The organism is Clostridium sp. AF37-5, assembly GCF_003477605.1.
Lineage (GTDB): Bacteria > Bacillota > Clostridia > Lachnospirales > Lachnospiraceae > Eubacterium_F.
Window position 1 is genome coordinate 57,672 of the sequence record NZ_QUDR01000003.1, and the last position, 57,671, is coordinate 115,342.

Genomic DNA, 57,671 nt, shown 5'->3' on the forward strand with positions numbered 1-57,671 from the left:
TTCATGCCAAGTTCTTTTGCTTTTTCGTTCATTTTCTTTACAAAATTTGGCTCTGAACCGGCAATTTTTTCTGCCATGGCAACAGCGGCATCATTTGCGCTGGCGATGCTGATGCATTTAATCATGGTGTCTACTGTCTGGGTTTCATTTGGTTCTAAAAATACTTGTGAGCCACCCATGCTGGCAGCATATTCGCTTACACTGACAGAATCGGTGAGTTGAATTTTTCCTTCTTCCAAAGCTTCCATAATCAAGGTCAACGTCATAATCTTTGTGATGCTGGCTGGTACAAGCTCGGTATCCTTATTTTTTTCCAGAATGATTTCTCCGGAATTTCCTTCAATCAAAACAGCCGCTTTGGCAGTAAGATTTACAGCTTGACCACTGGAAGATTCGGCGTTCCCGGCAGGAGCTTTAGACTGGGCATAGGAAAATGGAGCCACAAAAAATAATGATAAAACTGCCAATATAAAAATTCCCAAAAGTTGTTTCATGTTGGTTTTTCATCCTGTCTTCAAAGAATCTGTTACATCCTATGGCGTGGAAGGAAAAAATATGACTATAGTTTGAAACTATATAAAAGCACTAGTTTTCGGTATTATACAAACAAAACATGAGAGGTTATAATGAATTTAAATTCTAGGATTGAAAAAATGATTTGAAGGAGAATATTATGAAAACAGCCGTTATTGGATTCCCAAGGATTGGGGCATTGCGCGAATTAAAATTTTCATCGGAAAAATATTTCCGAAATGAAATAACAGAAGAATTGTTAGAAACAGGGAGAACCTTGCGAAAAACACACTGGAAAATACAAAAAGAGGCAGGAATTGATTTTATTTCCTGCAATGATTTTTCCTATTATGATGGTATCTTGGATGCCGCTGTTATGTGCGGAATTATCCCAAGGCGTTATCAGGAGTTGAATTTGTCAGAGCTTGACACATATTTTGCTATGGCACGTGGCTATCAGGGGGAAGCGGGAGATGTAAAGGCACTGGCAATGAAAAAATGGTTTAATACAAATTACCATTATATTGTTCCGGAGGTTGAGGATGATACGGTTATTTCTTTTTTCGGGATAAAACTTTTGAGTGAGTTTGAGGAAGCAAAAGAACTTGGAATTTCAGTAAAACCGGTTGTGCCGGGAGCATATACGTTATTGAAATTATGTCGTTATACCGGTACAAAAACGGCGGAGGATTTTGTCGATGATGTCATTTTTGCATATAAGGAATTGCTGAAACTTTGCGATAAAAATGAGGTTTCGTGGATTCAGTTCGATGAGCCGTCCTTGGTTTTTGATATGACAGAACAGGATTTAGCACTGTTTCGTAAGATTTATTCTGAAATTCTGCCATCGGCACAGTCCTGTCAGGTATTGGTACAGACCTATTTTGGTGATGTCCGTGATGTATATCAGGATTTGATTCAATTGCCATTTGCAGGAGTTGGTCTGGATTTTGTAGAAGGAAAACAGACGAAAAAATTGATTGAACAGTATGGATTTCCAAAGGATAAAATATTGTTTGCCGGATTGGTTAATGGTAAAAATATTTGGAAAAATCATTATAAAGAAACACTCCAGGCACTGCAAGAGTTGAAGGAAAAAGGGATTGACACGGTGTTGTCGACTTCATGTTCTTTACTTCATGTTCCTTACACAATAGAACAGGAGAAAGAATTGTCCGATGAATATAAAAAGCACTTTGCTTTTGCAAAAGAAAAATTATCGGAACTGCGTGATTTAAAGGTACTTGCAGAGAATGAGAACTTTTTAGATTCCGTTTTGTTAAAGGCAAATGAAAGTCTGTTTTTGGCAGGAAGAGACTGCGTAAAGGAAGAAGTGAAAAATCGCCTAAAACAAGTGAAGGATGAAGATTATGTGAGAACGCCTGCGAGAAAGGAACGTCAGAAGAGACAGAAAGAGGTTCTCGGTCTTCCGATTTTCCCAACGACAACAATTGGTTCTTTCCCGCAGACCAAAGATGTAAAAGCAAACCGTTCGGCTTACCGTAGAGGCGAGAAAACGAAAGAAGAATATGTAGCTTTTAACCGTGAAAAGATTTCAGAATGTATCCGCTGGCAGGAAGAGATTGGATTGGATGTACTTGTCCATGGTGAATATGAAAGAAATGACATGGTGGAATACTTTGGCGAGTCTTTAGGGGGATTTTTGTTCACCAAACTTGGATGGGTGCAGTCATACGGCACACGTTGTGTAAAACCGCCGATTATCTGGGGCGATGTGTACCGTGACAAACCGATAACCGTGGACTGGTCCGTATTTGCACAGTCACAGACCGATAAAATTATGAAAGGAATGTTGACCGGACCGGTTACGATTTTAAATTGGTCCTTCCCTAGAGAAGATATTTCCATCGAAGAATCCATGATGCAGATTGCCTTTGTAATCCGAGATGAAGTGCTTGATTTGGAGAAGAATGGTATTCGTATGATTCAGATTGATGAGGCAGCTCTTCGCGAAAAACTGCCGCTTCGTAAATCGGATTGGTACTCGGAATATCTGGATTTTGCAATCCCTGCTTTTCGTCTCACGCACAGCGGGGTAAAACCGGAAACACAGATTCATACACATATGTGCTATAGTGAGTTTAATGATATTATCAAGGCAATTGACGATATGGATGCGGACGTGATTACATTTGAGGCATCCCGGTCAGACTTGCAGATTTTGGATGCTCTCCGTGACAATCATTTTGAAACAGAGGTTGGACCGGGCGTATACGATATCCATTCGGCACGTGTACCGTCAGTCGAAGAAATTGTGACAGCATTAAAAGGAATGCTTGAAAAGATTGAGCCGGATAAACTCTGGGTAAATCCGGATTGTGGTTTGAAAACCAGAGGTGTCAAAGAAACAGATGCCAGCCTGCGGAACATGGTATCCGCTGCGAAAGAAATCAGGAGATTGGCAAACTAGAATAGTAAGAAAAAAGAAAAAGAAATTCATTCGTATCGAGACGGGATAACGCTTTGCGTTATAGTCTCTCGTGAATTGAATTTCTTTTCCTTTTTTTACTTTCTAAGTGCCAATCACTTCCAGATATGTTATAATATCATTAAAAAAGATGTCGGGGGCAGTTGTATGCTAACAGTTATCATGATTTTTCTAGGTATAGCAGTTCTTTTATTATTCGACGGTGTTTTGGAAAATTATTTTCCGACAACGAAAGAGTATTCGATTCAATCACCAAAAATAAAAGAAGAGAAAAAAGTGGTTTTGCTTACGGATTTACACGCTTGTTGTGTGGGAGGCAAAAAGGATAAATATTTGCAAATGATACAAAAACAGAATCCTGACATTCTCTTGCTCGCGGGAGATATGACGGTGAAAAACGGAAAACGAACAGATTGTGTAATCGAGTTTTTAAAAGGGATTCGTTCGATTGCGCCGGTTTATTATGCGCCCGGTAATCATGAGATTCGCATGCCGGAGTATGAGTCTTTTATCCGGGCGGTTCAAAATTTAGGGATTCATTATCTTTCAAATGCAACAGAAAAAATGGACGAAATGGATATTTATGGGCTGGATTTGCCGGAATATTGGTATCATAAATTTTGGGAGAAGCGGGATTTTTCAAAAGAGGAAGTAGAAAAACTTTTGGGAAGTCCGAAAAAGGATACATTTTCTATTTTGATTGCACACAACCCGGAGTATTTTCCTTATTATGCTGCGTGGGGAGCTGACCTTACGGTAAGCGGACATATCCATGGTGGCATTATGAGGCTGCCGTGGATTGGTGGCGTGATTTCGCCGAGCCTTCGACTTTTTCCAAAGTATGATTCCGGTGAGTTTGAGGAAAACGGGAAAAAGATGATACTCAGCCGGGGGATGGGACTTCACCATATTAAACTTCGTTTTTTTAACCGCCCGGAGATAAGCGTCATAAAAATCACTTGCCAAGATAAGTCTAAATAGGGTATTATAGATAGGTAACGCTAAAAAAAGTGTACATTTGCTAAGGGGGCAAAACAGATGGAACTGCAAGTAAAGTTAGAAGTGTTTGATGGTCCGTTGGACTTACTTCTTCACTTGATTGAAAAGAATAAAGTAGATATTTTCGACATTCCGATTGTTCTTATTACGGAGCAGTATCTTGATTATGTCAGAAAAATGGACACCAAAGATATGGATGTCATGAGCGAGTTCCTTGTGATGGCGGCGACGCTTGTAAAAATCAAATCCAAGATGCTTTTGCCTGCAGAAGAAGAGGAACAGGAAGAGGAAGAAGATCCAAGGCAAGAACTTGTGGAACGGCTCTTAGAATATAAAATGTACAAATATGCATCCTTTGAACTAAAGGACAGACAGGTAGATGCCGGAAAAGTGTTTTTTAAAGAACCTACGATTCCGGACGAGATAAAAAACTATAAAGATGAAGTCGATTATGAGGAATTGCTTTCCGATGTAACGCTTCGCAAACTGCAAAACATTTTTGATTCCGTGATGCAGAAGCAGGTGGACAAAATCGATCCAATCCGAAGTGAGTTTGGCAAGATTGAAAAAGAAGAAATTAACATAGAAGACCACATGATTTTTTTGGAGGAATATGCGATGCTGCATAAAAAGTTCAGCTTTCGCAAAGTGCTGGAAAACGGTTCCGGAAAAAGTTATGTGATTGTCACATTTCTAGGTATATTGGAAATGATGAAAACCGGGAAGTTTACGATTGAACAGGACAAGTTATTTGATGACATTATCATTACATATAATCCCGGCAAGGAGCAGGAGGAAGAACAGTGAATATAAAAAAGTTAGAAGCCGTTGTGGAGGCAATATTATTTTCCATGGGAGAGGCTGTCGAGATTGAACGTCTGGCTGCTGCCGTAGACCATGATGAAGATACCGTGCGCAAAATTATCCGCAGTATGATGACTAGGTATGATGAAGAAGACAGAGGAATTCATCTCATTGAGTTAGATGGTTCTTTCCAGTTGTGTACAAAGCCGGAAATGTATGAGTATCTGATTAAGGTGGCTCATATTCCGAAAAAACATGTTTTGACGGATGTACTTTTGGAAACATTATCCATTGTTGCCTATAAGCAGCCGATTACCCGCTTGGAAATTGAAAAAATCCGCGGGGTATCGTGCAGTCATGCGGTAAATAAATTAGTAGAATATGGCTTGATTGCAGAAGCCGGAAGACTGGATGCCCCGGGAAAGCCGATTTTATTTGGTACGACAGAAGAATTCCTTCGCTACTTCAGCTTGGAATCACTGGATGATCTGCCAATTTTAAATCAGGAAACAATCGAGACCTTTAAGGACGAAGCGGAAAAAGAAGTGATGCAGGAACTGGAAGAAGAACAAGGTGAATAAACGTTTTTTCGGTTATTTACTGCTTATTGAAAAATTTTTCTTGCGTTTTTACTTTTCCTGTTATATAATGTGAAAAGACAAAGGCGTCAAAAGAGTATTGAACTATACTCTTTTGACGCCTTTTGTAGTCAAAAAATATTTTTGACAGACGGGAACACGAGTGACTATTCCATACGTCAAATACAAGGAGGAATTTCGATGAGTGAATATGTAGAAGAATGTAAACGGAAACCGATTGGCTTGTATGACCCTCGGTTTGAACATGATAACTGCGGTATTGGCGCAATTGTCAATATTAAAGGAAAGAAAACGCATAGTACCGTAAAAAATGCGTTAGAGATTGTTGCCAATCTTGAACACCGCGCAGGAAAAGACGGCGAAGGAAAAACAGGAGATGGTGTTGGTATTCTCTTACAGATTTCTCATAAGTTTTTCAGTAAAGTGGCAGAAAAGCTTGGTATTGACATCGGAGGAGAGCGTGAATATGGTGTCGGTATGTTCTTTTTCCCACAGGATGAGTTAAAAAGAAATCAGGCAAAGAAAATGTTTGAAAATATCATTGCCAAAGAGGGAATGGAATTTCTTGCATGGCGTGAAGTACCGATTGCACCGGATATTCTTGGAAAACGTGCCGTGGAATGTATGCCGTATATCATGCAGTGTTTCGTAAAGAAACCAAAGAAAGTCGAAAAGGGACTGGATTTTGACCGTAAATTATACATTGCAAGACGTGTCTTTGAGCAGTCCAATGAAAATACTTATGTAGTTTCACTTTCTTCCCGTACAATTGTATATAAAGGAATGTTTTTGGTTTCGCAGCTTCGCTTATTCTTCGATGATTTGCAGGATGTCGATTATGAATCCGCGATTGCGATTGTACATTCCCGCTTCTCGACAAACACACAGCCGAGCTGGCAGCGTGCTCATCCAAACCGTTTTATCGTACACAACGGTGAGATTAATACCATTCTCGGTAATGCAGATAAGATGCTTGCCCGTGAGGAGACGATGGAATCCGAGCAGTTAAAAGGAGAACTTCACAAAGTACTTCCGGTTATCAATGCCAGCGGTTCAGACTCGGCGATGCTTGATAACACACTGGAATTTCTGGTAATGAGTGGTATGGAACTGCCACTTGCCGTAATGATTACAATTCCGGAGCCTTGGGCAAACAACCGTTATATCAGTGAGAAGAAAAAAGACTTTTATCAATATTATGCAACGATGATGGAGCCATGGGATGGCCCGGCTTCCATTTTGTTCTCAGATGGTGATTTGGTTGGTGCTGTGCTTGATCGAAACGGTCTGCGTCCTTCCCGTTATTATATTACGGATGAGGATGAATTGATTCTTTCTTCCGAGGTCGGTGTTATGCCAATCAGTGAAGAACATGTCATCAAAAAAGACCGCTTAAGACCGGGTAAAATGCTTTTGGTTGATACGGTAAAAGGAGAATTAGTGGATGATGATGTTTTGAAAGAGACATATGCATCCCGCCGTCCTTATGGTGAGTGGTTAGACAGCAACCTGGTAGAATTAAAAGACATTCACATTCCGAACCACCGCGTAGAGCATTACAGCGATGAAGAGCGGAGAAAACTGCAGAAAGCATTCGGTTACACATATGAAGAAGTGAAAAATTCCATTCTTCCAATGGCTCAAAATGGTGGCGAGCCGATTGCAGCCATGGGACATGACACACCGCTTCCGATGCTTAGCAAACAGCCACAGCCGTTGTTTAACTACTTTAGACAGCGTTTCGCACAGGTAACAAACCCACCAATTGATGCGATTCGTGAAGAAGTAGTAACATCAACATCAACTTACATTGGCGAGGATGGAAACCTGTTACATGAGCAGCCGGAAAACTGCCGTGTGCTTCGTATTAAGAATCCGATTTTGACCGATACGGATTTGTTGAAAATTAAAAACATGGATGTGCCGGGATTCAAAGTTGGTGTTATTCCGATTACTTATTATAAAAATACTTCTTTGAAAAAGGCAATTGACCGACTGTTTTTGGAAGCAGACAGAGCTTACAAAGATGGTGTTAATGTGTTGATTCTTTCAGACCGTGGTGTCGATGAAAACCATGTGGCAATTCCTTCTTTGTTGGCGGTGTCCGCAATGCAGCAGCATTTGGTCCGCACAAAGAAAAGAACGAGTGTTGCTATGATTTTAGAGAGTGCAGAGCCAAGAGAAGTTCATCACTTTGCCACCTTATTAGGTTATGGTGCCTGCGCCGTAAACCCATATCTGGCGCTGGATACCATCAAACGCTTGATTGACTGCAACATGCTTGACAAAGATTACTATGCTGCTGTGGATGATTACAATTCAGCCATCCTTCACGGTATCGTAAAAATTGCATCAAAGATGGGTATTTCAACAATTCAGTCTTATCAGGGATCCAAGATTTTTGAGGCGATTGGCATTTCCAAGGAAGTGACAGATGTGTACTTCACCGACACGGTATCCAGAATCGGTGGTATTTCGCTTCAGGATATTGAGACACAAGTAGAAAACCTTCATACGCGTGCTTTTGACCCATTGGATCTTGGTAACGATACAACACTTGACAGTCTGGGTATGCACAAGTCGCGCAGTGGAAAAGAAGATCATCTTTATAATCCAAAGACGATTCATCTTTTACAGCAGGCAACCTGGCAGAAAGACTATAAATTATTTAAAGAATATTCAAGAGAAATCGATAATGAAGACCGCTTCATGAATTTGAGAAGTTTGTTAGACTTCAAATTCCCGAAAAAGGGAATTCCGCTTTCGCAGGTTGAGCCGGTTGAAAGCATTGTCAAACGATTCAAAACCGGTGCGATGTCTTATGGTTCTATTTCACAGGAAGCACATGAGACATTAGCGATTGCGATGAACCGCTTACACGGTAAATCCAACAGTGGTGAGGGCGGTGAGAGTTTAGAGCGTCTATCCATTGGAAAAGACGGTTTGAACCGCTGCTCCGCAATTAAACAGGTGGCAAGCGGACGATTTGGTGTCACCTCTCATTATTTAGTAAGTGCAAAAGAAATTCAGATTAAGATGGCACAGGGAGCAAAACCGGGTGAAGGCGGACATCTGCCGGGTGGAAAAGTTTATCCTTGGATTGCAAAAACCAGACTTTCAACACCGGGTGTATCCCTTATTTCCCCGCCGCCTCATCATGATATTTACTCGATTGAGGATTTGGCACAGTTGATTTACGACTTGAAATGTGCAAATACCAATGCCAGAATTTCCGTAAAACTGGTATCGGAAGCAGGTGTTGGTACAGTCGCTGCCGGCGTAGCAAAAGCCGGTGCAGGCGTCATCCTGATTTCCGGTTACGATGGTGGTACCGGTGCAGCTCCGGCAAGTTCGATTCACAATGCCGGACTTCCTTGGGAGCTTGGTCTTGCCGAGACACACCAGACACTGATGATGAACGGACTCCGCTCAAAAGTTGTGATTGAGACAGATGGTAAACTGATGACCGGCCGTGATGTTATGGTAGCAGCATTGCTTGGTGCTGAAGAGTATGGTTTTGCAACCGCACCGCTTGTTACGATGGGATGCGTGATGATGCGTGTATGTAATCTGGATACCTGCCCGGTTGGTGTGGCAACCCAGAATCCGGAACTGAGAAAACGATTCAAAGGAAAACCGGAATACGTTGAAAACTTCATGTGTTTTATCGCAGAAGAAGTTCGTGAACTGATGGCAAAACTTGGAGTAAGACAGCTTGATGAGTTGATTGGACGTACGGATTTATTGAAAGTGCGTGATGACATTCAGGATGATGAGAGAACGAAGAAACTGGATTTGTCCGCAATTATTGATAATCCATTTGCAAAAGATAAAAAACATTTATATAATCCGAAAGATGCGTATGATTTTAAATTGTCAAAGACAATGGATGAGAAAGTATTCTTAAAGAAATTTAAGCATGCGCTGGAAACCGGAGAAAAGGCAAAAATTAGTGCAAGAATCAGCAATGTGGATCGTGCACTTGGCACAATTCTTGGTTCTGAAATCACAAAGAACTTAGGAGACGATGTACCGGCCGATACCTTTACGGTAGAATGTATCGGAAGCGGCGGACAAAGTTTTGGTGCCTTTATTCCAAAAGGACTTACGCTTACGTTGGAAGGTGACAGCAATGATTACTTCGGAAAAGGACTTTCCGGTGGTAAACTGGTTGTCTTTCCACCGGAAAATGTACAGTACAAAGCAGAAGATAACATTATCATCGGTAATGTTGCTTTGTATGGTGCGACAAGCGGTGAGGCTTATATCAACGGTATGGCAGGCGAGCGTTTCTGTGTCAGAAACTCCGGTGCACACGCTGTTGTAGAAGGTGTTGGCGACCACGGCTGTGAATATATGACAGGTGGCTGTGTCGTTGTCTTAGGTCCGACCGGAAAGAACTTTGCAGCCGGTATGAGCGGTGGTATCGCTTATGTACTGGATGAAAATAGTGACTTGTATCTCAAACTGAATAAAGAGCTGGTATCATCCAATGCAGTAACGGATAAATACGACGTTATGCAGTTGAAAGATATGATTCGTGAGCATGTAGAAGCAACCGATTCGGAACGTGGTAAAGAAATTTTAGCAAACTTTAGTGAGTACCTGCCAAAATTCAAGAAAATCATTCCTCATGATTATCAGGCAATGTTACAGGCAATTGCCCAGATGGAAGAAAAGGGACTGAGCAATGAGCAGGCACAGATTGAAGCATTTTACCAGTTGAAAAAAGCACGCTAAGATTTTTTGAAAACGAAGAAAGAAAGGATGATTACAATGGGTAAACCAACCGGATTTATGGAATATAAACGAGAGAATAACCTTGAGATAAAGCCACTTGAACGCATTAAAAACTTCAATGAATTTCATGTGCCGATGAGCGAAGAGGAACGCAGTGTGCAGGCGTCTAGATGTATGGACTGCGGTGTTCCGTTTTGTCAGTCTGGCATGATGATTGGCGGTATGGCAAGCGGCTGTCCGTTAAACAACTTAATTCCTGAGTGGAATGATATGGTTTATCGTAACGGATACGAACAGGCACTTGGCAGACTGCTTAAGACAAATAATTTTCCGGAATTTACTTCCCGTGTCTGTCCATCTCCTTGTGAGGCTGCATGTACCTGTGGATTGAATGATTCACCGGTAACGATTAAGGAAAATGAAAATGCCATTATCGAATATGGTTATGAACACGGATTGATGGGACCAAAACCTCCAAAAGTCCGTACAGGCAAAAAAGTAGCGATTGTAGGTTCCGGTCCATCCGGACTTGCGGCTGCTGACCAGTTGAATAAACGTGGACACAGCGTGACCGTATTTGAACGCGAGGATTATCCGGGCGGACTTTTGATGTATGGAATCCCGAATATGAAACTTGACAAATCGGTAATAGAACGTAAAATAGAAGTAATGAAAGCAGAAGGGGTTGTTTTCCGTACCGGTGTGAATGTCGGTGTGGATGTAAAAGCCGATGAGTTGAAAAAAGAATTTGACCGCGTCATTTTGACTTGTGGCGCTTCAAACCCTCGTAACATCAATGCTCCCGGCAGAGATGCCAAAGGTATTTATTTTGCCGTTGATTATTTGAAACGAGTAACCAAGCATTTACGCAATCCGCAGTATACGGATTATATCAATGCCAAAGATAAAAATGTACTCGTTATCGGAGGCGGTGATACCGGAAATGACTGTGTTGGTTCCTCGATTCGTCAGGGGGCTAAAAGTGTCGTTCAGCTGGAAATGATGCCGAAACCACCGGTTTGCCGTTTGGCAAGCAATCCTTGGCCGGAGTGGCCGAAAATTCTTAAGACCGATTACGGCCAGCAGGAAGCAATCGCTGTCTTTGGCAGTGACCCGCGAATCTATGAGACCACGGTAAAAGAATTTATAAAGGATAACAAAGGCGATTTAAAACAGGTTAAAATCGTGAAGCTTAACTGGCAGAAGGATGAAAAGACCGGACGCATGCAGATGAGCGAAATTCCGGGAAGTGAACAGATTTTAGATGTTGACCTCGTCTTTATTGCGGCAGGATTTTTGGGCTCTGAGGAGTATGTTACAAAAGAATTTGCCGTAAAATGTACGGACCGTACAAATGTGCAGACGAAGCAGGGCGAATACAGCACCAGTCAGAAAGGAATCTTTACAGCGGGTGATATGCACCGAGGACAGTCCTTGGTTGTCTGGGCAATCCGCGAGGGAAGAGAGGCAGCCCGTGAAGTTGATAAAGATTTGATGGGTTATACAAACCTCAATTAAAGGGGACAATTATCCGGTGGCAGAGGACTGCTGCCGGATTTCATATGGAAAGGAGAATAAACTATGTCGCATTACACAAAGGAAGATATCATTCGTATTGTAGAAGAGGAGGATGTAGAATTTATCCGTCTGCAATTTGTGGATATTTTTGGAATTTTGAAAAACATGGCAGTAACAGCCAAACAGTTAGACTCTATTTTGAATAACCGATGCACGTTTGATGCCGCTGCGATTAATGGGTTTGATACGATGCATGTGGATGAACTTGTTTTAGTTCCGGATTTGGATACATTTACAATTTTCCCTTGGAGACCGCAGAGAGGTCGTGTGGCACGTTTTATTTGTGATGTGCGTCATACGGATGGAACTCCTTTCATGGGAGATTCCCGTTATATTTTAAAACAAGTAATTGAAGAAGCGGCAAAAGACGGCTATACGTTAAATGTCGGACCAGAATCAGAATTTTTCCTCTTTGATATGTCGGAAGATGGACAGCCAACGACAAACACCAGTGAAAAAGGAGGATTTTTTGACATCGGACCGGTTGATGCCGGAGAAAATGCAAGACGTGATATCGTGCTTTCTTTGTCTGAGATGGGATTTGAGATGGAATCTTCATATCACTCCAATGAAGTGTGCCAGCATCATATCGATTTCAAATTTGATGATGGAATTCAGACAGCCGATAATATTATGACGTTTAAACTTACTGTTCGTACCGTAGCAAAGAGACATGGACTTCATGCTACGTTTATGCCAAAGCCAAATTATGGGAAAAAAGGTTCTGCGATGTTCTTTAACATGTTCTTGAGCAAAGATGGTGAGAACATTTTCAGTGACCCGGATGAAGAGTATGGTCTGAGCAAAACAGCATACTATTTCATGGGTGGAATTATGCGCCATATTAAAGGGCTTACTTTAATTAACAATCCGATTATCAATTCTTATAAACGTTTGGTGCCGGGATACAATGCACCGGTTAATATTACATGGTCACGTAAAAACCGTACTCCGCTTATGCGTATGACAAGTACCGGTGAGATGGGACCGCGTGTAGCACTGAGAAGTCCGGATGGATCCTGTAATCCATATTTGGTTTTAGCAGGATGTTTAGCTGCCGGATTAGACGGCATCCGCAATAAAATTGAGCCACCAACCTGTATTGATGATTTAGAGGGGGCACAGGAATTTGACATTCTGCCAAGAACTTTGATTGAGTCGGTACAGGCATTTGAAAAAGACGAATTTTTCCATCAAGTATATGGAGAAGAGTTGTCACGCATAATCATCCAAAAGAAAAAACAGGAATGGGATGAATTTTGCGAACAGGTAACCGCATGGGAAGTTGAGAAGTATCTGGACCGAATTTAGTCCGGATACCGCTTGTTTTGATACTTTTCTACGGGGAGGTGTGAACGATTCTGCGCATTATAGTAGCGTTTCCTAAGCTGGATGATGCGAAAAAAATAAAAAATGTTTTGAATCGGAGCGGATATGATGATATACTAGCATTTAATAGTGCATCGCAAGTGATTGCAGCCGCCAATGAATGTGACGGCGGTATTGTGTTGTGCGGATATCGTTTGACTGACATGCATTACAGTGAATTGTATGGCTATCTGCCGCGGGAATTTCAGATGCTTTTAGTAGCATCGCCTGCCAAATTGCAGGAATGCTCAATTGGCAGTATTATGTGCTTGTCTATGCCGATTCATTCGCATGAATTAGTAAGTACCATTGAAACAATGGCAATGGAACTTTACGCAGCGGAGAAAAGAAAGAGAAGATACCAGCCAAGGAAACGATCCGAAAAAGAACAAAAATCAATTGATGATGCCAAGGCTCTTCTGATGGAGCGAAACCATTTATCCGAAGAAGAAGCCCATAAATATATCCAGAAACTTAGTATGGACAGCGGAAACAATCTTGTGGAAACTGCGGAGATGATTCTGGCATTCGATTAAAGGAGGATAACATGAACGCATATCTGATACTGGAAGACGGAACTGTGTTTACCGGAAAAAGCATAGGCAGTAAAAAAGAAGTCATTAGCGAAATTGTTTTTAATACGTCAATGACAGGATATCTTGAAGTGCTCACGGACCCAAGTTATGCCGGACAGGCAGTAGTAATGACCTATCCGTTAATTGGTAATTATGGTATTTGTAATCAAGATAAAGAGGCGAAAAAGTCAAATACCGATGCTTTTATTGTAAGAGAACTGGCAAGACTTGGAAGCAACTTCAGAAAAGAAGAAAGTATTCAGCAGTTTCTTGTAGAGCAGGATATTCCGGGAATTGAAGGAATTGATACAAGAGCCCTCACCAAACGACTTAGAGAAAAAGGAACAATGAATGGCATGATTACCACAGAAAAACCTGAGGATTTATCTGCCGTTCTTGAAAAAATTAAAAAATATTCCGTTCGCGGTGTAGTTGACAAAGTAACTACAAAGGAAATTGTTTCCTATAAACCGGGCGATTTAGATACCGATAGCAACATTTCTATTACAAAGAAGGTTGCTATTCTTGACGTTGGAACGAAATTTAATATAGCAAGATGTTTGTTAAAACGTGGCTGTGAAGTGACAATTTATCCGGCAAGAACGAAAGCCGAAACGATTCTTGCTTCTCATCCGGACGGCATTATGCTGACGAATGGACCGGGGGATCCGAAAGAATGCACAGAAGTCATTGAAGAGTTGAAAAAACTGTATGCATCGGATATTCCGATTTTTGCAATTTGCTTAGGTCATCAGTTAATGGCACTTGCCTGCGGTTGTGATACAGAGAAAATGAAGTATGGTCACCGCGGAGCAAATCATCCGGTGAAAGACTTAAAAACCGGACGCGTATACATTTCTTCCCAGAACCATGGCTACATGGTAAAAGAATCTTCAGTGCCAAAAGAAATTGCCGAGGTTGCCTTTGTAAATGTCAACGATGGCACAGTCGAGGGACTTCGTTATTTACAGAAAAATATTTTCACGGTTCAGTTTCATCCGGAAGCTTGTGCCGGACCAAAGGATTCGGAAGTTTTGTTTGATGAATTTATCAAGATGATGGAAGAGTAAGGAGGATACATACAATGCCAAAAATGGATGAAATCAAAAAAGTTTTAGTAATCGGTTCAGGCCCAATCGTTATTGGACAGGCTGCCGAATTTGATTATGCCGGTACGCAGGCTTGTCGTTCTCTGAAAGAAGAAGGAATGGAAGTAGTGCTTATTAATTCCAATCCTGCTACCATTATGACCGATAAAGATATTGCTGACCGTGTTTACATTGAGCCACTGACCGTTGAAGTGGTTCAGAAACTGATTCGCAAAGAAAGACCGGACAGCGTGCTCCCAACACTGGGTGGACAGGCTGCGTTAAATATTGCGATGGAATTAGAGGAATCCGGCTTTTTAAAGCAGGAAAATGTTCGCCTGATTGGTACGACTGCACAGACGATTAAGCGTGCAGAAGACCGTTTGGAATTTAAAGAGACGATGGAAAAAATCCACGAGCCGATTGCTGCAAGTATTGTCGTGGAACATGTGGATGATGCGATTGCGTTTGCCAATGAAATCGGTTATCCGGTTGTTATCCGCCCGGCATATACCCTTGGCGGAAGCGGCGGCGGTATCGCACATAACGAAGAAGAACTGCACGATATCTGCTCCAATGGTCTTCGTCTGAGCCGTGTCGGACAGTGTTTGATTGAGCGCTGCATCGCCGGATGGAAAGAGATTGAGTATGAGGTAATGCGTGATGCGGTAGGAAACTGTATTACGGTTTGTAACATGGAAAATATTGACCCGGTTGGTGTGCATACCGGTGACAGTATTGTAGTAGCACCGTCTCAGACATTAGGTGACAAAGAGTATCAGATGCTTCGTACTTCAGCATTAAATATTATTACAGAACTTGGTATTACCGGTGGATGTAATGTGCAGTTTGCACTTCATCCGGACAGTTTTGAATACTGTGTTATCGAGGTAAACCCTCGTGTCAGCCGTTCTTCCGCACTTGCTTCTAAGGCGACCGGATATCCGATTGCAAAAGTAGCAGCAAAGATTGCATTAGGATATACACTGGATGAAATTCCAAATGCCATTACGAAGAAAACCTTTGCAAGTTTTGAGCCGGCACTGGATTACTGTGTTGTAAAAATTCCGAGACTGCCATTTGATAAATTTATCAAGGCAAAACGTACTTTGACGACACAGATGAAAGCAACCGGAGAGGTTATGAGTATCTGTGATAACTTTGAAGGTGCGTTGATGAAAGCACTCCGTTCACTGGAGCAGCACATTGACAGTCTGGATATCGGGCGTTACAGTGACCGCTCCAAAGAAGAACTGCTAGAGCGTATCCACATTGTTGATGACCGCCGTATCTTTATTATTGCCGAGCTGATTCGCAAGGGTGCTACCTATGAAGAAATTCATGACATTACAAAAATCGATTTGTGGTTCATTGATAAAATTGCCCATCTGGTAGAGATGGAACAGACTTTGAAAAACGAAACATTGACACCGGAAATTTTGGCAGAAGCAAAACGAATGGAATTCCCGGATACTGTTATTGCTAACTATACCGGCATGACAGAGCGTGAGATTCACGATATGCGCCATGAAAATGGAATCGTTGCTTCGTTTAAGATGGTTGATACCTGTGCGGCTGAGTTTGAGGCAAGTACGCCATATTATTACAGCGTGTTTGGCAGCGAAACGGAAGTTTCAAAAGATAAGGACAGAAAACGAATCATGGTTCTTGGTTCCGGTCCAATCCGAATCGGTCAGGGTATCGAGTTTGACTTCTGTTCGGTTCACAGTGTGTGGTCACTGGCACAGAGCGGTTATGAGACAATTATTGTAAACAACAATCCGGAGACGGTAAGTACGGACTTTGATGTGGCAGATAAATTGTACTTTGAGCCATTGACACCGGAAGATGTAGAAAATATCGTGGATATTGAGAAACCGGATGGTGCGGTTGTCCAGTTTGGTGGACAGACAGCAATCAAACTGACAGAAGCACTTCTCAAAATGGGAGTTCCGATTTTGGGAACAAGTGCAGAGAATGTAGATGCGGCCGAAGACCGTGAGCTGTTTGATGAAATCTTAGAGCAGTGTAAGATTCCGAGACCGGCAGGAAAAACCGTATTTACAACAGAAGAGGCATTAGCGGCAGCAAATGAACTTGGGTATCCGGTTCTTGTCCGTCCATCTTATGTACTTGGTGGACAGGGCATGCAGATTGCGATTAATGATGATGATATTCGTGAATTTATGTCAATTATCAACCGCCATGTGCAGGAACATCCAATTCTTGTTGATAAGTACCTCATGGGTAAAGAGGTTGAGGTTGATGCGGTGTGTGATGGCGAGAACATTTTGATTCCCGGTATTATGGAACACGTAGAGCGTGCCGGTATTCATTCCGGTGACAGTATCTCGGTTTATCCTGCCATGAGCATTAAACCTGAAGTTCAGGAAGTTTTAGTCGATTATACGGCAAAACTTGCAAAATCCCTTCATGTAATCGGCTTGATTAACATTCAGTTTATTGTTTATAACGATGAAGTTTATGTGATTGAAGTAAACCCTCGTTCGTCAAGAACGGTACCATATATCAGCAAAGTAACCGGAATTCCGATTGTAAAACTGGCTTCCCGCGTAATCCTTGGTGAAAAAATCACGGATATGGGTTATACACCGGGACTTGCGAAAAAATCGGATTACATCGCAATTAAGATGCCGGTATTCTCCTTTGAGAAACTGCGCGGTGCAGAAATCAGCTTAGGACCTGAGATGAAGTCAACCGGTGAGTGCTTAGGTATCGCAAAAACATTTAATGAGGCACTTCACAAAGCCTTTATGGGAGCCGGAATCAATCTTCCGAAATACAAGAAGATGATTCTTACGGTAAATGATAACTCGAAAGACGAAGCAATTTCCGTTGCCAGACGTTTCCAGGCACTTGGCTATGAAATCTATGCGACACGAGGAACAGCTAAGTTTTTAGGCGAGAATGGCGTTTCGGTTATCGGTGTCAACAAGATTGAGCAGGAATCCCCGACACTGATGGATTTGCTGCTTGGTCATGAGATTGATTTGGTAATTGATATTCCAAAACAGGGTGAACATTCCCACGATGGTTTCCTCATCCGCCGTACTTCTATTGAGACCGGTGTTACCTGTCTGACTTCTTTAGATACGGCAAATGCACTTTTGACTGCGTTAGAGGATTCTGAGAAAAATGAATTGACATTAGTAGATATTGCTACGATTGACACGAAATAAAGGTTTACAACGAACTTAAATTGTGTTATGATAGCAAATAGCCATTGCTCAGATTGCGGAAACTCCGACCGGATCTTAGTAAATGGTGATAAGAAAATATTTAGGAGGTATGTCACAATGATGACTACAGAAAAGAAAAAAGAAATTATTGCAGCTTATGGAAGAACACCGGATGATACAGGTTCACCGGAAGTTCAGGTAGCGCTTCTTACTGAGCGTATCAACACTTTGACAGAGCACTTGAAAGAGAATAAGAAAGATCATCATTCTCGTCGTGGTATGTACAAAATGATTGGTAAGAGAAGAGGCCTTTTGGATTATCTGAAGAAGACAGATTTGGAAGGTTATCGTGCGCTGATTGAAAAACTTGGTTTGCGTAAATAATTTGTATGAGTTGAGTGCTTTCGTCAAATGGATACTGTTTGATTGAAGGCACTCTTTCTATGAAAAAAATTTTTCTTAAAAAGGTGAGGAAATGAAACGAAATCGCAGTCAGGCTATGGTTTGCCGGGATGGCAAATTACTGCTTGTAGAACACAGAATGAAAGGAAGAGATTTCTTTAATCTGCCGGGCGGCGGAATTGAGGAAAATGAGACACCGGAAGAAGCAGCTTTGCGTGAGTTAAACGAAGAAGCAGGCGTGAGTGGAAAAATTGTGCGTCCGCTTGCCATTGAATATAAACCGGATTTGGAAAGTCGGATTTTTACATTTTTGGTAGAAATTCGGGATGATGCGGTTCCACACAAGGGAATTGACCCGGAATTATCGGAGTCGGAACAAACGATTGTCGGTGTGACATGGCGTACATTAGAAGAGATTGCGGAGCGTGACCGTGCGTACTTATTTGGAGCCGGTCTGATGCGTGTGCCGGAGTTTCACGACGAGGTTTTAAAGTGGCCCGATGACGCTATCAGTTATCCGGAATAAGGAAAGTTGCTTTTTTTGCAAAGATTGTGTATAATAAATTTTGTATGTAAATTGAGATGACACCGAGACTTCTGAAAAGCTCATTGATACAGTGGGTTTTTCAGTGGTTTCGGCATCTCGAAATAAAAATAAAGGAGAAAAAGTATGTACAAGACATTTTCAATGGAGCTTGCAGGACGTACTTTGTCAGTTGACATTGGACGTGTAGCTGCTCAGGCAAATGGCGCTGCATTTATGCGCTATGGTGATACAGTTGTCCTTTCTACGGCAACAGCATCCGAGAAACCAAGAGAGGGAATTGATTTCTTCCCATTAAGCGTAGAATATCATGAAAAGATGTATTCCATCGGAAAAATTCCGGGAGGATTTACAAGACGTGAAGGTAAACCAAGCGATAACTCAATTTTGACTTGTCGTGTAATTGACCGCCCGATGCGTCCATTGTTCCCAAAAGATTATCGAAATGATGTAACACTGGAAAACTTAGTTATGGATGTTGACCAGGATTGTGCACCGGAGCTTGTTGCTATGCTTGGTTCTGCACTGGCTACCAGTATTTCGGATATTCCGTTTGATGGTCCGACTGCAGCAACACAGGTTGGTTTGGTTGACGGTGAACTTGTTTACAATCCGACAAGCGCACAGCGTGAGGTTTCTGATTTAGCACTTACCGTTGCTTCTACAAGAGATAAAGTTATCATGATTGAAGCCGGTGCAAACGAAGTTGATGAAGCTACGATGATTCAGGCAATTTATGGTGCCCATGAGTTGAATGGACAGATTATCGAGTTCTTTGACAAGATTGTTGCTGAGTGTGGTAAAGAGAAACACGAGTATGAGCATTTCGATATTCCGGAAGATATGTGGAATGACATGGTTAATTTCATTACACCGGAAGCTATGGAAGAAGCTGTATTTACTGATGTAAAACAGGTTCGTGAAGAAAATATCCGCGGTATTAAAGACCGTTTGGAAGAGCGTTATGCAGAGGAGCATGAGGACTGGATTTCCTTTATTGATGAGGCTGTTTATAAATTCCAGAAAGTTACAGTCCGCAAGATGATTCTGAAAGACCACAAACGTCCGGATGGCCGTGAGGTAAAACAGATTCGTCCACTTCATGCTGAAGTTGATGTACTTCCTACAGTACATGGCTCCGGTTTGTTCTCCCGTGGACAGACACAGGTGCTGAATGTTACAACATTGGCTCCCCTTTCAGAGAAACAGAAATTAGATGGTTTGGATATTACAAAAACATCCAAGAGATATATGCATCACTACAACTTCCCATCATGGTCCGTTGGTGAGACAAGACCATCCAGAGGACCGGGACGTCGTGAAATCGGACATGGTGCTTTGGCAGAGCGTGCTTTGGTTCCTGTTCTTCCTAGCGAAGAAGAGTTCCCATACGCAATCCGTACCGTATCCGAAATTTTGGAATCCAATGGTTCTACATCTCAGGGTAGTATTTGTGCATCTACCTTATCATTGATGGCTGCCGGTGTTCCGATTAAAGCACCAGTTGCTGGTATTTCCGTTGGTTTGGTAACCGGTGATACCGATGATGATTACTTGATTTTGACAGATATTCAGGGGCTTGAAGATTTCTTCGGCGATATGGACTTTAAAGTTGCCGGTACGAAAAAAGGTATTACTGCCATCCAGATGGATATTAAGATTCATGGTTTGACAAGAGAAATCGTGGAGCAGGCTATTGCAAGAACAAGAGAAGCCCGCCTTTACATCTTAGATGAGGTTATGGCAAAAGCAATTGCAGAGCCTAGAAAAGAAGTAAATGCTTACGCTCCAAAGATTAAACAGATTATGATTGACCCGGCTAAGATTGGTGAAGTTGTTGGTCAGAGAGGTAAGACAATCAACGCATTGATTGAGCGTACCGGTGTTAAAATCGATATTACGGATGATGGTGCTGTTTCGGTTTGCGGAACAGACAAAGAGGCAATGGACGAAGCACTTCGCCTCATTGAGATTATTGTAACGGATTTTGAAAAGGGCCAGATCCTTGAGGGAACCGTTGTCAGCATTAAAGATTTTGGTGCTTTCATCGAGTTTGCGCCTGGCAAAGAGGGAATGGTTCACATTTCAAATATTGCAAATCGCCGCATCAATCATGTAGAGGACGAGCTTACACTTGGTGATAAAGTGAAAGTAATCTGCCTTGGCAAAGATAAAATGGGACGTATCAGCTTTAGTATTAAGGATGTTCCGGAAGAATAAGATAAGAAATATTATGTATTGTAAGCTGCAAGCTGGTGAAAGCCGGCTTGTGGCTTTTTTTGAACCAATTTAAAAGGAGCCGGATTTCTCCGACTCCTTTAAGTATGTGTCCGCAAACACATACCCCAATTACTATCTATAATATACTATAAATAATAAAATATGCAAGAGGGTTAAATGTAATTTTTTAGGTGTGCTGCTTTTGGATAGAAGATGAGGTTTGCGTTGCTTTTAAAAAAAATACAAAGCAAAATGGACAGGATTATGATATAATCATTAAGTACAATTTTTGTTTTATTATTATTGAGTTAGAGGAGAATATATTAAGATGAGGAGTCGAAAGAAAAGGATAGCAGTTTTTCTTGTGGTTGCATTGTTTATTGGTATTGCGTGCCCATATAATCAAAGAGAAATAAAAGAGATGAAAGCAGTTGAAAATAATGTTTCTTATAAAGATGGAGATGAAATACAGCCGCTTTCTGTTGATTTGTCTGGGCAAAAAACGGTGGTGACGGGAGGTGACATAGTAATTGAAATGTCAGAGGAGATGCTTAATAGAGAAACGGCAAAATATTATTCTTCCGTTGAGTTTACCTATCAATTAAAGTTAAAAGATGAGCAATCAAGAGTTACGGAAAACGTGAGTGAAGAAGAATGGTATTATGATTACATTAGTTGTAGCATTGGATATCGAGAGACCTATCAGGAGACTACAGATTTTATGGCTGATAACGCTTCAAAAAACAAGCGTAAACAGCGTGTATCATTAGGTGAAATGAATTGTGTTAAGTGGGGGAAATATTTAAATGGTGAATTAAATCCATATAAATTTTATTTCCATATTTCGATTGCGAACTATTATCATAGTTCTAGGAATGCAAATTACTACTGGCCACGTGAAGTTGAAGAATTAGAAATAACATCTATAATGTTTATTCCTTATGAGAATGTACATTATGGTGAATCAACGCCATCGCCAATTCCGTCGACCACTCCCGTAAAAACCATGCCTACGCCATATCCGACAAGTTCGTCGGGTATTGATAAGTCTTATAAGACGGGGGCAGTAAGAAATTATCAAGTGGATTTATTACGTTATCAAACAAGCTTTCATAAAAATTGGATTTATTTTGATTTAAAGGACGAATTAAATGAGAATTGGTATCGGGTGGAAAATTATAAGGAAGTAAAAATTCGATACCGGATTCAATATAAAGATAAGGAAGAAAATTCTTGGGGAAATAACATAATGGATTCGATTAAATTTGTTATACAAACCAATTTAGAAGAACTAGATGGATATTCAGATGCAGTAATTAACTATAAAGGTGTAGAAGCAAATAAGCCATTGTATCAATATAGACCATGTGAGAAAAAAGAATTGGAAGCTGTCATGCCGCTTTCTTTTACATATACAACAGGGTGGGGGCAGGAAATCGAACATGCGATTCCAATTGTGGGAATTACGATACAACCATTAACGACGTGGCCAGAAGATTTAGATTCTCTTACGGTTACCGGAATTGAATTTGTGGCAAAAGAGGGAGCGATTTATCCAAGTGCTCCTCCAACACCAAGTATGACACCTACTGCAGCTACATCAACAAAAACTCCGCAAACAAGGAGTACAAATGCACCATCAATCCCGCAAAAAGTAACAAATCTTAAGCTAAAAGCGGGAAAGAAAAAGCAGATTAAGATTTCTTGGAACAACCAAAAGCAGGCAGATGGTTATGAGGTTTACCGTTCAACGAAAAAGAACAAGGGCTACCAAAAGATAGCAGAAGGTTTCAAGAATAACTGCAGTTTTACAGATTCAAAAGTAAAGTATGCCAAAAATTATTATTATAAAGTGCGTGCTTATTACTTAAACGGGAAGGATTATCAGTATGGTGTTTTTTCGGATGTAAAGAAACTGATGTTGAGACGAAAAGCACCGGAATTCAATCTAAAAAGGAAAGTAACAACGGATGGAATCCATTATATAAGTATTCGGTTAAAAACATGTTCTGACCCATATTTGCAAATGTGGGTTCGGTTTGGAAAAAAGAAATACAAGAAAATTCCTTTATCCAAACACAAGATTAAGAAGAATACTGTATTAAACTTTAAGTACACACCTGGAAAGGGAAAGATAAGCTTTCGGATTCGAAGCTACCGGGTGCAAAACAAAAAAAGAGTGTACAGTAAGAGTAAAACAAAAAGGATTTAGTAAACCATGGGATACGAATTAACAAAAGGAACAAAACTAAATAATCGTTATGTGATTGAGTGTACACTTGGCAGTGGTGGCTTTGGAACAACCTACAAGGCAATGGACACTTTAATTGATGTTCCGGTGGCGATTAAAGAGTATGAAAACAGCAGTGAAAAAGACCGGAAAGTAGCACAGCGTGAAGTGAAGATGGCTGCTCGTTTTTATGCACTGGATGGAATTGCCTCTGCCCGTGACTTTTTTGTTGTTGATTCGATTTCATATATTGTAATGGAATATGTTGAGGGCGAGAGCCTGAAAAAACATGTTAGAAATTATGGGACGATGAAGGGAGAAGATGTTCTTACAAAATTAAAACCTGTGATAGAGTCTCTCTGCGTGATACATAAAGAAGGAATTATTCACCGTGATATTAGCCCGGATAATTTAATGGTGACAAAAGGTGGAAGTATTCAGCTTATTGATTTTGGTGAGGCAAGAAATTTTGAAGAACAGAGAAACAAGGAATTAACGCTTGTTTACAAGCGTGGCTATGCACCAATTGAGCAGTGCAGGCAGCGAGGAAAACAAGGAGCGTTTACCGATGTTTATTCGCTGTGTGCGACCATATATTTTGCGATTACCGGAATTGACCCGGATGATTCGGTTGAACGAATGATTGCGGACCATATGAAGCCACTGCATGAATTTTATGGTACAGGCTTGAGTGAGCATGAAATTCACGTGATTGAGCGAGGACTTTCCGTTGATGCGAAAGACCGGTTCCAAACAATGGATGAATTGTTTGAAATGCTGTATGAGAAAAAAGAGTTATCAGAATTTTCAGGTAAAGCAAATGCTGATAAAGGAAATACAACATATCATCCTTTTAATACGGCTCATATTATGCGTGAAATCGATGATTTTTATGATAAGAAGAAAGGACGCAAAAAAGGAAGAACTGCTTCCAAAATATTTATAGCAGGTTTGATTGCGGTTCTGCTTGTGGTCGTTATTTCTGTCTTTCAAAACAAATCGGAAATAAACAAAAGACCGGTGGTGGCTGCCCCTCAAACAACAATGCCGGCGACAAGTGTACCAACGCCAACAGTAACACCATTTACTGTTACAATTGAAAATTATGTCGGGTTAGAAAAAAAGGCGGCAGTAGAAAATCTGAAGAAATTAAAAGACGAAGGTTTGACCGTGCGTTTCCAAACAAAATACAGCAAAAAGGCGAAAGGTACGGTGATTGAACAGAATATTCCGGCAGGGGAAACGTATTCCGATGTATCGAAAAAAACGCTGCGGCTTACAATTAGCAAAGGAAAGAAAAAAATTGTTGCTACGCCGAAACCGACAGCTACGCCGAAACCGGTGCCAAAGAAATCAAAAGTTAAATTTAATGGTGACTTAGATTCACTGTCATAACAGGAGAACATAATGGAAGAGGAAGAAAAGAGACGTATTTTTCATGAAATGATGCAAAAGTGTTTTATGAAATGCGACCGTTTCATGATTGAAAAATGGAAAACAACTGAAAAACCACTCAGTCAAGTAATTGAGGATGAGGTTAGGCAAAATGCTTATTATAACTTTTATGATAAAGTGTCAAAGGCAAAAATCGCCTCACGTCCAACCATTCAAAAATGGTTTGGTATTCATGGACAGTCGATGCCAAAAAGAGAACAGATTATTCATCTGGCATTTGTCTGTCAGTTTTCAGTGGATGAAACAAGAGAATATTTTATGTATGCTATTTCTGAACACGATTTTCAGGTGAATGATTATCACGAGATGATTGCTTTGTACGGTTTGGAAAATCATATGACTTATGAGCAGTATAAGGAGATGGTTGCTTATTTTGAACAATACAGCGATTGGAATGTGCCTGTTCGGCAGACGGCACACACGGACGAGATTTTAAGGCGTTATGAGCCGGTAAAAAATCTTGACACAAAAGAATTTCTTGTGTGGATGCGAAAAAACGAAGCATTATTTAAAGGCTACAGCATGACAACCTATCAAAATTATATGGCATTGTTAGAGAAAGCACTGGCTTTTTTCAGAAAAGATATCAAACAATGTTTGTTTACTGCCTTAGAAGATGTCGGATTTTTTTCTTGGCTGAAAAACAATGACATTAAGAAAGAAGACTACGGAAAAGAAATACGGCGTTTTATAAAGAATCAGACCCGGTTGGTAAAAAGCCCGTTATCCAAAGAAAAAGTGAAAGAAATACAATTTTTGACGAAGATGGCATATAGTCCGCTTCGCCGTGTCTCGGATTTGATTGTAGAAATTTATGATGGTATTCATTTTCCACATACACGGTTTGGAGATATGAAGCGGAATTTGCTGCAAAAAGAAATTGGTGCAGTGGATGCGAAATATATTTCTGATATTAGTTCGATTGCTAAGCAAAAAGAAAAGGAAATGCGGCTTTTGCAGGCGTATACCAAGTGTCGAACCGGTAAGACGGATGGCGAAACAAAATTACAGGAATTGGAGAAAGAAATTCGTAAACAGCGTCAGCGCACGCATAACATACGTCGTGCAGATTTGCTTGTCCTGATTCATTATGTGGTTTTGAAACAGTCAGGAGAGGAGTCGCCGGAAGTCGTGAAAAAGGAATTTGTAGCGATGGCAGACAGCATACTGAATTTATGCGGTATGCGTCCGATGGATGATAAATACCCATTAGATTATTTACTGCTACAGTGCTTTGGAAGTGTTGATGTGTATACGTTGACGGATGTTTTGGAATAGATGTGAGATAGGAAAGACGGCGGTGAGCCGTCTTTTTTGTGTGCAAAAAAAAGAAAGGGGAATGGACAAGTGGGTGGTATGATAGGAGTAAGTTTTGAAGAAGGGAAGGTGTTATTTATGAAAATCTGTGTCCATTGTGGAAATGCAATGAATGACGAGGCAAAATTCTGTGTAAATTGTGGAACCCAGGCAAATGGATATAGCAATTACACGTATCAATCGCAGCAAAATCGCAATTTTTTTGATAATCGCCAAATGCTTAGGCAAAATATTGGAACAAGAGAAATGGTTAGTGGAATTATTTGGATTTGCGTTGGTGGAATACAAACATTAATATCTATTTTTGCATTTTGGTATTTGATATTTGTTGGTATTTGGAATATAGTATTTGGAATTAAGCGAGTAAATAAAAAAGAAAAACTGTTATATATGTCAATTGATGAGATTTATAATGACTATTCGAGTCGTTTATCATCTATTATTGTTTTCCTGGTGTTAAATGTACTTTTTGGTGGAATCATAGGTATTGCAGGAGCAATTTACGATTTGGTTGTTAGAAATTATGTGATACAAAACATTCAACAGCAAAAGACATATATAGGTAATGGAATGCCGTCAAACAACCAAGTTTCATATCAGCCAATGAATCAAAGTCATGAATATATAAATAAACATCTGGATGAAACAAACAATACATTTATTGCACAAGAAGAAAAAAATCCAGACAATATAGATAAAAAAACTACCGATGCGATTCAACCGTTACTAACACGTGCAAATATGTTCTTGGAAGATGCTAATTGGGAGAAAGTAGAACAATATACGGAAAGAATTTTGGATTCTTATCCTGAATGTGCGGAAGCATATTTGCTTAAATTGATGGCTCAATTACGTGCGCAAAATATATATGACCTGATTAAACGCGATAATGGTTTTGAAAATAATATAAATTTTCAAAGATTTTTACAATATGCAGATGAAACAAATGCAGAACAGGTAAAACTTTTAAAGTATGAGCCTATTTACATAAGAGCTGTAGAACTTTTAAAATATGCGAAAGGAGAAGGAGCCTGTAATGAAGCAAAGAAAATGTTTCGAACGATTCCTGAGTATAAGGATGCAAATGAGCAAATAAAGGAATGTGAAATAAAAAAGGAAAAGCTAAAAGAAGAAAAGTACTATGACTTAGTAAAAAAATTTAATGGGGCACGTACAAGTGATGACTACATAAATATTCTATTTAAATTTTATGAATTACAAGATTATAAAGAGACTTCTGATTATATTTCGGAATGCGAAAAGAATATTGCTTATATTAATGCAATCAATGAAATAAGATATAGCAGTAATGTTGTAGCTCTTGAAAAGACAAAAAAATTATTTTTGGGATTTGCCGGTTTTAAGGAATCCAACAAGTATATTGAAAAAATTGATGAAAAAATTTTAATGTTGAAAAAACGTAATAAAAGAATAAAAACGATAATTATTATTGCACTTATTGCTGTGTTTGTACTGATTGCAGTTAAATTAACAAGTTCATTTTTGTATTATCGTTCAGATGATTATAAACTGCTAAAAGCAAAAGAGTTTATGGCGAATGAACAGTATTCACAAGCAATGGAGTACTTGAATGATATGGAAGATAAAAAAGTGGCAAATCAACAAATCAAAAAAATACAATGCAAGGAGGCCAAAAGTTATTTTGAAAAAGAGGAATATGATAAAGCAATTGCGATTTATCACAAATGGGGAGAAAAAGAAGAAGAGAGAAAGGTGATACAACAAAAGGCGTTAATGTTATTATATGAAAATAAGTTTACGGAAGCAATAAAACTCTATGAGCAGATAAAGGATGAGGATAACCTTATTTTGGCGTATGATAGACTGGCTAGATATTATCGTGATTCTGGTGAATATGACAAGGCAATAGAAATTTATAATAAAATTGATTCTGAAGAGGGAAAAGAATCAGTATATGAGTTTCAGGCATATAATTTGATTGACCAAAAGCGATATGATGAAGTTGAAAAATTGTATAAGTACATTAAAAATGAAAATGTTATAAAGGATATACAAGAAGAAGTGAGTAGACAAAAAACTGAAAACTGAGGAGGATTTTTATGATATGTAAATATTGCGGAACACTTGTTTCCGACGAAATGAAATTTTGTACGAACTGTGGTAAAAAAATGGAAAGAAAAACAAGCTATTGTACTAATTGCGGGAATATAATTAATTTTAATTCAAAATTTTGCAATATATGCGGAGCACCAACTATTATAGCGGAAAAGATGAAAAAAATACGAGTAAGTAAGGTGTATTCGTTAATTATGTTAGCAATTACGGCACTTGTTGTAGCTTTTGTGCCCTCAGTTACCTTAAGTGGAAGTGATATAGCAGACAACATATTTTACAGTAACGCAAATCAGGTTAGAGTAGCAGTTGATCATGGCGCAGTGGGAATTATGTCTAAATGGCCTAATTTTCATTCAGCAAAAGCTATTCTATTGCCTTTATTATTAGTTAGCCTCAGTATTCTTGTAATATCGGCAGGGTTGCATTTTATTAATAGGTGGTGGCCGGCGATGATTCCGGTAGTGGTATTTGCAGGCATTGTTATATTTAGTGATTTTTTGCTTTATAATTCATTGCGTGACCAGTGCAAACATTTTGGATTCGGATTCTTATTACATATTATATGTATTGTTTTACTGGCAGGCTCCTTTTCATTAAACCGTTACCGGACAAAAATGCGGCAAGATGCAGTTTCTAAAGGAATGCGATATAAAATGCAAAAACCTGAGATAATTGCAATTATTGGTGTGGCGTGTTTTGTTGCTGTTGCAACTGTGTTTTCTATTGTTAAATATACGCATAAGTACACGGAATATTTTCTAGAAACTCCACAAGCATTTTATACAGACCGGATGGAAGCTGTAAAACAAAGTGCTAAAGAAGTTATACAATTGAAAATACCAAGCGAAGATGATATTTCTGAATACCGGGTGATGGATTACGAAGGTGATGGGAATGGAAGGTATGTAGTGCTTATGGGTAAAGATGGATATAGCGAATATTATTATGCGGTGTGTATCACGGCAGTAGATATATATACTGGTTATTATCACTACAGCGATAATGTGAGTAGTGGTTATAATCCTGATTACGTTATGGATGAAGCAAAATCAAAAGATTGGGGGGGAGAAAATTATGATGCAGTGGATTATGAGCAAGAGTTAAAAAAGGGGGACAGGGTACCATATAGTTGGAGTTCTAATTATGTTGGATAAAATATAGGAAAGAAAGGAAAAGTATAGTGATAAATTAACACTATATCGGAGAAAAATATGAGAAGAAAAACAATAGCTATTTTATTATGTTTTGCGGTGATAGCCGGATTGATTCCTAACAAGGAAGTGATGAATGTAACGGCTAAAGAAAAAAAGGTGTATTCTAAATCGGTAGTGAAGGCGAATAATTATTCGGATTACGAGGAAATTAAAACGCCGGAAGATATGGACAAATTAAATTATGTAGTAGATGGAAAATATTGCTTGTCTGCAGATATTGATATGTCCGAATATGAGGGGACCTATAAGCCGGCGGAAGGTTTTCGTGGTGTGCTGGATGGAAGGGGACATACAATTAAGAATTTACATTCGGTAGTGTTTGACAGTATCGTTGGTTCTGCTACCGTGAGAGATTTGAAAATAAAAAATTCAAATATAGGAAGTGATGATTATGGTAAAGGGTTCCTGATTAATACAATTGATTTTGCGTATGATGGTCTTAAAGGAAAAATATTAATAGAAAATGTTGACGTAGAAGGGAAAGCAGATGTATCAAAATATCAGAAAGGAGAAAGTGGTTCATTTGCCGGAATATGTTCTTATGTAAATATTCATAAGGAAACGCAGAGTGTAAAAATAAATAATTGCAGCGTCAATATTAAGATGTCAACAGATACAGGTAATTATGCAATTTATTATGGAGGAATTATAGGCGGAACAACACGTAATTCAAAATCAACATTAGAAATCAGTAATTGTGTTTCGCTAGGCTCGATAAAAAGTTCTGATACAGACAGTATGGTGGGTGGAATTGCAGGAGAAGCTGACTATGTTAATACTACCAATTGCTATGCTGATATGGAATTAGAAGGTAACTATGTCGGTGGCCTCGTTGGATATGCAGAAAATGTAATGATTGAAAATTGTATGTCCCAAAGTTATGTAAATGGTTCTTGTGTTGGAGGTTTGGTTGGATGCGGAGATGAAGTAAGTCAGCAGTATATTATATCAAGCGTTTCATTAGAAGAAAAAATTAGGGGTACACAATTTGCTGGAACAGTAATTGGAAAGTCGTATGCAATGATAACTATAAAAAATGTATTTACATACTCAAAATTATATGACGAATTAAATCGAACTTATCTAACAGATAAACAGGGAACTGCGCTGAATTCAATGCAGCTAACCGAGCAAAGTGCATTTCCGGGACTAGACTTTACAGATACATTTGCATGCGTTCCCGGTGTCAATGGCGGAAAGATTTTGCTAAAGAAATTAGGTAAATATTTTGTGACCGATAGTCCAACAATTGAAGTTAAGAATGTAAACGAAAATGAAAAAAGAATTATTATGCATAGTGATGCTCCAAGTGCGAAAATTTATTATTCAAATATGGATGATGAAGTCACGACAAGTTCAACTTTGTATACAACGCCATTTTCAATTTATGGAACTACTTATTTCAAATTAATTGCTGTTGCCGATGGTTACGGGGCAAGTGCACCAACAGAAATGACAGTAAAGTTTCAGGTTTCAAAACCTACGGTAAGTATTGAACAGGGAAATTATAAACAAGCACTATCAATTCAGTTGTCTTGCGGTACAAAAGGGGCAGTAATTTATTATACAACGGATGGAAGTTCTCCTACTACCGGCTCAAAGAAATATACGGGGACGCCAATAGTGTTCGATAGTAATGGTACTTATACAATTAATGCTATTGCAGTAAAAAGCGGCTGGATAAGTAGTGAAGAATTAGTTAAGACTTATAATATTAATTTGTCAGAAGTATCAAGGCCGACAAATACTCCCGTGCCTACTGCTCAACCGGATATGAGGAATACGGTAAAAACGCCGACAGCCAATATGAACAGCGGAACTTATCATGGAGCTGTTGTTGTAAATTTAAATTGTGATACAAGTGGTGCAACAATTTATTACACAACTGATGGCTCTATGCCAACCATTTATTCTAATGAATATTTGGGACTTCCTATTTTGTTTAATCAGAACGGCAAATTTACTTTAAGGGCAATTGCTGTAAAAAATGGCATGAAAAATAGTGCGGAATTGGCAGTAGTGTATAATATTGAGGATTTAAACGCAGGCAATTCTTCAGGGGATGCTGCGGATAATGAATGGTCTTGGGATGATGATAGTGATGCTGCGGATAAGCAAACAAATAACAAATCATCCGCGAAGGCCGTCAAGGTAAAAAAGCCAGGCAAAGTTCACAGTGTCAAAGTGAAAAAGAAAAATGCAAAGAAAGTGACTACGAAATCACGATACACTTTGTCTTGGAAAAAGGTGAAAGGCGCAACTGGTTATGAGGTCCAGCTATATAATTATTCTGCATATCGAAGAACATGTACAATAAAGAAAAAAACGATTAAAACCAAAAAGAGTTCTTTGAAAAACAGAAAATTATATTGGTATATTGTTTTGTCAAGGGCACCTGAATTTGCATTAACCGGAAAAGTACGCGTCCGAGCGTACAAGAAACAAAAAGGTAAAACTGTTTATGGAAAATATTCGGGCTGGAAATCTATAGCAACAAAAAAACAAATCAAAGAGTTTATGAAATATAATTAATGTAGATTAAGTTTATACAGAAAGGATGACATTTATGAAAATGACAGCAGAAGAATGCAGAAATAAATTAAATGAGTTTAACTTCTCATGTGGCTATAGAAAATATGATGAGAATGTATATTATCATATCTGTAGTATCCTAAATGAAAAGGGGAAAGTATGTTGTGGAAAATTAGATTTGGAAGATAAATCGAGCAAACATATTATCACTCAAACCTATCTTGAAAATTTAAGTGTGTTAGAGAATACTCCTTTTACATATGGAATTATTTCTAATGGTAATCATGGTTTGGATTTATTAGATATTTATAATGAGAATCACAGAGATGATATGATAGACTACGGGCCTTTTGATGAGGATAAAAGGGTTTTGCTTGTATTTGATTCGCCAAGTAATAAATTAGAGGACTGTTTTGGCTATGATGTTCTTAATCAAAACATTGAAGAACTACTTAAGCATAATGAACCAGTAGGGGAGTATCTCTGTACTCATTTGTGGCGTTCCCTTGATTTACAGGATGATTGTAAAAATGTAGAACGCTTGACAGGACAAAAAGATTATGGACAGATGATTGTATCTTTTATGAACAAGCATCAATTAAAAAATGTGTACACGACAAATTTGTTCCGATATGAGATTACATCAGCAAATGAAGAAAAGTATGTACCATTTGCAGAATTAAATCGGAGTGGCTGCAAGAATGTAGTAGACGATGTATATAAGAAAATATTCTTGGAGGAAATTGCGTTATTTCAGCCACATACAATTGTAGCAGTTGGAACAGAAGTTTATAATTTTTTGAATAACAAAGAAAATTGGAATTTACTGTTAGAAAGATATACAGATAAAGCGGATGAACCGAAATTAACCTGGGTATATCATCCGGCAGGACGTGTTTCAAAAGAAAAGAAAGCTGCTCGTTTTGATGAAATTGTAAAAGATATTTAAAGATATTTAATATTAGCCCCCCTTTGCCCCTTCCCCAAACCTATGTTATACTTGGGGAAGAAGACAAAGGGGGCTTTTTATGTCTAAAAAAATTGCGCTTACAAACATGGACATTGTCTGGGAAGATAAAGAAGCAAATAAGTTTCAGTGTGAGGAAATGATACAGGAGGCGGCGGATGAACACGCTGACATCATTTTGTTTCCGGAGATGACATTGACCGGATTTTCTCTCCGAGTTAAAGAGATGGCAGACTATCATGAGGAGACAATTGCATATTTTTCGGCTCTTTCTGCAAAATATTCTATAATGATTGGCTTTGGTTACATTACCATGCCGGATGAGTTTGGGCGAAATCATTTTTGTTTTGTTGATGAAAATGGAAGTGTGCTTGCTGACTATGAGAAAATCCATCCATTTACGCATGGTTGTGAGACAAAGGCGTATCGAGGGGGCAGTGAAATCTGTCATATTTCCGTGGATGAAATGCACCTTGGTATGGCAGTCTGCTACGATTTGCGTTTTCCTGAAATGTTTCAGCAGATGCCGCTTGATACAAATGTTATCTTTTTGATTGCAAACTGGCCGGAGAGCCGCATTAAGCAGTGGTATTCGCTGCTTACGGCGAGAGCGATTGAAATGTCCTCGTATGTGGTAGGCGTAAATCGAACTGGCGAGGGAGATGGAATCCAATATACAAAAAGTTCAGCTGCCTATGCACCGGATGGAAGCATGATTTCGCCGGACTCTAAAAAATGGAATGACTATGTAACTCTTGATTTTTCAGAAGAGGTATTTCAAAAAACGATTTTTTCAAGAAGTGACAGACGACCGGAAATTTATCAGGGATAAAATTTTATGATTTAGGAAATACTGTTTCGTATCAAATGGAAGTCAAAAATGACAGGAAAGATGAGGGCGAAACAGATGGAACAGGATGCAGTAAAAGAATATGGCATGGTAATGAATGAAGGAATCTTGACGTTATCTATTATTGGGGAGATTGAGGGACATGACTGCTTATCACAAAATGCCAAAACAACCAAATATGAGCATATTTTGCCGATTTTAGCAAGGGCAGAGCAGGACGAAAATGTAAAGGGAATTTTATTTCTTATGAATACCGTCGGTGGTGATGTTTCATGCGGACTTGCATTGGCGGAAATGGTTCACTCCTTAAGTATGCCGACAGTTTCCTTGGTCATTGGGGACAGTCATTCGATTGCTGTTCCACTTACCGTGGCGGCAGACTATTCTTTTATTGTTCCATCGGCGACTATGATTATTCACCCGGTACGAATGAGTGGTATGGTACTGGGAACACCACAGACATATCGTCAGTTTCAACAGATTCAGGATAGAATTATTTGTTTCGTGGCAGAGCATAGCCGCATTTCCAAAGAAAATTTAGAAAAGTTAATGATGAATACGAGTATGCTGTCCAAAGATTTAGGAACCGTTTTGGTTGGAGAGGATGCGGTGATGGCCGGACTTGTTAATGAGGTTGGAGGAATTGATAAGGCTTATCAGAAACTGAGAGGGTTGATGAATAAATAAACATCTGTTCGATAAAACACTTGCGGGAAAAAGCGATTCAGTGTATAATATAATTTCAGTACGCTGCGAATCAATTGGCAGATATCGTACATGTTAGTTGTGTCTGGGGAGGATTTTATGGCTACAAAGAAAACAACAAAAAATACGAAGAAGCGTGGACGTCCGGCATCGAAATCAAATACGAAACGGACGGCTTCTTCGAGAAAGAATACATCGAAAAAGACAAAGCAGGCAAGCCCATTGGCAAGAGAGATTGTGTTTCTTGCTCTTTTTGTGTTTGCCATTTTGTCACTGCTTAGTTTGTTCCAAATGTGCGGCGTGTTTGGCAAAGGGTTAAGTGCCTTGCTGTTTGGACTGCTGGGAGCACTGGCGTATGTTTTCCCGGTTTATCTGGTTGTGACTGCAGGTTTGTATCTGGCAAATGCGAAGAATCAAAGACTGCGTCACAAGGTCTGGTATAGTGCCGGCATTTACTGGAGTGTGTGCGGATTATTTCAGTGGGTGGTAAATGACCCTGTGCAGAATGTATGGGAAGTCTATACTGTTTGTGCTGAAAATCACGGTGGTGGTGGTTTCTTCGGTGGAATTTTATCTTTTGAACTGGCACGTGTGCTCGGAAGAGCAGGTTCTTTTATTGTGATACTGGCGCTGTTTTTATTGTTCTTTATGCTGTTAAGCAAGAAACTCATTTTTTCTTCCATTCAGCAGATGTATAAAGAGCGTGAGACGGATGAAGATTATTATTATGAGGAACCGGAACCGGTGTATTCTCGTGGAAGACAGATGAGCACCTATACATTTGATAAAGAAGAAACGTCAAAAGCAAAGCCAAAGAAAGAGACGAAAAAGAAACGGGCAAAGAAAGCAGAAGCAGAAATTCAGGAAGATAAGAATAAACTTCCTCAAAAAGAAATTAAACCGGAAGCCCAGATGGAAGAGGTGGTGCCGGAAGTACAGGATTTGTCGGAAATCAATATTATCCGTGGCGGAGAAGAGCCGGTTAGAGAATCAAGTGTTTACGAAAAAGAATTAGAAGAAAAATTTGGTGCATCAAAGAAAACACAGAGCGAACCAAAAACACCTACAAAAACAGATACGGTGGATGAGCCGGTGAAACAAAAGAAAGAACCGGTTAAGATAACCAAAGAAGATAAAAAAGAAATGGATGCAGTACATAAGGATTTGTCAAAGGCTGCGACGGAACAGATTCCGTATCGTTTTCCTTCGCTTGATTTGTTGAACAAACCAAAGAGCAATGGAAAACGTATGGACAATTCTGAACTTCGTGCGACGGCGGCTAAATTGCAGTCAACGTTAGATAGTTTTGGCGTGCGTGTCAAGATGGGAGACATCAGCCTTGGACCAAGTGTAACTCGTTATGAACTGATTCCGGAACAGGGGGTTAAAGTCAGCCGCATTACCGGATTGAATGATGATATTAAACTGAGTCTGGCGGCATCGGATATTCGTATTGAAGCACCGATTCCCGGAAAAGCGGCAGTTGGTATCGAGGTGCCGAATCCGGCGAGGGAAATGATTACGTTGCGTGAGTTATTAGAGAGCAGTGAGTTTACGAAGGCGAAATCCAAAGTCACATTTGCCGTTGGTAAAGATATCAGCGGAAAAACAATTGTTACGGATATTGCAAAAATGCCGCATTTATTGATTGCCGGTGCGACTGGTTCCGGTAAATCGGTTTTGATTAATACGCTGATTATGAGTATTATTTATAAAGCGGATCCGAATGAAGTAAAAATGATTATGGTTGACCCAAAGATGGTGGAACTGACTGCATACGAAGATATTCCACATTTGATGATTCCGGTTGTGAAAGATCCGAAGAAGGCATCGGCAGCACTTGGCTGGGCGGTAGCAGAGATGACCGGAAGATATCAGAAATTTGCCGATGCAGGTGTTCGTGATATCAAATCCTATAATGCGAAAATGGACAAACTGACAAACAAAGATGACCCGGATTATCAGAAGATGCCACAGATTGTTATTATCGTAGACGAGTTCGCGGATTTGATGATGGTTGCACCGGGAGAAGTAGAGGATTCCGTGTGTCGGTTGGCGCAGCTTGCCCGTGCAGCAGGAATTCATCTGGTTTTAGCAACACAGCGTCCATCGGTTAATGTTATTACCGGGTTAATTAAGGCGAATATACCATCACGAATCGCTTTGTCGGTTTCTTCCGCCGTGGATTCACGAACTATTATTGATTCGGCAGGCGCAGAAAAACTGTTAGGAAATGGTGATATGTTGTTTGCACCGCAAAATCTGCCAAAACCAATTCGTGTACAGGGAGCATTTGTTTCTGATGAAGAAAGAGATTCCGTTGTCAGCTTCTTAAAAGAGCAGAGCAACGGTCCATCCTATAACGAAGAAGTAACAAAGCATATTGACACGGCACCGGTACCGGGAGCAAAAAATGATTCTAATACTGCCCATGGTGGTGCACCGGAACAAGACGAATTATTTGTCGAGGCTGCCAGATTTATCATTGAAAAAGATAAGGCATCCATTGGTCTTTTGCAGCGTATGTTCCGAATTGGCTTTAACCGTGCGGCACGAATTATGGACCAGCTTTCGGATGCGGGTATTGTTGGACCGGAAGAAGGTACCAAACCGAGACAGATTTTGATGTCGAGTGAACAATTTGAAAATTATCTTGAGGAGAATGGCTGATGAATGGCTGGCTGATTGTCAATGGATTTTTACACACCAAAAAGTTTTCTGAACTGACAGATTTATTTTTGCTGGCGGCGAAACGGTGTGGTGTGTCACTAACCGTTTATACAAATTGTGAAATTCTTGTAGATGTGCAGGAAAAGATAAAAGAAAAACCGGATTTTGTTTTGTTTTGGGATAAAGATATTTTACTTGCAAAATTTTTAGAAAATCAGAAAATTCCGGTCTATAATAGCAGTGAGGCAATTAGAATCTGCGATGATAAGCGGTTAACTTATCTGGCATTACAGGAGAATAAACTACCAATTCCACAGACGATATTTGCACCGATGACATATTCGACCATTGGATTTAATCAGTATGATTTTTTGCATGCAGTGGAAGAAAAACTCACATATCCATTTGTAGCAAAAGAGGCATTTGGCTCCTTTGGCGAGCAGGTGTATCTAGTGCAAAATAGAGAAGAACTTTTAGCGGTGATGAAACAGTCGGATTCGGTAGAATTTTTGTTTCAGGAAATGATAGAAAACAGCACCGGAAGAGATGTCAGACTTCAGGTTGTTGGTGATGAAGTAGCAGCGTCCATGTACCGGTATTCGGAAAATGATTTTCGTGCTAACATAACCGCCGGAGGTAAGATGAAAGATTACACACCGTCAAAGGAAGAATGTGAACTTGCGGTTAAAGCGTCTCATGCAGTTGGAACTTCTTTTGCAGGAGTTGACCTTTTGTTTGGCAAAGACGGTCCGATTGTTTGTGAAGTAAATTCGAATGCACATTTTAAAAATATACAAACCTGCACCGGTGTGGCGGTTGCGGATAAAATCGTGGAATGGATCATAAAGGATGTTAGAAAATGACAAAACGATGGAATGGTTTACTAGTTTATGATAAAGAAGGCTCAAAAAGAAATGCTTCCTACATTAAAATGCATGAAGAAGCAGGTGAAAAGTTAAATATGCCGATTCATTTTTTATATGACACAGATGTGATGGAATATTTAGAGACAAATCGGGAATCTGTTGATTTTTGTATGGTTCGCACAATCTGTCCTGCTTTGACAAAGCAAATTGAGGCGAGGGGGATTCCCTGCTTTAATTCTTCTTTTGTGTCAGAAATCTGCAATCATAAAGGAAAAACCTATGATTATATTTTGAAAAACTGCGAAATTCCGCTGGTAAAAACAAAGACGTTTCAAAATGTTGAGTTGTCCGAAAAATTATTAAAGGAGTATCCGGATTATGTAATAAAAGCGGTGGATGGACACGGTGGAAAACAGGTTTTTTTGACAAACGAATCCTTTGACTCGATTCAAAAGGGAATCGCCGGTTCAGATTTTATTTTACAGCCATTTGTCAAAGGATCCGGCGTGGATTTACGTGTATATGTCATAGGCAAAGAAATTGTCGGTGCTGTGAAGCGTCAGGCAAATAACAGTTTTCGGGCAAATTTTTCTTTGGGCGGAAGTGTTACATCATACCAATGCGATAAAGAAATTATTGATTATGTAAATCAGGTTGTTCAGGTGTTTGATTTTGGCATGGTTGGTATTGATTTTATTTTAGATGAAAACAATCATTGGCTTTTAAATGAAATTGAAGATGTTGTCGGTGCCAGAATGTTATATCAGTGCCAGCCGGATGTTCATTTGTTGGAGCAATATTTTACATTTGTTTCTGATAAATTATTGCATTAGAACAAGATAGTGTGTATAATACAAGTTATGTTAACAGATATTGTGCTTTGAAAGATGGAGGTAGAATATGAAATCAGATATTGAAATTGCAAGAGAGGCGAATATGCTGCCGGTTCAGACAGTAGCAGAGAAATTAGACATCACTGCGGATGAATTGGATTTATATGGAAAATATAAAGCAAAATTGACGGACGAACTCTGGGAGCGAATTAAAGACCGCCCGGATGGTAAACTTGTCCTTGTGACAGCGATTAATCCAACACCGGCCGGTGAAGGAAAGACAACAACGACGGTTGGACTCGGACAGGCGATGGATAAGATTGGGAAAAAGGCAATTATTGCTTTGCGTGAGCCATCGTTAGGCCCTTGCTTTGGATTAAAAGGTGGTGCTGCCGGCGGCGGTTATGCACAGGTTGTACCGATGGATGATTTGAATCTTCATTTCACGGGAGATTTTCATGCGATTACTTCGGCAAATAACCTTCTTGCGGCAATGCTTGATAATCATATTCAACAGGGAAATAAACTTAACATTGATCCAAAACAGATCGTATGGAAACGCTGCGTCGATATGAATGACCGTGTACTTCGTAATATCACGGTAGGACTCGGACGCAAGGTGGATGGTGTGACAAGAGAAGATCATTTCATCATCACGGTAGCATCCGAAATCATGGCGATTCTTTGTCTTGCAGACAACATGAAAGATTTGAAAGAACGTTTGGGAAGAATTATTGTTGCTTATACTTATGAAGGAAAACCGGTTACGGCAAAAGAAATTAAAGCAGTAGGCGCGATGGCTGCACTTTTGAAAGACGCTATTCGTCCGAATATGATTCAGACTTTGGAGAATACGCCGGCACTTGTGCATGGTGGTCCATTTGCCAATATTGCTCACGGCTGTAATAGTGTCCGTGCGACAAAGACAGCTTTGAAATTAGCAGATTACACAATTACGGAGGCTGGTTTTGGTGCTGACTTAGGAGCAGAAAAATTCTTAGATATCAAATGCCGTATGGCTGATTTGAAACCGGATGCCGTTGTACTTGTTGCTACGGTTCGTGCCCTCAAATACAATGGCGGTGTTAAAAAAGAAGATTTATCGGAAGAAAATCTTGATGCATTGAAAGCCGGTATTGTAAATCTGGAAAAACATATTGAAAACATTGCTAAATTTGGTGTGCCATGTGTTGTTACATTGAATCAGTTTGTAACTGACAGCGAAGCAGAACTTGCATACGTTAAGGAGTTCTGTGAGGCGAGAGGCTGTGAGTTCGCACTTTCCAAGGTTTGGGAAAAAGGTGGCGAAGGCGGCATTGAGTTAGCACAAAAAGTAATTGACACAATTGAGAATAAAGAGAGTAATTTCCATTATCTCTATGAAAATGATTTGTCGATTGTTGAAAAAATTGAGACAATTGCAAAAGAAATTTATGGAGCAGGAGAAGTTATCATTGAGCCGGCAGCAAAACAACAGATTGCACGGATTGAGTCGCTTGGGTTTGGCTCTATGCCGGTATGTATGGCGAAAAATCAGTATTCTTTGTCGGATGATAAAACAATCCTTGGCAGACCGGAAGGCTTCCCAATCCATATCCGTGATGTCTATGTTTCTGCCGGAGCAGGATTTGTCGTTGCCATTACCGGCACAATTATGACTATGCCGGGATTGCCAAAAGTGCCGGCTGCCGAAGGAATTGATGTAAATGACGATGGACAGATTACCGGTTTGTTCTAATTGTCCTTTTTATCGGAGCAGAAACGTGCAAATTCTTTTGGAGAAATTTTCTCCATTTTGAGAAAGGCACGGTAAAAAGTAGAATAATCACGAAATCCTACATCTTGGTATACAACAGAGGGGAGCATCCCCTCTGTTATTTTTTGTTTTGCCATGCTGATTCGTTTTAGTATAATATAATTATGTACGGTTCGGTCGGTCTGTTCTTTGAATAATTTTGCCAGCGTAAATTTATTTAGATAAAAGTGACCAGCTAACTGCTCCAGTGATAAATCCTCTTTGTAATGTTCATTAATATAAGACAGTACCTTATCAATCAAAGGATTCACGTGTGTCGCTTTTCTTGGCTTCATATCTAAAAGAATGTGTTTGTTTAGCAGTGTAACAGCCTCTAAAATATGAGCACGGTTTAACATTTCTTTTTCGCGGAATTCTCTCTTTGAATTCTGGTAAATCCCCATAAAACACTCAAATATGCGCTCAAAATCATCAGAATCGGCAATATTAAAATGATACCGTTTGTTTTCTTTTGCCAGTTCAATCGGCTCTAATAGAGAGTATTCATTAAACCCGAAGGAGGATAGGCAGGCAGGGGTAATATACATATAGGTGCGGTCATATTCATCATTTAGTTGTTCTTCTGAAGTGAGAAGAAGCTGATGAATTGTATAGGGAGGAATAACCATAATGTCTCCACGTTTTACTTTATATATGCGGCCTTCAATAAACAGCATAACAGAGCCACTGAGATAGATATAAATTTCATAATAATCATGCGTATGGGCAGGAATTATTGGAAAATGGTCGTTTGTTGTCTTTCGACATTCATAATAGTAATCGGTTGAAATCGGATGGTCCGATTCATGAAGTAAATAGCGCATAAACAAATCCTCCTCGTCATCATTCTTTTCTCTGATTATAGATTTATCTCATGTTTTTTGTCAAGATATTCAATTTTTTCAATCTAAAACACATTTTTTGCAATCGAAATTGTATTTTTTGTAAGATATAATGAAATCACTATATAACGATAAGGAGTTGGTATATGTGAAAAAGAACACAAAGATGTTCCAAAGAAGTTTGACAGCATTTTTAACAGCTGCGTTGGTTACAACTTCTTTTGGGGGACAAGGAATCGTTTTTGCACAGGCAAAGAAGAAGGCTTCGCCTTCTGTGAGTCTTACAGTGACGAATCCGGCAATTTCTATGCTTTCGCTGAAAAAAGGTGAAACTTTTCAGTTGAAAGTAAAGGTGACGCCGAAAAAAAAGGCAAAAAAGGTAACATTTCGCTCAACGAAATCCTCGATTGTTTCGGTAAACAAAAAGGGAAAATGTAAGGCGAAAAAGGCAGGTAAAGCAAAGGTTATCGTTTCTTGCGGAAAGAAAAAAACAGTGATTTCTGTTACGGTAACAAAGAAGCTTAAAAAAGTAAAGAAAGTAACACTTAGTAAAAAAAGTGCCAGTTTATTTTGTGGCAGTTCGCTGAAATTAACAGCAAAACTGACACCGGCGAAAACAACAAAAAAAGGTGTTGTTTACCGTTCATCAAAATCATCCGTTGCATCGGTAAGCAAAAAAGGAGTTGTTATGGCGAAGAAGAAAGGTACCGCTGTGATTACTGCTTATGCAAAGGATGGACGTGGTGCGAAGGCAGTGTGTAAGATTACAGTGAAGGAAAAAAGTGCGGTAACAAAAGCTCCGGCAGTTCATACAAGTAAACCACAGCCGACAAAAGACCCGCTGATTACTGAACAGAAGGCAGGTTACTTTACGATTGCAGCAAAGGATTCTGCAGCAAGTCTGTACTTAGATGCCAAAGGAGAAGATTACGATGGATTATCACTGATTGCAGCTTCCGTTGCCAAAGACATTTCTCTTGTTACAAAAGAGAAAGCAAAGGCAAATGTCATAACTAAGACAGAATCATTGAAGGAATATGCAATTATTGCCGGCTCCATCGGAAACAATGCGATAATTGATTCCTTGATTGAGCAGGGAAAAGTAGATGCCTCCCAGATAAAAGGAAAGCGCGAAGTTTACCGCATTCAGGTGGTAGAAAATCCGGTAGCTAATGTAAAAAAGGCAATTGTCGTTATCGGAAGTGATAAGCGTGGAACGATTTACGGTCTTTATCATATTTCTGAGAAAATGGGTGTTTCTCCATGGGTTTACTGGGGCGATGCTACACCGGTTGCTAAAGATGTAGTTCAGATTCCGGAAAAGGAATTAACGGTTACATCCAAAGAACCATCCGTAAAATATCGTGGTATTTTCCTAAATGATGAAGCTCCATCACTGACTAGTTATGCAAAGAAAAAATTTGGCGGATATAATCAGTATTTTTATGAAAATGTCTATGAATTAATTTTACGCTGTAAAGGAAATTATTTGTGGCCGGCGATGTGGTCGAATACTTTTAGCGAGGACGGTAAGGGAACGAATAAGTTAGCCAATGCAGAACTCGCCGACAAATACGGTATTGTTATGGGAACCTCTCATCATGAGCCACTTTGTCGTGCCGGTGTGGAATGGCAGAATAAATATCGTCAGTACGGCACAAGCAACGCATGGGATTTTAATACGAACGAAACTGCCATCACAAAATTTTGGGAAGATGGTGTGACAAGAAATAAAAACTTTGAAAATGTTTATACCCTCGGCATGCGTGGCGAGTCGGATTCTTCTTTGTCAGGAACAAAAGAAGAAAATATTGCACTTTTGAAAAAAGTAATTACGGCGCAGAAAGATATTTTGAAAAAGAATAATTTATCGGATGCCCCTCAGGTTCTTACTGTTTATAAAGAAGTAGAGGACTACTGGCATGGCACAGATAAAGCAGAGGGATTGAAAAAATGGGATGTTTTAAATGACGTAACCATTATGCTCTGCGATGATAACTTTGGAAATATGCGTACGCTTCCAACGAAGGAGGATAAAAATCGAAAAGGCGGTTATGGTATGTATTATCACTTTGATTACCATGGCGGTCCGACTTCCTATGAATGGGTAAATACAGTTCCTCTTACTAAAACTTGGGAACAGATGAATATGGCATATGAGCATGGCATTGATAATATCTGGATCGTTAATGTTGGTGATTTGAAGCCGATGGAGATGAATATTTCCTATTTCCTTGATATGGCATATGATTATGATACATGGGGAACAAATGGAAAAGATAAAATTACTGAATATCGTAAAAACTGGGTAAAACAGCAGTTTGGCGAAAACACATCGGATTCTCTTGTGAATGAGATGGAGATGCTGTTGGATGATTATACATGGTTAAATGGTTCCGGCAAACCGGAATCCATCAATTCGGCAACTTATGATTCAGTAAATTATAATGAAGGCAGAGAAATGCTTGTCAAAGTGGATGACATGATACGAAGAGCGAAAGCGTGTCAGAAAGAGATTCCATCGGATTGGCAGGCGGCATACTTTGAACTTGTCTATTTCCCGGTTGTTGCATCGGCAAATGTGACAAAAATGCAGATATTAAGTGGCATCAATAAATATTTGGCGAAAAATAACAGTGTGGCAGCAAATTTATATGCAGCTGAGCTGGAACAAGCGGTGGCACTGGATAAGGAATTACAGAAAACTTACAACAAAAATATGCCGGGCGTCGGTGACAAGTGGGATGGTATGATGAGTTCTCCTCATGTCGGCTTTGTGACATGGAACTCAACCGGCTGGAGTTATCCAAAAGCAGTCTGGGTGAAACCAGCGGCTGATGGTAAAATGATGGTTACGATGGAAAATGAAGAACAGGCTGTCGAGGCATCAGAAAGTGGTACATTATCCGATTTTACAAATCTGAATCAGGAATCTTATACAGTAACTGTTTCCAATCAGGGAGCGAACAGTTTTGCTTATACGATAACTCCTTCGGAGGACTGGATTGTTGTAAGTAAGAAATCCGGCACAGTAAAATCGCAGGATGCGTTTGAGGTATCGGTTGATTTTTCAAAGGTCAAAAAAGATGCTTCCGGATCCGTTAAAATTCAAAGCGGCAGCCAGACCATTACACTTAATGTTAATGCAAAGGTATATGATACATCTTCCTATGCAGACAAGACATATGTTTACACAAATGGATATGCCTCCATTCTTCCGGGAAATTATGTAACGGCAAAAGAAGGCGGCAATAATACAGCATTCCATGTTTTTGACGGTTATGGAAAAACCGGACAGTCAATGAAAATTCTTCCGACAAATGCGGATAAGACAAAGACGATGGAAGAAGCTGCCTATGCAGAATATGCAGTATGTGTTCCGGAAGATGGAGAGTATAAATTTACTGTTTATACAGCACCATCCAATAATCTGGATCGTGATAAGGTTTGCATATCGTATGGTTATTCGATTAATGGGGAAACATTAATTGAGAAAAATACAGTAGATGCCGATACGTTTTTGGCTGGAGAATACAGTGGTTCATGGGCAAATGATGTGAAAGTAAATGGCAGAAAGCAGGAGAATAATATCCACCTAAATGCTGGCGTGAATGCGATTCGTATATATTCTGATGACCCTGCATTCCTGCTTCAGAAATTGGTTGTTTCTGAAAAATCGGTCAAAAGCTCTAATGCCGGGCCGAAAGAAAGTTATTATGTTGGTAAAAAACAGACAAAAGAAACAACGCTTGCAGGTGTTCTTGCAGATGAAAATGTACTTCCGGGAACAATTACCACGGAAAAAACAACATATCAGGCAGGTGAAACCTTTAGTGCCAAGGGAATTGTATCAGAATCGGAAAGCTATTTTGCCGGTTTAGATGCAAAATCGGACAATGCAGCAAAGGTAAAAATTTCATGTGGAGACCGGACATTTGGTACCGTAACAATTGGTAAAGAGCAGGCACTGTATGAGGCGGCAGATATGGCAAAACTGGATGCCGGCAGCCAGACGTTTACAATGACCGTCGTATCCGGTAATGTCAGCGTGAGCGGAGTAACCGTCCGCACTCGTGATTATGCGAAAGTTCCGGGAAGTATTTCAGCTTCTGATTATGAAGGAGTTAAGGCAGCACATACTAATTTACAGGCAAAAAAGGACATGACATATTCTTATCTTGCGCAGGTTGAAAAAGATGATTTGTTTGTATTTTACCTGAAAGGAAAGTCCGACGGAAAAGCTTTTGTAACACTTAAATGGAATGACCAGACAATTGGAGAAGTTCAGTTATCCGATACCATGCAAGAGTATATGTTAGATGGTGCAATGGATTTGACGCCGGGGCTTGGTAACATCACAATGGAAGTGACGGGAGCGGATGCGGTAATTGAATCGCTGTCTTCTAAAGTGTATGAAGATGAAGAAAGTCTGCCGGTTTCCATTACCGCAACGAGTGAAGAAACTTCAAATGCAGCAGAAAATGTATATGATAAGGATGAAAAAACAACATGGAAGCCACAATCAACGGATGCAAATCCTATGCTTACATTTGACTTTAAGGATTCTTATCAGTACGACCGATTTATGATTCAGACAAAGGATTCATCGCTTGGCAGTTATGAGGTTCAGGTAAAACAGTCAGATGATACATGGAAGACGATATATACCGGAAAATCAAGCGATGACGGAAAGACCATTTTTGTTCAGGGTAAAGAAGCAATTGAAAGCACACAGGTACGGTTTGTTTTTGCAGATACGAACGTAGAAGTTTCAGAAATAACTTTGACGCCGTATGTCAACTGGGCAATGAAAGATGCAGTAAAACTTGCCGGACAGAAGAAAAGTGGTGGTGGTTCTTTCACTGTTCCAAACTCTGTCGTGGATGGAGATCGAATTACGAAAGGTTTGGAAACTGGTGTTGGAGGAAGCAGTGATACAGACCGTCATGAAGTTACGATGACGTTTAGTGAGCCAAAAAGTATCAATGTGGTTCGTCTCTTTACTTTGCAGGAAAGCGAGTCTGCGAGTGCAGGGACCGGTGTGATACCGGACTTGACGATGACATCTGAAAAGGCACAGTATTCATACCGTATTTCCTATTATGAGAATGGAAAATGGACCGAGATGGGAGCCACTGTAAGACCGGATGCCGGAATAAATCCGAAAGTAACAACGGAAGTTTCATTGAAACGAAAAGTAAAAGCATCCAAAATCAAAGTGGAGATTTATACAAGCCACTGGATTCGAATTAATGAATTAGAAGCTGTGGAAACACATCAGTTTTCTGCGGTAAAGTAAGAATGTAATCGGAACTTTTAAAATTGTATTTATAACGGTTTTATGTTACAATAGTGTTATATAATTTTGCATGAGGAGGGATGATATGCTTGAAAATAAATTAGGTCTTACAAGTTCTGCTGAACTTGCTCGTATGGAGGAGCAGTTAAGTAAGAAAAAAGCAGTTTTATTATTTGAAAAAGGCATTTTAGATTCCCTCTCTTCAGGTAAGTTTTTTACTTTGCAGGCAATCCACCGGTATTTGTTTGAAGATATTTATGATTTTGCCGGAGAGATTCGCAAGGTAAATATGGCAAAAGGAAATTTTCGTTTTGCACCGCTGATGTATTTAGATGCAGCACTTGAAAATATTGATAAAATGCCACAGTCTGATTTTGACGAAATTATAGAAAAATATGTGGAAATGAATATTGCGCATCCATTCCGGGAAGGAAACGGACGGAGTGCACGCATTTGGCTTGACCATATGTTAAAACAGGAAATTGGCAAAGTAATTGATTGGAGTAAAGTCGATAAAGAAGATTATTTACTTGCGATGGAACGAAGTCCGGTTAAGGATATCGAAATAAAATATCTTTTAAAGAATGCATTGACCGATGAGGTTGACAGCCGAGAAGTATATATGAAAGGCATAGACCACAGTTATTATTATGAAGGTTACACAACGTTCAAGACAGAAGAACTGTAAGTTTGTGAAAAGTAGGCGGTAAAACTTTTTAACTTATTTTATTTTAAATGAAAATTGATATTGTTTTTCACTATGAAGGACGTTGAACACCGTCGGTGCCTGGAGGACGTATTCTGTCCTCAGGCACCGTTACGAGTGTTCATTAAGCGGGAGCGGTCCTGAATAGGAAAAACAATATCAATTTTTGTATTACAATTAAATTATTTTACCATCTTTTATCGTCTTCTCGAAAACTTCTGCTCACAGTACATGCAGCGGTAAATCCGGTTTTCGCGGTCTGTCAGTTTAAAACGGTGTGGTAATTCCTGCTCAACGGAAGTAATGCATCGAGGGTTTTTGCACTTGATGACATTTGTTACCGTTTCCGGCAGTGTGAGAACACGTTTTTCTACAATTTCGTTATTTTTTATAACATTAATGGTGATATTTTCATCGAGAACACCGAGAATGTCCAAGTTTACCGTAATCGGTCCCTCGATTTTGATAATATCTTTTTTCCCCATTTTACTGCTTTTTGCGTTTTTAATAATAGCAACGGAGCAGTCTAATTTTTCTAATTCAAGATAATGATAAATTTCCATGGAGCCGCCAGCCTTAATGTGGTCAATGACAACTCCTTCTTGTAATCCACCAATATTTAACATTCCGGAATCACCTCCAATAAAGTCATAATTAACGCCATTCGTATGTAAACACCATATTGTGCCTGCTTAAAGTAAACAGCACGTGGGTCATCATCCACATCGGTTGCAATTTCATTTACACGTGGAAGAGGGTGGAGAACTAACATATCTTTTGGTGCCAGTTTCATTTTTTTGCTGTCAAGGATGAAGCTGTCCTTCAAGCGGATGTAATCTTCCTCGTTAAAGAAACGTTCACGCTGAACACGTGTCATATATAACAAATCAAGTTCCGGTAAAACATCTTCTAATACGTTTACTTCTTTATATTCAATGCCATTGGCATCTAACGTGTCTTTTCTAATATAATCCGGAATCTTTAATTCCTCCGGTGAAATCATAACAAATTTAATGTTAGGGTAGCGAACCATGGCACCAATTAAAGAATGAACGGTACGTCCGAATTTTAAGTCACCACACAATCCGATTGTCAGATTGTCAAGGCGTCCCTTTAAATTTTTAATTGTCAATAAATCGGTTAATGTCTGGGTCGGATGATTGTGACCGCCATCACCGGCGTTGATAACTGGAATTTTTGAATGAAGAGAGGCGACGTATGGTGCACCTTCTTTTGGGTGACGCATCGCACAGATATCTGCATAACTGGAAATGACACGAATGGTATCGGCCACGCTTTCGCCTTTTGATGCAGAACTAGAATCAGCAGATGAGAAACCAAGAACTTGTCCACCTAAATTCAACATTGCCGATTCGAAACTTAAACGGGTTCTTGTGCTCGGTTCATAAAAACAAGTTGCAAGTTTTTTTCCTTTACACACTTCTGAAAATCGTGCCGGATCCTGAATGATTTTTTCAGCTAATACAATCAAATCATGAATCTCATCCACGGTCAGGTCAAGTGCATTCATTAAATGACGCATAATGCCTCCTATCTGCCATGTTCCCATGGCTTGCCGTATTTCAACTTATTCTACCTCATTTTAGTACGGATGACAATAGAAAAATCAAGCAAAAATGCAAAAAATAATTTGCATTATAAAGAAAAAGCAAGTATACTATTATAGGAAAAATTTTCACTTCGGTGTTAAAAAATATGAAGGAGGCTGCAAATGGTAACATTATATGATGGTGGCGCGTATCTTTTGAATGGTACGGAATTGATTCCGGACAATGCAGAGGCTGTCGCGGCACTGGAAAGCAAAGCAGGAATTAAGACAACAAAAGAAGAGGCGGTTAAGGGAACGATGGCATACCATATTTTGTCATCCCATAACACTTCCGGCAATATGGAAAACTTGAAAATCAAGTTTGATAAATTGACTTCCCATGATATCACATTTGTTGGAATTTTACAGACCGCAAGAGCATCCGGACTTGAGAAGTTCCCGGTTCCTTATGTACTTACTAACTGCCATAACAGTTTATGTGCGGTAGGTGGAACAATTAACGAAGATGATCATGTGTTTGGTCTTTCCTGTGCAAAAAAATATGGTGGTATCTATGTACCTCCTCATCAGGCAGTTATTCATCAGTTTGCCCGCGAGATGTTAGCGGCAGGCGGTGCTATGATTCTTGGTTCAGACAGTCATACAAGATATGGTGCACTTGGTACGATGGCAGTCGGCGAGGGTGGTCCGGAAATCGTAAAACAGCTTTTGGAGCAGACTTATGATATTCCAATGCCTGGTGTTGTGGCAATTCATCTGACCGGTAAACCGCAAAAAGGTGTTGGTCCACAGGATATTGCACTTGCGATTATCGGTGCTGTATTTAAAAATGGTTATGTAAATAATAAAGTAATGGAATTTGTCGGCGAGGGCATTGATAACTTAAGTGTTGATTTCCGTATTGGTATTGATGTTATGACGACAGAGACCACTTGTCTTTCTTCTATCTGGCGCACAGATGATGCCGTAAAAGAATTTTATGAAATTCACGGAAGAAAAGATGATTATAAAGAAATGGCACCGGAAAAAGTTGCTTACTATGACGGTGTGGTTGAAGTTGACTTGTCAACAATCAAACCGATGATTGCGATGCCATTCCACCCAAGTAATGTGTACACAATCGAAGAGTTGAACAATAACCTTGAGGATATCCTTCGTGATGTAGAGAAGAAGGCGCTTGTAAGCCTTGATAACAATAACATTGACTTTAAGTTGACGGATAAGATTCATGATGGCAAATTGTATGTAGAGCAGGGTGTTATTGCCGGATGTGCCGGTGGTGGTTTTGAAAACTTATGTGATGCTGCTGACATTCTGCGCGGTAAAAACATTGGTGCCGATGAATTCTCGTTAAGCGTTTATCCGGCATCCCAGCCGATTTTCATGGAACTTGTGAAAAATGGACGCATTGCTGATTTGATGGAAGCAGGAGCTACCGTTCGTACCGCTTTCTGCGGTCCATGTTTTGGTGCCGGCGATGTACCAAGCAACAAGGGACTTAGTATTCGTCATTCGACAAGAAACTTCCCGAACCGTGAGGGCTCGAAAGTTACGAATGGACAGATTGCTTCTGTTGCACTTATGGATGCTCGTTCGATTGCGGCAACTGCTGCGAATAAGGGATATTTAACGGCGGCAACAGATATTGATGCAGACTTTACAAAACCGAAATACTATTTTGATCATACCATTTATGATAACCGTGTCTTTAATGGTGTCGGCAAGGCAGATCCTTCGGTTGAAATTAAATTCGGACCAAACATTGTAGACTGGCCGAAAATGCATGCACTTACGGATAATGTACTTTTGAAAGTGGTATCGATGATTCATGATCCGGTTACGACTACGGATGAATTGATTCCATCCGGTGAGACAAGTTCTTACCGCTCAAATCCGCTTGGCCTTGCTGAGTTTACTCTTTCAAGAAAAGACCCTGCATATGTAGGAAAAGCAAAAGAAGTACAGAAGGTAGAGAAGGCTCGTATCGCAGGCCAAGATATTTATGCGGAAGATGCAAACTTAAAAGATGTCTATGAGGCAATTGAAAAACAGTTTGATGTAAAACCGGAAGAGACAGAAGTTGGAAGTGTGATTTTTGCCGTAAAACCAGGTGACGGTTCTGCCCGTGAGCAGGCAGCAAGCTGTCAGCGTGTGCTTGGCGGTATGGCTAACATTGCCCGTGAGTATGCAACAAAGAGATACCGTTCCAACCTGATTAACTGGGGTATGCTTCCATTTGTTTTCGATGGTGACCTTGTTTTTGATAAAGATGATTATATTTTTGTAAAAGATATCAAGAAAGCCATTGAAACAAAAGAAGATACGATTCATGCTTATGTAGTAAACCAGGGAATGAAAGAGATTGAACTTCATCTTGGTAATCTGACAGACGATGAAAGAGAAATTATTTTGAAAGGCTGCCTGATTAACTACAACAAAAAGAATTAGTTCTTTGGGGAGGACTTTTATGTTCCGCATATGGGGAAAAATATTCAAAGACAATCATTTAGTTCGTGATATGGTTTATGAAAATGGTGACACGGATATCAACCGGACTAAAAAAGTATTTGCCGGTATTCACGCATTTGCTGAAGCCTTTGATTTGCAACAGCCAATTTGGCTTGACAAAAACATTAATGAATTCAAGCGGGTTGACAAAACCCGCTTTGAACAAGATAACTTCATCGAGCAAATCGACTTCGACTACCTCGAAATCGAAGTAATCGAAGAATAGCAAAACCAAAGAACAGTAAAAATCCCAAAGAGGTAAATTAAAGAGGTAAAATGTTTTCACATTAATTTTAAATAAAAAAACATCAAACTTTCACCATGAGGAACTAGGAACACCGAAGGTGTTCATCAAGCGAAGCGGTTCCGAATGGGAAACTTTGATGCTTTTTTATTTATGGCAATAATTGCGAAAACAATTCACCCTTCATCAACTTCAATCGCCATAGTCGGGCAGTTTTCAGCGGCAGTCCGGCAGTCATCTTCATATTCTGCAGGAATTATTCCTTCAACAGCCTCTGCTTTTCCTTCTTCATTAAAATGGTAAACATCCTCACAGGTGGACACGCATAAACCGCAGGCAATGCAGGCGTCCTGGTCAACAAAACTTTTCATTACAAAAAATTCTCCCTTCATTTTTTTAGTAGTGTTCCCGTTTCGTTTGACTTTATTCATTTTTTGCTTATAATAGATAATGTATGCATATGTATAATGAGTATGTAGCAAGTACAGGGGTTAAAGATTGGAGAAGAACAATGCTTGATGAAGAATTACATACATCGTATCTGAAACAACTGCATCTGCCAAAAGATATGGACAATCTTTTTGAGTCCGATGCCAAAGAATTTCAGAAAGTGATGATGATGTACAGTTGTGCAATCAAAGAAGTAAAAACAAAATTACAAGTGTTAAATGATGAATTTTCGATGACAAAAAATCGAAATCCGATTGAATTTGTTAAAACAAGAATCAAACAGCCGGACAGCATCGCAACCAAATTGAAAAAGAAAGGCTATCCGATTACGGTTGAATCGGTCAGGCAGCATTTGAACGATGTGGCGGGCGTGCGTGTAATCTGTTCTTTTATTGACGACATTTACAAAGTGGCGGATATGCTTTCGGCACAGGATGATGTTGTTTTAATAAAAACAAAAGATTATATCAAAAAGCCGAAAATGAATGGCTACCGGAGTCTGCATTTAATTGTGGAAGTCCCGGTATTCTTTTCAGATCATAAAGAAAATATGCGTGTCGAAGTCCAGATTCGTACGATTGCGATGGACTTTTGGGCAAGCTTAGAGCATCAGGTAAAATACAAAAAAAATATCAAAGATGCAGAAAATATTGTTTACGAATTGCGTGCTTGTGCGGATGTAATAAATCGGACGGATTTTCATATGCAGGCAATCCGCGACAATATAGTAGAAATAGATTAAAAAGGAGATAACAGTATGGCAGTTTTAATTGATGGCAAAAAAATCTCAGCACAGGTAAAGGACGAGTGCAAAGAACGCGTGGCAAAGGAAAATATGGATGTTACACTTGCGGTAATCCAGGTTGGAAATGATCCGGCATCTACCGTATATGTAGGAAACAAAAAGAAGGCCTGCGAATATGTGGGAATTCATTCCCTTTCTTATGAATTGCCGGAAGAAACAACAGAAGAAGAATTACTGGCACTTGTTGAAAAACTCAATGCAGATGATACCGTAAACGGTATTTTGGTACAATTACCGCTGCCTTCCCATATTAATGAGGATAAAGTGATTCAGACCATTTCCCCGAAAAAAGATGTGGATGGATTTCATCCGCAGAGCGTTGGTGCGTTAAGTATTGGTCAGCCGGGCTTTGTGTCCTGTACGCCGGCGGGCATCATTCAGCTCTTAAAGAGAAGTGGTGTAGTAATTGACGGAAAAGAGTGCGTTATTGTAGGCAGAAGTAATATTGTCGGAAAGCCAATGGCAATGCTTATGCTTCGTGAGAATGCTACGGTTACTGTTTGCCACAGTCATACAAAAGATTTAAAAGAAGTAACAAAAAGAGCAGATATTCTGATTGTAGCAATTGGAAAGCCGAAAATGATTACGGCAGATTATGTGAAAGAAGGTGCTGTTGTCATTGATGTCGGAATTCACAGACCGGAAGGCGGTAAACTTTGCGGTGATGTGGACTTTGATTCCGTGGAAAAAACAGCGTCGGCAATTACGCCGGTACCGGGCGGTGTCGGACCGATGACAATTGCGATGTTGATGAATAATTGTGTGGAAGCGAAAGGAATTCAGAAAGCATGAATTTGTTCTTTGTATCATTAGGATGTGATAAAAATTTAGTTGACAGTGAAAAAATGATTGCACTGTTAGCTTCGCAGAATATTTCGGTGACAAGTACACCGGAGGATGCAGAAATCATTATTGTGAATACTTGTGGCTTTATTCATGATGCAAAAGAGGAAAGTATTGAGACAATTCTTGAAATGGCAGAATACAAAAAGACCGGCAAGTGTGTCTCACTTATTATGACAGGATGTTTAGCGCAGCGCTACTCCGACGACATCCAAAAAGAAATTCCCGAAGTAGATGCGGTTGTCGGAACAACGGCATATGATAGAATATTTGAAGTGGTAAAAGATACGTTACAGGGAAAAAAAGAATGTGCGTTAAATGATTTGGACTATCTTCCAAAGAATTTAACAAACAGAGTTCATACGTCCTCCGGCTATTCCTCATATTTAAAAATTGCAGAGGGATGCAGCAAACACTGCACATACTGCATTATTCCGAAACTGCGCGGTAATTACCGCAGCGTTCCGATGGAAGAATTGTTAGTGGAAGCGGAACAATTGTCAAAAGAAGGAACCAAGGAACTGATTGTGATTGCACAGGAAACAACGGTTTACGGTGTTGATTTATATGGTGAAAAACGACTGCCTAAACTTTTACATGAACTCTGTAAAATTGATGGAATTGAGTGGGTTCGGCTGCTGTACTGTTATCCGGAAGAAATTACCGAGGAACTGGTACAGACGATTAAGACAGAGAAAAAAATCTGTCATTATCTCGATTTGCCGATTCAGCACTGTAACGACGATATATTAAAAAGAATGGGACGAAAGACCACACAGGCGGATCTGCGTGAGAAGATTTCCATGCTTCGTAAAGAGATTCCGGATATTGCACTCCGTACAACATTAATCAGCGGATTTCCGGGAGAGACAAACGAAAACCATGAGGAATGTGTGGATTTTGTTGCCAACATGAAATTTGAACGATTAGGAGTATTTCCTTATTCGCCGGAAGAAGGAACACTGGCGGCAGGATATGACAGACAGCTTCCGGATAAGATTAAACAGGAATGGGCAGATGAAATTATGCAGACAGAGCAGAATGTGATTTTTGCCCAGAATGAAGAAATGATTGGCAGAAAACTTTCGGTGATTGTGGATGGATATCTGCCGGAAGATGGCGTTTATGTCGGTCGTACTTACCGTGATGCGCCGGAGATTGATGGATGCCTGTTCTTTGAAGCACCGTACGAAATCATATCAGGCACCATAATACCTGTTTTGGTGACGGATGCAAACGGCTATGATTTGATTGGAGAAATTTTACCGGAGGAGGATGATTAAATGAATGTACCAAATCGATTGACAATTCTGCGTGTTGCCATGATTCCTCTTTTTGTAATTGCGATGCTATGGCAGCAATTGCCGTATTCGGATTATATTGCCGGCGGTCTATTTATTGCCGCCTGTATTACCGATTTTTTTGACGGATATCTGGCAAGAAAATACAATCAGGTTACAACCTTTGGTAAATTTATGGACCCATTGGCGGATAAGTTATTAGTCTGTGCAGCACTCATCTGTTTTTTGGCTGACCCGCAGACAAATATGCCGGCATGGGTAGTTATTATCATTATCAGCAGAGAGTTCATTATCAGCGGTTTTCGTCTGGTGGCTGCTGAAAAAGGAGTTACCATTGCAGCAAGTTACTGGGGCAAAGTCAAAACTTTTGTCCAGATGGCAATGTCAATTTTTTTAGTATTTCATTTTCAGGCAGAAGTGTTCCGTATCATTGAGAGTATATTAATTTATGCTTCGGTGATACTAACGATAATTTCTCTCGTCGATTATATTTATAAAAACCGAGGGGTTATGAAGGATGTGCGATAATGAAAGAAAATGCAAAAGAAAATGAGCTTGTCAAGAAACTGACAAACAAACACTATACGATAACAACAGCTGAATCATGTACCGGCGGTTTACTATCGGCAACAATTATTAACGTTTCCGGTGCGTCGGATGTTATCAACTGTGCTTATGTGACTTATGCAAACGAAGCAAAAGAAAATCTGGTTTCCGTAAGTCATGAAACACTGGAAACAAAAGGTGCTGTCAGCAAAGAGACAGCAGCCGAAATGTGTGTTGGCTGTGCAAAGGCAGCGAAAGCCGACATAGGGCTTTCTACAACCGGCATTGCGGGACCGGGCGGTGGTACAAAAGAAAAGCCTGTTGGGCTTGTGTATCTGGGCTGTTCACTGCATGAGCAGGTTACAGTAGAACGTCATGTGTTTTCCGGTGACAGAGAACAGGTAAGAAAGCAGGCAGTGGATGCAGCTCTTGATTTGGCAATACGATGTTTAGACAAGGAGTAATAAAATTGAAATTTAAAATAATGGCAATACTTATGGTGGGTTTGTTATTATTAAATGGTTGTGGAAAAGCGTCTGAGATACCGGCAAAAACAGCCCTTTCGACGCCAAAAAGCACGATGAAGACACTTACGATTTACTCCATTGATTCCGATACAATGAGTCTGATTCCGGTTGTTGTTAAAAAAGAGGAAAAAACATTGACAGCAGAGTATATCACTTATCTGGTAACACAGAATTTAGAAGATGAAGATGTGCGTGTTGACCATGTAGAGCAGCAGAAAAATGTCGTTGTGGTTTCATTTGATTCGAAAGCAAAACCGGTAAAGCGTTGTTCTAAGCAGATGGAAACATTAATATTAAACTGTTTTGCCAGCAGTCTGTTGGATAATGTAAAAGATTGCAAAAAAATTATTTACCGATGCAAAAACAAACGATACAAAAGTTCTCATCGGTCTTTTGGATTTAATGAAGTTTATGCATCGGCATAAATACATCGGAGAAGAAAATGAAAAAAGTAATCATAATCGGTGGCGGTCCTGCCGGCATGATGGCGGCGATTCAAAGTGCCTCATGCGGATGTGACGTCACTATTGTTGAAAAAAATGAAAAATTAGGAAAAAAACTTTTTATCACAGGAAAAGGCAGGTGCAACCTGACCAACGCCTGTGATATTTCTGATTTGTTTTCTAACGTAATTTCAAATCCTAAGTTTCTCTACAGTGCGTTTTATTCCTTTACCAATGAACAGGTCGTTGATTTTTTTAATGAGCATGGTCTGCCTACAAAAGTGGAGCGTGGAAAGCGCGTTTTTCCGGCATCGGATAAATCTTCTGATGTCATCCGAACATTGGAGAAGGAGTGCGAAAGACTTGGTGTAGCAGTACTTCTTCATACAGCGGTAAAAAAACTTCAAATCAAAGAAAGTAAAGTGACGGGAGTTGTTCTGAAAAATCAGCATACTCTGCCGGCAGACAAAGTGATTGTGGCAACCGGCGGCTGTTCTTATGTAAGTACCGGTTCAACGGGAGATGGCTATGAATTTGCAAAAGAGGCAGGGCACACCGTAACGGCAATTCGTCCGGGATTAACCGGAATTGTCACAGCAGATAACATTGGAAAACAATTGCAGGGATTAACGTTAAAAAACTGTCAGGTATCAATTCGGAGAGAATCCGGTAAGCAGAAATCGCTCTATGATGGTTTCGGTGAAGTCCTGTTTACACATTATGGAGTGAGCGGGCCACTTATGCTGAGCGCAAGCAGCATCGTTGGTGACAAGCTGCAAAAAGAACCGCTGATACTGCATATTGACTTAAAACCGGCATTGTCAATGGAGCAGTTAGATAAACGGATTGTGAAAGATTTTTCGGAACGCATGAATTTATCGTTGAAAAATGCCTGCAGAAATCTTCTTCCTGCCAGCATGGTAACAGAAGTGTTGTCCCGTGCCGGCTTGGATGTTGACAGCAAAGTGAATCAGCTT

General features: G+C 39.7%; 42 protein-coding genes (2 of these 42 cut by a window edge). 37 read left to right on the forward strand and 5 right to left on the reverse strand.

From position 1 onward, the window contains the following. A protein-coding gene (locus tag DW019_RS02825) for a D-alanyl-D-alanine carboxypeptidase family protein (RefSeq protein ID WP_118442465.1) crosses the window boundary here: on the reverse strand, positions 1-494 show its 5' portion. 718 nt of this gene lie to the left of the window's left edge; the window shows 494 of its 1,212 coding nt (coding positions 1-494); it begins with the start codon at positions 492-494; the stop codon falls past the left edge of the window. Between the two features lie 179 nt (positions 495-673). Between DW019_RS02825 and metE the strand changes: the two genes are divergently transcribed. The 26 genes from metE to DW019_RS02955 all read left to right on the forward strand — a co-directional run bounded on the left by metE (position 674) and on the right by DW019_RS02955 (position 40,553). Then, complete coding sequence (gene metE, locus DW019_RS02830; protein WP_118442466.1) at positions 674-2,944, forward strand: 5-methyltetrahydropteroyltriglutamate--homocysteine S-methyltransferase; 2,271 nt, start codon at positions 674-676, stop codon at positions 2,942-2,944. Positions 2,945-3,109: 165 nt separating this feature from the next. Beyond that, positions 3,110-3,943: a metallophosphoesterase gene (locus DW019_RS02835; protein WP_118442467.1), complete on the forward strand. Its 834-nt coding sequence runs from the start codon at positions 3,110-3,112 to the stop codon at positions 3,941-3,943. A 57-nt stretch (positions 3,944-4,000) separates the two neighbouring features. Beyond that, positions 4,001-4,768, forward strand: a complete 768-nt coding sequence (locus tag DW019_RS02840; RefSeq protein WP_118442468.1) for a segregation/condensation protein A — start codon at positions 4,001-4,003, stop codon at positions 4,766-4,768. Further along, positions 4,765-5,346 carry an SMC-Scp complex subunit ScpB gene (gene scpB / locus DW019_RS02845; protein WP_022377651.1) on the forward strand — a complete coding sequence of 194 codons (582 nt, stop codon included), beginning with the start codon at positions 4,765-4,767 and terminating at the stop codon, positions 5,344-5,346. The genes DW019_RS02840 and scpB overlap by 4 nt, the downstream gene beginning before the upstream one ends. Before the next feature lie 198 nt (positions 5,347-5,544). Beyond that, positions 5,545-10,104, forward strand: coding sequence for a glutamate synthase large subunit (gene gltB / locus DW019_RS02850; RefSeq protein ID WP_118442469.1), 4,560 nt, complete (start codon positions 5,545-5,547; stop codon positions 10,102-10,104). 36 nt (positions 10,105-10,140) lie between these two features. Then, positions 10,141-11,622 (forward strand): glutamate synthase subunit beta, encoded by a 1,482-nt coding sequence (locus DW019_RS02855; protein WP_117478840.1) that lies wholly within the window; start codon positions 10,141-10,143, stop codon positions 11,620-11,622. A gap of 63 nt (positions 11,623-11,685) precedes the next feature. Beyond that, positions 11,686-12,993 (forward strand): glutamine synthetase family protein, encoded by a 1,308-nt coding sequence (locus tag DW019_RS02860; RefSeq protein ID WP_118442470.1) that lies wholly within the window; start codon positions 11,686-11,688, stop codon positions 12,991-12,993. Between the two features lie 107 nt (positions 12,994-13,100). Beyond that, positions 13,101-13,586, forward strand: coding sequence for an ANTAR domain-containing protein (locus DW019_RS02865; protein ID WP_022376943.1), 486 nt, complete (start codon positions 13,101-13,103; stop codon positions 13,584-13,586). 11 nt (positions 13,587-13,597) lie between these two features. Next, positions 13,598-14,695: a carbamoyl phosphate synthase small subunit gene (locus DW019_RS02870; protein ID WP_118442471.1), complete on the forward strand. Its 1,098-nt coding sequence runs from the start codon at positions 13,598-13,600 to the stop codon at positions 14,693-14,695. A gap of 14 nt (positions 14,696-14,709) precedes the next feature. Then, the gene (carB, locus tag DW019_RS02875; RefSeq protein ID WP_118442472.1) at positions 14,710-17,913 is read left to right on the forward strand and encodes a carbamoyl-phosphate synthase large subunit; all 3,204 of its coding nucleotides are present in this window, start codon (positions 14,710-14,712) and stop codon (positions 17,911-17,913) included. 117 nt (positions 17,914-18,030) lie between these two features. Beyond that, positions 18,031-18,297, forward strand: coding sequence for a 30S ribosomal protein S15 (gene rpsO / locus DW019_RS02880; protein WP_022376940.1), 267 nt, complete (start codon positions 18,031-18,033; stop codon positions 18,295-18,297). Between the two features lie 91 nt (positions 18,298-18,388). Then, a complete protein-coding gene (locus DW019_RS02885) occupies positions 18,389-18,841 on the forward strand; it encodes an NUDIX domain-containing protein (protein ID WP_118442473.1) in 453 nt (150 codons plus the stop codon). Between the two features lie 144 nt (positions 18,842-18,985). Further along, positions 18,986-21,079, forward strand: coding sequence for a polyribonucleotide nucleotidyltransferase (locus DW019_RS02890; protein ID WP_117478835.1), 2,094 nt, complete (start codon positions 18,986-18,988; stop codon positions 21,077-21,079). A 328-nt stretch (positions 21,080-21,407) separates the two neighbouring features. After that, complete coding sequence (locus DW019_RS02895) at positions 21,408-23,291, forward strand: fibronectin type III domain-containing protein (RefSeq protein WP_118442474.1); 1,884 nt, start codon at positions 21,408-21,410, stop codon at positions 23,289-23,291. 6 nt (positions 23,292-23,297) lie between these two features. After that, positions 23,298-24,704 carry a serine/threonine-protein kinase gene (locus tag DW019_RS02900; protein ID WP_118442475.1) on the forward strand — a complete coding sequence of 469 codons (1,407 nt, stop codon included), beginning with the start codon at positions 23,298-23,300 and terminating at the stop codon, positions 24,702-24,704. A 12-nt stretch (positions 24,705-24,716) separates the two neighbouring features. Further along, positions 24,717-26,042 carry a hypothetical protein gene (locus tag DW019_RS02905; RefSeq protein ID WP_118442476.1) on the forward strand — a complete coding sequence of 442 codons (1,326 nt, stop codon included), beginning with the start codon at positions 24,717-24,719 and terminating at the stop codon, positions 26,040-26,042. Between the two features lie 78 nt (positions 26,043-26,120). Next, positions 26,121-28,151, forward strand: coding sequence for a zinc-ribbon domain-containing protein (locus tag DW019_RS02910; RefSeq protein WP_243024090.1), 2,031 nt, complete (start codon positions 26,121-26,123; stop codon positions 28,149-28,151). 11 nt (positions 28,152-28,162) lie between these two features. Then, the gene (locus DW019_RS02915; RefSeq protein WP_118442478.1) at positions 28,163-29,332 is read left to right on the forward strand and encodes a zinc ribbon domain-containing protein; all 1,170 of its coding nucleotides are present in this window, start codon (positions 28,163-28,165) and stop codon (positions 29,330-29,332) included. Positions 29,333-29,389: 57 nt separating this feature from the next. After that, on the forward strand, positions 29,390-31,924 hold the full coding sequence (locus DW019_RS02920; RefSeq protein WP_118442479.1) for a chitobiase/beta-hexosaminidase C-terminal domain-containing protein: 2,535 nt from the start codon (positions 29,390-29,392) through the stop codon (positions 31,922-31,924). A 34-nt stretch (positions 31,925-31,958) separates the two neighbouring features. Continuing rightward, positions 31,959-32,873, forward strand: a complete 915-nt coding sequence (locus DW019_RS02925; RefSeq protein ID WP_118442480.1) for a uracil-DNA glycosylase family protein — start codon at positions 31,959-31,961, stop codon at positions 32,871-32,873. 79 nt (positions 32,874-32,952) lie between these two features. Next, positions 32,953-33,723: a nitrilase-related carbon-nitrogen hydrolase gene (locus DW019_RS02930; RefSeq protein WP_118442481.1), complete on the forward strand. Its 771-nt coding sequence runs from the start codon at positions 32,953-32,955 to the stop codon at positions 33,721-33,723. A gap of 48 nt (positions 33,724-33,771) precedes the next feature. Beyond that, positions 33,772-34,428 carry an ATP-dependent Clp protease proteolytic subunit gene (locus DW019_RS02935; protein WP_243024085.1) on the forward strand — a complete coding sequence of 219 codons (657 nt, stop codon included), beginning with the start codon at positions 33,772-33,774 and terminating at the stop codon, positions 34,426-34,428. A 117-nt stretch (positions 34,429-34,545) separates the two neighbouring features. Next, a complete protein-coding gene (locus DW019_RS02940; protein WP_118442482.1) occupies positions 34,546-37,116 on the forward strand; it encodes a DNA translocase FtsK in 2,571 nt (856 codons plus the stop codon). Continuing rightward, entirely contained in the window at positions 37,116-37,979 is an 864-nt protein-coding gene (locus tag DW019_RS02945) for a RimK family alpha-L-glutamate ligase (protein WP_117478619.1), read from the forward strand. Before DW019_RS02940 ends, DW019_RS02945 begins: the two co-directional genes overlap by 1 nt. Then, positions 37,976-38,815: an ATP-grasp domain-containing protein gene (locus tag DW019_RS02950; protein ID WP_117478618.1), complete on the forward strand. Its 840-nt coding sequence runs from the start codon at positions 37,976-37,978 to the stop codon at positions 38,813-38,815. Before DW019_RS02945 ends, DW019_RS02950 begins: the two co-directional genes overlap by 4 nt. A gap of 67 nt (positions 38,816-38,882) precedes the next feature. Next, positions 38,883-40,553: a formate--tetrahydrofolate ligase gene (locus DW019_RS02955; RefSeq protein ID WP_117478617.1), complete on the forward strand. Its 1,671-nt coding sequence runs from the start codon at positions 38,883-38,885 to the stop codon at positions 40,551-40,553. Here DW019_RS02955 and DW019_RS02960 read toward each other — a convergent pair. Further along, a complete protein-coding gene (locus DW019_RS02960; RefSeq protein ID WP_118442483.1) occupies positions 40,550-41,434 on the reverse strand; it encodes an AraC family transcriptional regulator in 885 nt (294 codons plus the stop codon). The genes DW019_RS02955 and DW019_RS02960 overlap by 4 nt on opposite strands. Before the next feature lie 166 nt (positions 41,435-41,600). Between DW019_RS02960 and DW019_RS02965 the strand changes: the two genes are divergently transcribed. Further along, the gene (locus DW019_RS02965) at positions 41,601-46,751 is read left to right on the forward strand and encodes a glycosyl hydrolase 115 family protein (RefSeq protein ID WP_182431029.1); all 5,151 of its coding nucleotides are present in this window, start codon (positions 41,601-41,603) and stop codon (positions 46,749-46,751) included. Between the two features lie 85 nt (positions 46,752-46,836). Next, entirely contained in the window at positions 46,837-47,439 is a 603-nt protein-coding gene (locus tag DW019_RS02970; protein ID WP_118442485.1) for a Fic family protein, read from the forward strand. 215 nt (positions 47,440-47,654) lie between these two features. On the opposite strand, the gene DW019_RS02975 is transcribed toward DW019_RS02970, so the two are convergent. Together DW019_RS02975 and pyrB are read right to left on the reverse strand one after the other, a co-directional pair. Continuing rightward, positions 47,655-48,083 (reverse strand): aspartate carbamoyltransferase regulatory subunit, encoded by a 429-nt coding sequence (locus DW019_RS02975; protein WP_022376867.1) that lies wholly within the window; start codon positions 48,081-48,083, stop codon positions 47,655-47,657. After that, positions 48,077-49,000, reverse strand: a complete 924-nt coding sequence (gene pyrB, locus DW019_RS02980; RefSeq protein ID WP_118442486.1) for an aspartate carbamoyltransferase — start codon at positions 48,998-49,000, stop codon at positions 48,077-48,079. The genes DW019_RS02975 and pyrB overlap by 7 nt, the downstream gene beginning before the upstream one ends. Before the next feature lie 189 nt (positions 49,001-49,189). Between pyrB and DW019_RS02985 the strand changes: the two genes are divergently transcribed. Beyond that, the gene (locus tag DW019_RS02985) at positions 49,190-51,475 is read left to right on the forward strand and encodes a hydratase (protein WP_118442487.1); all 2,286 of its coding nucleotides are present in this window, start codon (positions 49,190-49,192) and stop codon (positions 51,473-51,475) included. Between the two features lie 19 nt (positions 51,476-51,494). Then, the gene (locus tag DW019_RS02990; RefSeq protein WP_022376864.1) at positions 51,495-51,761 is read left to right on the forward strand and encodes a hypothetical protein; all 267 of its coding nucleotides are present in this window, start codon (positions 51,495-51,497) and stop codon (positions 51,759-51,761) included. A 194-nt stretch (positions 51,762-51,955) separates the two neighbouring features. Here DW019_RS02990 and DW019_RS02995 read toward each other — a convergent pair whose 3' ends face one another. Then, positions 51,956-52,150, reverse strand: a complete 195-nt coding sequence (locus DW019_RS02995; protein WP_022376863.1) for a ferredoxin — start codon at positions 52,148-52,150, stop codon at positions 51,956-51,958. Positions 52,151-52,290: 140 nt separating this feature from the next. On the opposite strand from DW019_RS02995, the gene DW019_RS03000 reads away from it, so the two are divergent. The 7 genes in view from DW019_RS03000 to DW019_RS03030 are tightly spaced (at most 17 nt apart) and all read left to right on the forward strand, a layout consistent with a single transcriptional unit that may run on beyond the window. Beyond that, positions 52,291-52,971, forward strand: a complete 681-nt coding sequence (locus tag DW019_RS03000; RefSeq protein WP_117478612.1) for a GTP pyrophosphokinase family protein — start codon at positions 52,291-52,293, stop codon at positions 52,969-52,971. Positions 52,972-52,986: 15 nt separating this feature from the next. Then, positions 52,987-53,826, forward strand: a complete 840-nt coding sequence (gene folD / locus DW019_RS03005; protein WP_117478611.1) for a bifunctional methylenetetrahydrofolate dehydrogenase/methenyltetrahydrofolate cyclohydrolase FolD — start codon at positions 52,987-52,989, stop codon at positions 53,824-53,826. Then, positions 53,823-55,160, forward strand: a complete 1,338-nt coding sequence (gene rimO / locus DW019_RS03010; RefSeq protein ID WP_118442488.1) for a 30S ribosomal protein S12 methylthiotransferase RimO — start codon at positions 53,823-53,825, stop codon at positions 55,158-55,160. Before folD ends, rimO begins: the two co-directional genes overlap by 4 nt. Then, on the forward strand, positions 55,161-55,706 hold the full coding sequence (gene pgsA / locus DW019_RS03015) for a CDP-diacylglycerol--glycerol-3-phosphate 3-phosphatidyltransferase (protein WP_117478609.1): 546 nt from the start codon (positions 55,161-55,163) through the stop codon (positions 55,704-55,706). It begins immediately after the preceding gene. Next, a complete protein-coding gene (locus DW019_RS03020; RefSeq protein ID WP_117478608.1) occupies positions 55,706-56,188 on the forward strand; it encodes a CinA family protein in 483 nt (160 codons plus the stop codon). The genes pgsA and DW019_RS03020 overlap by 1 nt, the downstream gene beginning before the upstream one ends. Positions 56,189-56,193: 5 nt before the next feature. Next, positions 56,194-56,676 carry a hypothetical protein gene (locus DW019_RS03025; protein WP_117478607.1) on the forward strand — a complete coding sequence of 161 codons (483 nt, stop codon included), beginning with the start codon at positions 56,194-56,196 and terminating at the stop codon, positions 56,674-56,676. Between the two features lie 17 nt (positions 56,677-56,693). Beyond that, on the forward strand, positions 56,694-57,671 hold the 5' portion of the coding sequence (locus DW019_RS03030) for an NAD(P)/FAD-dependent oxidoreductase (protein WP_118442489.1). The gene runs 264 nt beyond the window's last position; the window shows 978 of its 1,242 coding nt (coding positions 1-978); it begins with the start codon at positions 56,694-56,696; its stop codon lies beyond the right edge, outside the window.

Coding starts and splice junctions, on each gene's coding strand:
- DW019_RS02970 (WP_118442485.1), top strand. CDS start 46,837: ATGCTTGAAAATAAATTAGGTCTTACAAGTTCTGCTGAACTTGCTCGT.
- DW019_RS02910 (WP_243024090.1), top strand. CDS start 26,121: ATGATAGGAGTAAGTTTTGAAGAAGGGAAGGTGTTATTTATGAAAATC.
- pgsA (WP_117478609.1), top strand. CDS start 55,161: ATGAATGTACCAAATCGATTGACAATTCTGCGTGTTGCCATGATTCCT.
- DW019_RS02905 (WP_118442476.1), top strand. CDS start 24,717: ATGGAAGAGGAAGAAAAGAGACGTATTTTTCATGAAATGATGCAAAAG.
- DW019_RS02950 (WP_117478618.1), top strand. CDS start 37,976: ATGACAAAACGATGGAATGGTTTACTAGTTTATGATAAAGAAGGCTCA.
- DW019_RS02890 (WP_117478835.1), top strand. CDS start 18,986: ATGTACAAGACATTTTCAATGGAGCTTGCAGGACGTACTTTGTCAGTT.
- folD (WP_117478611.1), top strand. CDS start 52,987: ATGGCAGTTTTAATTGATGGCAAAAAAATCTCAGCACAGGTAAAGGAC.
- rpsO (WP_022376940.1), top strand. CDS start 18,031: ATGATGACTACAGAAAAGAAAAAAGAAATTATTGCAGCTTATGGAAGA.
- DW019_RS02955 (WP_117478617.1), top strand. CDS start 38,883: ATGAAATCAGATATTGAAATTGCAAGAGAGGCGAATATGCTGCCGGTT.
- DW019_RS02985 (WP_118442487.1), top strand. CDS start 49,190: ATGGTAACATTATATGATGGTGGCGCGTATCTTTTGAATGGTACGGAA.
- DW019_RS02975 (WP_022376867.1), bottom strand. CDS start 48,083: ATGTTAAATATTGGTGGATTACAAGAAGGAGTTGTCATTGACCACATT.
- DW019_RS02940 (WP_118442482.1), top strand. CDS start 34,546: ATGGCTACAAAGAAAACAACAAAAAATACGAAGAAGCGTGGACGTCCG.
- metE (WP_118442466.1), top strand. CDS start 674: ATGAAAACAGCCGTTATTGGATTCCCAAGGATTGGGGCATTGCGCGAA.
- DW019_RS02990 (WP_022376864.1), top strand. CDS start 51,495: ATGTTCCGCATATGGGGAAAAATATTCAAAGACAATCATTTAGTTCGT.
- pyrB (WP_118442486.1), bottom strand. CDS start 49,000: ATGCGTCATTTAATGAATGCACTTGACCTGACCGTGGATGAGATTCAT.
- DW019_RS02925 (WP_118442480.1), top strand. CDS start 31,959: ATGAAAATGACAGCAGAAGAATGCAGAAATAAATTAAATGAGTTTAAC.
- DW019_RS02895 (WP_118442474.1), top strand. CDS start 21,408: ATGAGGAGTCGAAAGAAAAGGATAGCAGTTTTTCTTGTGGTTGCATTG.
- DW019_RS02935 (WP_243024085.1), top strand. CDS start 33,772: ATGACAGGAAAGATGAGGGCGAAACAGATGGAACAGGATGCAGTAAAA.
- DW019_RS02960 (WP_118442483.1), bottom strand. CDS start 41,434: ATGCGCTATTTACTTCATGAATCGGACCATCCGATTTCAACCGATTAC.
- DW019_RS02915 (WP_118442478.1), top strand. CDS start 28,163: ATGATATGTAAATATTGCGGAACACTTGTTTCCGACGAAATGAAATTT.
- DW019_RS02995 (WP_022376863.1), bottom strand. CDS start 52,150: ATGAAAAGTTTTGTTGACCAGGACGCCTGCATTGCCTGCGGTTTATGC.
- DW019_RS03020 (WP_117478608.1), top strand. CDS start 55,706: ATGAAAGAAAATGCAAAAGAAAATGAGCTTGTCAAGAAACTGACAAAC.
- DW019_RS02900 (WP_118442475.1), top strand. CDS start 23,298: ATGGGATACGAATTAACAAAAGGAACAAAACTAAATAATCGTTATGTG.
- DW019_RS02920 (WP_118442479.1), top strand. CDS start 29,390: ATGAGAAGAAAAACAATAGCTATTTTATTATGTTTTGCGGTGATAGCC.
- gltB (WP_118442469.1), top strand. CDS start 5,545: ATGAGTGAATATGTAGAAGAATGTAAACGGAAACCGATTGGCTTGTAT.
- rimO (WP_118442488.1), top strand. CDS start 53,823: ATGAATTTGTTCTTTGTATCATTAGGATGTGATAAAAATTTAGTTGAC.
- carB (WP_118442472.1), top strand. CDS start 14,710: ATGCCAAAAATGGATGAAATCAAAAAAGTTTTAGTAATCGGTTCAGGC.
- DW019_RS02930 (WP_118442481.1), top strand. CDS start 32,953: ATGTCTAAAAAAATTGCGCTTACAAACATGGACATTGTCTGGGAAGAT.
- DW019_RS02945 (WP_117478619.1), top strand. CDS start 37,116: ATGAATGGCTGGCTGATTGTCAATGGATTTTTACACACCAAAAAGTTT.
- DW019_RS02835 (WP_118442467.1), top strand. CDS start 3,110: ATGCTAACAGTTATCATGATTTTTCTAGGTATAGCAGTTCTTTTATTA.
- DW019_RS02840 (WP_118442468.1), top strand. CDS start 4,001: ATGGAACTGCAAGTAAAGTTAGAAGTGTTTGATGGTCCGTTGGACTTA.
- DW019_RS02870 (WP_118442471.1), top strand. CDS start 13,598: ATGAACGCATATCTGATACTGGAAGACGGAACTGTGTTTACCGGAAAA.
- DW019_RS02860 (WP_118442470.1), top strand. CDS start 11,686: ATGTCGCATTACACAAAGGAAGATATCATTCGTATTGTAGAAGAGGAG.
- DW019_RS02885 (WP_118442473.1), top strand. CDS start 18,389: ATGAAACGAAATCGCAGTCAGGCTATGGTTTGCCGGGATGGCAAATTA.
- DW019_RS02855 (WP_117478840.1), top strand. CDS start 10,141: ATGGGTAAACCAACCGGATTTATGGAATATAAACGAGAGAATAACCTT.
- DW019_RS03000 (WP_117478612.1), top strand. CDS start 52,291: ATGCTTGATGAAGAATTACATACATCGTATCTGAAACAACTGCATCTG.